The sequence below is a fragment of the Candidatus Poriferisodalis sp. genome, assembly GCF_965204195.1.
Taxonomy (GTDB): Bacteria; Actinomycetota; Acidimicrobiia; order Acidimicrobiales; family Poriferisodalaceae; genus Poriferisodalis.
Genome location: NZ_OZ241975.1, coordinates 3,239,799 through 3,296,243, shown reverse-complemented (window position 1 = coordinate 3,296,243; position 56,445 = coordinate 3,239,799). Strand labels below are relative to the sequence as shown.

The following is a 56,445-nucleotide window of genomic DNA, read 5'->3' as shown; positions in this document are numbered from 1 at the left end:
CGATCTGCGGAGCCCGCCCGGCAGCGATGTGTCACTGCCCGAGATGTACGCGCAGGCGCTCGACCAGCTCGAGATGGCTGATGAACTGGGGTTCGACCTGGCGTGGTTCACCGAGCACCACTTCCTCGATGACGGCCATCTGCCGAACTTCGTGCCGGTGGCCGGGGCGGTGGCCGCTCGCACGTCGAGAATCCGCATGTCCACCGACATTTTGCTAGCGCCGTTCGCGCATCCGATCCGGCTGGCGGAAGATCTGGCGATTCTCGACAACATCTCGGGCGGGCGCATCGAGCTGGGCATCGGCATGGGCTACGCGGCGCATGAGTTCCGTGGCTTCGGGATCCCCCAGTCCCGCCGGGTATCGCTCACCGAGGAGTTGGTGCAGATCCTGCGGCTGGCATGGAAGGGCGAGCCGTTCAGCTTCCACGGCAAGCGCCATCGCTTCGACGACCTGCTGGTGACCCCGGCGCCGGTGCAGCCGGGCGGCCCTCCGCTGTGGATTGCAGGGATGAGCAGCAATGCGGCCGTGCGGGCTGCCCGTTTCGACACGCACCTGCTGCCCCAAGGCGCTCCCGAGGTGGTGATGGACCCGTGGAAAGACGAGTTGCGGGCGACCGGGCGCGACCCCGACGACTACCGGGTGGGCATCATCCGCTCGGTGTTCGTCACCGACGACGTCGAGCGCGAGTGGAATCCCATCAAGGCCGCGGAGCGCTACCGGCTCGGCGTGTACGCCAAGTTCTTCGCCGAGACGCCCGACGAGTTCACGGCGTTCGACCCGTCGAAGGGTGCGATTCCCCAGAACTGGATCGTCGGCGACGAGGACCACTGCGTCACTGAGTTGACCGGGTTCATTCAGCAGTACGGCTTCACCGACGTATGCACCTGGGGCGCCTCGCCCGGCATGGCCCCGTCGCTGTTCAACTCGTCGCTCGAACGGCTCGCTCGAAATGTCATCCCGCGGGTACGCGCCGCCGTCGAGGGTGATGCCTGAGCGCGAACCGGCAACGCTGAGTTCGTCGGTCAGATGTAGTCGTCGTCATCCCAGGAATCGGACTCCCAGGAAGCTGTGCGGCGTCTGCGTCGCGGCCGTCGGTTGAACTCGTTGTCCCAGTCAGCGTCGTCATCCCAATCTGCGTCGTCGTCATCGTCCCACCAAGCCGGGCGACGTGTTCGGCGACCGCGTGCTCGTGGGTGCGTGCGATCGTCCCAGTCGTCGTCCCGATGATCTTCGGTCTCGTTCCACTCGTCGTCCGCGTCCCAGTCGTCTGAGTCGAGATCGTCTGGGTTCCAGTCGCCGTCGAGGTCGCCGTGGTCGTGTTCGCGTCGAGGCCGCGAAGTGCCGCGGCGCGAGCGACGGGCCGATTCGGGCTCGGGACCCTCCTGCCGGCGCTTCTTGCGTCGCCTGTGGATCACCAAGGCGATGATGGCCAAGATGAGCGCGGTACCGCGTAGGTCTGCCCAACTGACGCCGATGACCGTCCGCATGATGAGGAGCACGACCAGCGCGATCACGAATTCTTGGCTCGTCAACACCCGCAACAGCAGCAAGCCGACGATCGATCGGGCGGATCGGCGAGAGTTCGAGTCGGCGGCGCCGTTCTCGCGGGGCGAGTGTCTCCGCCGCCATCGGGAGGACTCGGCCATGCCGCCAGTATTGCGCGCCGCCTGCGGGCGTCACTTCGGTGCAGCGCGACTTCGACGGCCTTTGGGCAGCCTGCCGACGGGGTCAGCGTCGGGTTATGGCACCGTCGCAGTGGTCAGCGGCTGGCGTTGTCGACGAGCCAGCGGAAGCAGGGGTCGGCGAGTGCCTCGGCCATCAGCTCGGGGTGCCACTGCACGGCCAGGATCGGCAGCTCCGTGTGCTCAATGCCCTCGATGATCCCGTCGGGGGAGTGGGCGGTGGCGATGTAGCCGTCGCCGAGCTGATCCACCGCCTGGTGATGCAGCGAGTTCACCGCCACCTCGGGGCCGTACATCTCGCGCAGCTGGCTGCCCTCGACGGTGAGGACGGTGTGGGGGGTGGCGTCGGGCGGCCCGTCCGTGGCTGCGTGCTCGGGAAGGTGCTGGTGCAGGGTGCCTCCGGCGGCGATGTTGATGAGCTGCGGGCCGCGGCAGATGCCCAGCACCGGCAGGCCGCTGTTGACGGCGGCGTCGAGCAGCGCGATCTCGAACGCATCGCGCAGCGGCACGCGGTCGGCGGCAGCGAGTGGGCTGCTGTGCTCGCCGTCGCTGCGAGCAAGCATCGGAACTGAGTCGACGGCGCTGACGGTGTCGTTGTCGAAGCCGGCGGCGCGCTCGGCAAACGGGTCGATGCCGTCGTATACCTGCTCGTGCAGGCGATCGGCGTACAGGCACGCGGCTACGTCCTCGCCGCCGGTGAGCAGCACCGCGTCGAGGCGCGGCACCACATCGGCCGGGTCGGCGTCGAGCGGCACATGCACCGCGATGGCCCCCGCAGCGTGCACCGCCTGGGCGTAGTGAGCGATGTACAGATCGACTTCGACATCCACGAACACCGGCGGGAAACCGCGGATGCGAGCGCCGGCGCGGCGCCGTCCCGACAGTCCGATCAGCGGCTTGGGCACCGGGCCACCCTAGAGAATCCGCTTCGCGCGTCCTCTGACCGACTGTGCGCGATCGGTTGCAAGTACGGTCGCGCGCATGGTGGTGTCGAGCTCAGGCCGCCGCGGTCCTGATCAGCCTCGAACGCGATGGTGGCTGGTTGCGGCCGTCGCCGGCGTACTGCTCGTTGCTGCTGCCGCAGTCAGTTCGCAGCTGGGTTCGAATGGGGCCGCCGACGACGCCGAACCCGCAGAAGCAGCCCCGGAAACGAGCGCAGATGCGGTTGCGCCCGACGAGGATGCCGCGCCGGTGACGACTGCTGCCGCTGCCGAGGCACCGGTGGAATCGGAGCCACCCCAACCTGAAGACGAACCAACTGACACAACCGACGCATCGGGCTCGGAGCTGTCGGAGGCCTTCGGCGAACCAGAGCACCCAGTGTCGGGCGTCGAACCGTACATCCCCAGCCGCATCCGGCTTGACGAGCCCGGCCCGCCCGCAGACGTTTGCAGGGGAGTGCTGCCCGCTCAACGTGTTCAGGTCCCGTTGAGCTTCGCGAGCACCAAGCCCGAAGGCGTCGATCATCTCTCGTGGTCACCCGACTGCCGGCGCATGGTGTTCCGGGTCGGCAGCACCCTGTGGGTTGCGAATGGCGACGGAACCAGCGACCTTCCCTTCCTCACGGCTCAGTACGGCCTGAATGCGCCGGTGTGGTCGCCCGACAGCCAGTGGATCGCGTTCTCGCAGGGCGCAATCGTGGAAGGAGAGAGGGCCAGCCACATTTTCATGATCCTGCCCAACGGTCTGGGTCTTGCTCAGATCACGCACGGAAATGTGCTGGATCAAGACCCCACTTGGTTTCCCGACGAGGGCCGCATCGCGTTCGCCCGCCGAATGCGGGTGACCGAGAACGACGGAAGCACCCGCTTCGAGCACCGCATCGTCTTGGTGGACCTGTTGGACGGCGCTGAGCAGGTGATCTCTGCCAGTGCCGAGAGTCTGTCAGCGCCCTCGTGGTCTCCTGATGGCAGCGTCATCGCCTACCGAACCGGCGACGAGCTGAGAATGGTGCGACTCGACGACCTGTCCGAATCGCTGCTGCTGTCGGGTGTTGTCGGCGGCCGTGGTACGTGGTCGGATGACGGCTCCGCGATCGCAGCGATGCGCGAGTGGTCGGACGGCCAGGCCACCGCCGCGATCCGCTCGCTGCAAGATCCGATCGCCAGCGAGGACTACAGCGTCACCGTGCAGGCAACCGCCGAAATCGCATCAGGCAGCACGCCAACCCTGCGATGGAGCGAGACCGGCGAACACCTGCTGTTCCACGCGATCGACCCAAGAGGCGGCCACTGGATCTACCGCCTCCCCACACCGCGCCCAGACGGCTAGAACCGAAACGAGTTGGTGGCTCGGCGCTGCAGCGGCCCGTCAGAGCCGAACGACGCACCGGCAACCGTCGTGTCTGCCATATGTAGGCTGAGGTTGTGACAGAGGGTCGGACTGAAGCAGTTCGGGAGAATCGCTTCATTGAATACGCACGTCGCAAGCCCGGCCAACTCGCGGGATGGTGCATTGCTTGGTTCGTGCTGGCGAGCGTCCTCGACTACGCGCTGTCGACATCTGGACCGAGCACCGGCGATGGATGGCAGTTCTTTGTTGCGTCGGTTTACTTCTTGATTGCGCCCGCAATACTCGTATGCGCTTTCTTGGCGATTTGGGGCTCCAACGCCGTCATCAGGCGCCGTACCGGCGGGCTGCCTTCGGTAGACGAAGCGCGGGATGCTGCAGACCAGCGGGCAGCGCTCTCTGGTCGATCCTCGCGAGCCTGAGCGTCACGAGCCTCTGCCACGAGGCAGACGCTGCAGGTCTACTCGCAGCCTGACGTGGGAGGGTCGCCGCGGCGGGTCGGTGAAACCGAAGCCGAGTGGCCGGTCAAGCGGCGCGAGCGCGCCGAGGTCGGTGCCGTCGAGGCTCGCCGTGGCGGCGACGACGCGGCGGGCCGAGCGAGTTCGGTACCACTCGACGACTCCGGTCGGGCTGGTGCCGTAGGTGCGGACATCGAGCAGCTTGCGGGCACACCAGTTCTCAACCGTGGCCGTGAGCCAGCGGGGACGTGGCGGCAGGCTGAGTCTCGCGAGGCCGATCTTCATGTCTAGCTGGAGTCCGCCCGACCGGACGGTGTAGCTGCGGCCGCGGCGTTCGGTCGTGACCGGTTCGTCTCGGACCCTGTCGAACGGGTACACCGAGTTGACAAATGCGGCGGCGCCGCCCTCGCCGAGCAGAACGCGTCTCCCGTCAGGCCGTGCCCACATCACGTCGGCGAACGGACCGATCGGGCTCTGCCGCCAGTCACCGATCACGAATCGATGACCCGAGGCGAACCCCACCGATGTGATCGAGCCGCGCAGAGTCTCCATCACCGGCATTTCTGCGCCCTGTTGCCGCTCCATCATCGCATCATGCTTGCGCCGCAAGCCTGAATTGGGTTTCGTACCTGATGCTGGCGGTGCCGAATCCGATCGCTATTCGACTGCGTGGTCGCTGGAACGCGTTCGAGGCGATTATGAGGCCTGTCACAGCCCGCGGGTACGGTCGCCTTCCATGGTGACGAGGGTCGTGAGTTGGAACGTAGCGAAGCGCCACGCCCCGTGGCGCGAGCTGGTTGAGATGGATGTCGATGTGGCGCTCCTGCAGGAGGCCGGCAACTATCCGACTGATGTCGCCGACAGGGTCGACACCGGACCCCCCGAGAGCTGGGATTCACATCGTTGGAACTCGGACTGGTGGGAGGGGCGCTTCTCACGACTGTTCGACCGGTGGCCAAAGATCGTGAAGCTGTCTGATCGTGTCGACGTCGAATGGTTCCGGCAGGTCAGCCCGATCGGCTGGGTGGACGACGACGAGATCGCCGTCAGTGGTATCGGAACCGTCGCGGCGGCCCGAGTAGCGCCGGCCACCGCCGAGCCCTTCGTAGTGGTGTCAATGTACGCACGTTGGGCGGGGCCGCATCCGTCGACGAATAGCTCATGGAAGGTCGGTTATTCGGACGGCTCGGCGCACCGGATCATCTCGGATCTGTCGGCATTCATCGGTGACACGAGGCCGTCAACCCACAGGATCTTGGCCGCAGGCGACCTGAACATGATCTATGGCGAAACCAATGAACCGTGGCAGTCGTTGGGATCCCGGACACAGACGGTCATCGACCGGATGGACGCACTGGGTTTCGAGTTCCTTGGACCGCAAGCTCCCGATGGAGGGCGTCAAGCAGAGCCGATCCCAGCCGGATTGCCGTCGGATACTCGCAATGTGCCGACGTATCACTCAACGCGGCAAACGCCAGCAACCGCTACCAATCAGCTCGACTACGTATTCGCTTCACGCGGCTTCCACGAGCAGATCTCCGTATGGGCGTTGAATGGACCTGACGAGTGGGGTCCGAGCGATCACTGCCGCATCCTGATCGAGATCGAAGACGGATAACGCGGCTAGCTGGCGTTGATCAGGGGAGTACGTGTAGGAAGCCGGCTGCGGCGAAGTCGCCGTCGAAGGCCAGGGCTTCGCGGAGTCTTCGCTGGCGCATCACTTCGAAGCTTGTGGCATCCACGAACGAGTACGTGCGTTCGTCGTGTTCGCGGAGCCAGCGCACTGCCCGCTGCTCCTGATCTTCGGTGACGTGTGTCACGACCAGTCCATGGCCAGCACTGAGGGCCTCGATTCGGTCCAAGTAGGCGACCCCGTAGGCGTGACCTGCACGGCGGCGCAGGAACGTCCAGGTCTCGCCGACGACGTGATTCGTCGTCAGGATCTGCTCGGATCGGCCGAGCTTGCCGAGCATGGCGAGCGCGTCGTTGTGGCGGGCGTCAGATGGCAGCGCCCAGGCCACCCACCACCCCGTGTCGGCAAACTTCACGTGCCGTACACGACATCGTCGATCTCGCCGGGCTCGACGGTCACACCCTCGGGACCGAAGCCCGCGAGCGCTGTCCAAGGATCGTCGTCGGCAGTGGGTGCGTCGTCTTGGAGCATGTGAAGGAGACCCCGGCGAATCAATTCCGACTTCGAGATGCCGCGCCGCTTCGCTTCAAGCCTCGCGGCGTCATTCAGGTACTCGTCGATTGTGATCGAGATCGTCTTCACGCGTCAAATTATATATAGCCAACGTGAAGAAAGATATATGGTGACTGCAAGTGGCCGAGGTTGCCGACGGCCGTGGTGCACAGCATGGAAGAATCGCGCGTCGCCGGGAGCACGGCGCGAACTCGGAGGTGCTGCGATGAGCGAGTCGGCCGAGTCTGCTTCGGGGCCAGTGGCCTCGGGTCACTGCCTGTGTGGTGCCGTGAGCTACGAGGTGCACGGGCCGATCCGACATGTGTGGAACTGTCACTGCTGGCGCTGTCGGCGGTGGACGGGGCACTTCATGGCAGCGACGGGCTGCAAGACCGCCGACCTCCGGCTGATCTCGGATGCCTCCCTGGCGTGGCACCACCCGGCCGACGACCCCAACGTGGCCTACGGGTTCTGCCGAGAGTGCGGCGCGTCGCTCTTCTGGAAGGTGGCTGAGGGTAAGTCGCACCAAGTTGACACCATTGCAATCTGCGCCGGCACGCTCGATCTTCCCTCGGGCCTGCACACGGAGCGGGCCATCTTCGTGAACGACGCGGCCGACTACCACACGTTCGACCCGGCGGTCCCGACCGAGGGCCGCGAGTAGGCCGCCGGCACCCCAATCGCTAGACCGACTGCCTGGTGTCGGGCGTGCGGTGGGCGAGGTTCGCGACGGCAGTGGGCGTCGTGATGCCCTCGGTGAGGTCGGCGGCGGGGGTGGGCAGCTCGAAGCGGGTGGTGAGAGGCACCACTCCGGCCCACCAGTTGCCAGCCATGTCTTCGGCGTCGTCGACGGGGTCGCCGGCGCGGACCTTGGCTGACGCCTCGGCCAGTGGCAGCTCCAGCACCAGTGTCGCTCGCAGATCCTCGGCACTCGGCGGCCGGGAGGTGTCCCAGTTGGCGACGATGTGATCGGTCACCAGCTTCAGTGCCCGTTCCTTGGCCGCGGCGTCGGTGACCCGGTGAGCGAGGCCGCGCACCACGACGCAGCGGAAGTTCATGGAGTTGTGGAACGGCGTGCGCGCCATCACCAGACCGTCGAGGTGGGTGACGGTCACGCAGATCTCGGTGCCTTCGCCGGAGTTCAGCAGGTGATTCGCCAACGCTCCGTGCAGGTACAGGTTCTCGTCGTCGCGCCCGTAGGCCATCGGCAGCACCAGCGGCCCGTCGGGCGTGTCGACGCCGACGTGCGCGATGAGCCCAGCGTCGAGGATCTCCCGCACGTCGTCACTGCCGTAGCGACCCCGCTCCGCCATGCGCCGCAACCTGGTGCGCGCCGAGGGCGCCTGGGTGCTGTTCTGGTCTGAGGGGCCTGATTCGCCTGATTTGCTCACGCCCGCACGGTACGCGGCACATGCACCGCAGTCACAGTGATTTCCGGGCGTCGGTCCAACCGCTCCCCGTCAGTCGAGCAGGTCGTCCTCGCGCACCCGGCTCCGCTCGGCCTCCTCGTGCTCGGTAAGGACGCGGCCGAACAGCTGGCGGGTTCGCTCGACTCGCCCGATGACGCCGGGTTGGTGGGTGTAGGCGAAGATCGCCGCATGGCGGGGCTGCGAGCTCGCAGCCACCCGGGTCACCCGGTGCAACGAGTAGCGCCCACGGAAGATCTGCAGGTCACCAGGCTGCAGATCCAGCGTGTGAACGCCGTCGCGCCCACCGGCCAGCAGCCCGCCGATCGTCTCGAAGCCCTCGTCATCCGCGGATCGCACCGCAGGCGCGTACTCGAACAACCCGCCCTCGTCGGCAGGCTGCACCAGCACCGTCACGGCGAAGTCGTTGGTATCGAAGTGCCAAGGAAACTGCTGACCGGGATCCAAGATGTTCGCCGTGAGGCCCGCCAGCGGATCGGCGTAGCAGTGCAGATCGTCGATCTCGAGGCAGTCAGCCAGCAACCGGCACAACTGCGGCGCACGGAACACCGCGTCGATGGCGCACACCGGCGGCCATGCGTCGCCCGGAATGAAGCCGCTCGAACGCTCAGTGAACGTGTTGACCGGGTGGTCGTCGCCGAACTCGGCATTGACGTGGGTGTGGAAGTAGGGATTGATGACCTGCGTCGAAAAATGCGTCTGCGGCTTCGCAGCGACGATCTCCTCGTTGAGCTGCCGCACGCCGTCTGGCGTCACGAATCGCTTCAGCACCGCACAGCCGTCGGATCGCAGCCCGCTACGAGCGTGCTCGACCACGTTCCAGTAGGCCGCGTGCCTGGAGTCTGACGCCGGCAGGTCGCGCCCTTCCAGCGGGTAGCGCTCATGGTCGATCAGTCGGCTCAATTCGGCTGCCTCGCTGCCCTCGTCCAAGCCGGAGGGCGCAGCCGCTGTGGTGCTCATCTCGCTACGCCTCCCAGTGCGGAACCCAGTCGCCGTCGAGCCGCAGCGACAGGCCGGCGTCGTCCTCGATGCGCCGGGCCACGCTCAACTCCGCAGCGTCGGGGCCGTATCGCTCGGCCGCTAGGGCGAACGCTGCGCGAGCGGCTGTGGTCATCGGGAGGTCAGCCCCGACGATGGTCTCCAACTCGGCCAGCAACCCCAGGTCCTTCACGCACAATTCCAATGGGAACGACGGGTCGTAGTGCCCGGCGAAGATGCTGGGCGCGTCATGGCGCGCCACGAAGCTGTCGCCCACGCTGGCCTTGATGGCCTCCCAGAGGTCGCCGAGCTCGACGCCGTTGCGTACCCCCACGGCCAGTCCTTCGGCCAGTGCAGCAGCGCCGACGAACCACAGCTGATTGGTCACCAGCTTCGTCACGCACCCCGTGCCCAACACCCCGCACGCGATGACCCGCCCCAGCCGTTCCAGCACCGGTCGCACGCGCTCCACCGCCGCAGACTCGCCGCCGGCAAATAGCGTCAGGGTGCCGTTGCGAGCACCATCCACGGCACCGGTCACCGGCGAGTCCACCACGTCGACACCCTCAGGCGCCTCGCCAGCCAGACGCCGGATCAGCTCAGGACGGCTCGTCGTCAAATCCACCCACACCGACCCGGCAGACAGCGCCGCCAGCGCCCCGGCGTCGCACATCACGGCTTCGACATGCTGCGGGGCAGGCAGCGACGTCAACAGCACGTCCACGCTGGCGGCCGCCTCGGCGGCCGAACCCGCGGCCGCCGCACCGGCATCCACCGCATCATTGAGAGCGTCAGGGTTCAGGTCGAATGCCGTGACCGGGTGGCCGGCACGGCTCAGGCGGGCGCACATCGGCCCGCCCATCGTGCCCAACCCCACGAACCCAACGGCCGTCACCCCCATATCTTCGCACCGCCCTCATCTCCGTCCAAACACCGCTGTATGTCGCACCAACGGGCGGTCAGGCCCCGATGCACTCGGCGAGCACAAAACGGCCCGACACTTCGGCACTCGCGAAGACACTTGCTAGCGCGGTCGGAGGGGTGGGTGGCAGCGAACGGGGCCCCCGCAGCCCGCAGCTTGCGAGGACTGCGGGGTGTTCGCTGACAGGACCCGCCCCGGTCAGCACCGGGAGCGCCCACATAGGATGACCGGCGGTCCAGCGCACAGGGAGACACGCCATGAAGTTCGGGATCTTCTACGAGCTGCAGCTGCCGAGGCCGTGGAACGACGACTCCGAGTACGTCCTGTTCCAGCAGGCGCTCGACCAGATCGAGCTGGCCGACAAGCTCGGCTACGACTACGCGTGGGAGGTCGAGCACCACTTCCTCGAGGAGTACAGCCACAGCTCGGCGCCCGAGGTGTTCCTGGCGGCAGCCAGCCAGCGCACCAAGAACATCCGGCTCGGGCACGGCATCGTGCAGCTGCCCACCAACCACCCAGCCCGCGTGGCCGAACGGGTCTCCACGCTCGACATCGTGAGCGGCGGCCGGGTCGAGCTGGGCATCGGCGAGGGATCGTCGGTCACCGAGCTGCACCCCTTCGACCGCCGTTTCCGCGACAAGCGTGTCGTGTGGGAAGACGCAGTGCGCTGCCTCATGCCGATGTTCCAAGAGGTCAACCACAGCTACGACGGCGAGATCTTCAAGTTCCCCGCCCGCAACGTGGTGCCCAAGCCCTACCAGAAGCCGCACCCGCCCCTGTGGGTGGCGTGCAGCCAGCTCGACACGATCGTCATGGCGGCCCAGCGCGGCATGGGCGCGCTGGGCTTCTCATTCGTGTCGGCCGACGCCGCCCGGGCCTGGGTGAACGCCTACTACAACAACTACCTCAACCACCTCGATCTGCTCTGCGACTACCAGACCAACCCCGGCGTCGCAGTCGTGAGCCCGTTCATGTGCGCCGAGACCGACGAGGAGGCCCAGGCCAAAGCCGAGGGCTGGACGTTCTTCCAGTTCTCGCTGGTCTTCTACAACTCTCACGGACCGGTCGAGCCGGGCTCGGTCAACCTGTGGGACGAGTACCAGGAATGGAAGAAGTCGCCGAAGGGCCAGAAGGCCAGCAACAACGTCGGCCTCGTGGGCTCACCCGAGATCATCCGCCGCAAGCTGGAGATGTACGAGGACGCTCACGTCGATCAGCTCATCCTGCTGAACCAGGCCGGCAAGAACACCCACGAGGACATCTGCTCCAGCCTCGAGCTGTTCGCCGCCGAGGTCATGCCGGAGTTTCACCAGCGCGACGCCGAGCACCAGGACTGGAAGTCAGCAGTGCTGGCCGGCGACGTCGTCCTCGACGACATCGACACCGACCTGTACCAGGTGATCACCAACCAGACGCCCGTGGAGAAGCGCGAAGAGATCGAGCGCAAGCAGCGCGAGGCTCGAGCCCGCCAAGCAGTGGGGCTCGGCTAGCGGTTCTGGAGCCAGTCGGCGATGGCTTGGCCGATCTCGTCGGGGCTGTCTTCCTGGCAGAAGTGATTGCCCTCGACGGTCACCTCGGTCTGGTTCGGCCAGGTGCGGCAGTACTCGAGCTGGGGGCCGTTGAGGATCGCGCCCGGATCGGCGTTGACCAGCAGCTTCGGCACGTCTGAGCCCGACAGCCACTCGCCGTAGTCGGTCACGATCTGGGTGACATCGGCAGGTTCGCCCTCGATCGGGATCTGGCGCGGCCACGTGAGGGTAGGACGCCGGTGCTCGGGCTCGACGAACGGGCGCCGGTACTCGTTCATCTCCTCGTCGGACAGCTTGCGCTGGATCGAGCCAGGCAGCACCGCCTCGACGAACAGGTTCTTGGTGATGACCATCTCCTCGCCGGCGGGGGAGCGGAAGCCCTGGAAGATGCCGGCTGCCGCCTCGGGCCACTCCGCCCAGCTCATCGGCCGCACGATGGCCTCCATGTAGCAGAGACCCGCGACGCGGTCGCGGTGCCGGTTGGCCCAGTCGAAACCGAGCGCCGATCCCCAGTCGTGGATCACGAACGTGATGTTGTCGCCGAGGTCGAGCTGGTCGAGCAAGCCGTCGAGGTACTCGCGGTGCTCCACGAAGCGGTACGAGTCGGGCCCGGTGTCGTCCAGCTTGTCGGAGTCGCCCTGGCCGATCAGGTCAGGCACCACGACCCGAGCGTGCGGCCGCACGTGGGGCACGATGTTGCGCCACAGGTACGACGACGTCGGGTTGCCGTGCAGGAACACGACCGGATCGCCCGAGCCGGAGTCGTGATACGCCATCTGCTTGCCGTTGACGGTGGCGTAGGACTTGGACAGCGGTTCCGCAGAGAGGGTGGCCATGGGTGCTCCTCGGGGTAGTGGGGGTGCGCCGGATCGGCGCCACATCATGCCCGCCCCGTCGCACCAATGCTCAGGCTGCCATCGTCGCTAGCGGTACGAGACGGGGATGCCTTCGTTGGTGTAGGTGACTTGGGGATCCCACAGCAGCCAGTCGCTGATGCCGAGGTCGGCTGCGGCATCGATCTGGGCGCGCACCTCGTCGGGTCCGTAGTTCACCCGCATCGAGAAGTCCTGCAGCCACGGCACCACCGCCGTGTTGGTGCCCGCGAGCACGCGCTGGAATTGGGCCAGCGACGCCCTGGTGATGTCGTAGGGCTGTGCCTCTGGGTGCACCACGCCGTACTCGCCGCGCCCCCAGTGCGACGGGTACACCATGGGCGCCACATAGTCGACGTGGTCGGACATGGCGCCGATGTCCTGCGCCACCCACTCGCCGCGGTCTGCCGCGATGCCGAACACCGAGACACCGTGGAACACCTGCGCCTCGCGCAGCATGGAATTCGCCTCAGCCAGGAAGCTCACGATGACCGGCGACGGGTCGCCGCCGTCCCAGCCGGGAATCCGCATGCCGCTCAGATCGCCTTCGGGCCGGCGCATGTAATCCCACAAGATGTCGTCGATGCCGGCCGCGGCGGCCTCGGCGGCGATATCCAGGTTGTACTGCCGCACGATCGGGTGGTTGAAGTTGGTAAACCCGCCGTAGTTCGACAGTGGCCTGCCGTCGGGCGTCTGCAGCACCCAGTCGCGGTCGCCGCTGGCCGTGGCGTAGCGGGCCAGCGTCGGATCCCTGAAGGCCACAATGCGCCCGATGACCCGTACGCCGAGGTTGTGCAGCTCCTCGATGGCCTCCCGCAAGTCGTAGAGCTCCCTCGACGCACCTGACAGCTGCGCCAGCCGGACGTTGGTCCGGTGGCCGATGCGACCATCCTCGTCCTTCAGATCGAGCTGTACTGCGTTGATGCGGCCTTGCTCGATGAGCTCCACTACCGACTCGCGCAGCCCGTCGTGGTCCCATGCGGCTGCCGTCACGTGAACTCCCGTGGTGTGCGGGTAGCCGATGGGCACGATGACATCGAACTCGGTGGTGTTCCCGGCAGCGTCGGTGGCGATCACCGGCACCGGGCCGCCGGGCGGGCTCGGCAGGGTGAGGCTGAACGAGCCCGATGCCGTATCGACGCGCTGATCCCCGATCTGCAGCGATACGCCCGGCTCGACCGACCCGGCCAACACCACCGGCTCGTCCAATGCCACTGGCTCGAAGACCCTCGGCAGCTCCACCGCTGGGGGCGTCCCGTCCACCGTGAACGTGACCGCTGCCGTTGCCGTGCCGAAGAAGCGTCGATCGACATCGAGCGTCACGATGTGCGCGCCCTCGGTCAGTTCCGGCACCGGCCACACGATCCGGTTGTCGTAGCGCTGCACTCCGCTCACCGGGAAGCCGTCGAGCAGCATCTGTGCGGAGGTGACATCACCGCCGTCGATGCTGAACTCCAGGACGGTCCCGGCCAGCCCAGCCGGGCGCACCATCGCGCCGTCGTTGATGCCCGAGACGGTGATCTCGGTGACGCGCAGCGCGATCATCGCCACGAAGCCCACACCGATGGTGGCGGCGATCAGCAGGATCGCAACGATCGCACGGCCACGGCGACGGCGCTTGGGCGGAGATCCCGCGATGCCGATGACGGCGCGGTCGGCCGCTCGGCGCGCCCGCCGGCTCAGGCCGGTCGCATAGAGCGGCGCTTCGGGCTTCGGCGGCCGCCACGGAAAGCCCCAGCCCTCGGCCGGGTCGGTCGGACCAGTTGCCTCGTGGCCATCAGGGCCGCCGGCGAGGTCGCTGCCGACCAGCGACGGCCCCACTTCATGGCCGTGCCGGGTAAGCGACCAGCGTGCGCCCCGCAGCCCCGGCACGGAGCCGGTCTGCGCCACGATGCCCGATTCCTGCAGGGTGCCGAGCGAGGTCTGCACCGTCTGGTTGTCCAGCGCCACAGCCGCGCTGATCTCGCCGATCTCAGCCGTCCCCCCACGGCTGAGCAGCTCGCGCAGAATGCGCCTGTCGGCGGGCGCCAACAATGGCATCGGATCGAGTGTATTGAGGCCGCCAGACGGCCTCCGGTCAGGCGTGCCGCGGCTTCAGCCCAGCGATGCCTGAGCCGGATGGCGAGCCGTGACCGTCGTGGTGATGCCGCCCCGCACCAGCCAGCGCGTCTCGACCGTGGCCTGCTTGGGGGCGACGGCCGCCACCAGGTCGTCGAGGATGCGGTTGGTGATGGCTTCGTGATGGACCGGCTCGTCCCTGAAGCTCCACAGGTAGAGCTTGAGCGATTTCAGCTCGACGATGCGACGATCGGGGATGTACGCGATGTCGACCGTGGCGTAGTCGGGCTGCCCGGTCACCGGGCACACGCAGGTCAGCTCCGGCGTGGTGCAGCGCACCTCGTAGTCGCGGTCGGGGTAGGGGTCGTCGAGCGCGATCAGGTCTCTGGACGGTTCGCTTCCCATGTCGGAACTCCTCGACTGGCGGGCAGAGGTACCCGTCAGTACGACAGGGTGGCGTGCGGGGTGTTCTCCGCCAACCCGAGCGGCGTCACGGCGACGAACTCGGTGCGCTCGGTGAATTCGGCCAGGTTGCGGGCGTTGGTGTAGCTCATGGCGCTGCGCAGGCCGGCCATCAGCTCGCCGATCAGCTTGCCGGCCTCGCCCCGGTAGGGCACGGTGCCTTCGACGCCCTCAGGCGCCCGCTGTTCGAAGTACTCGTCGTCGATTTCCTCGCCGTGACGCTCGGCCCGGGCCTCGATGGCTTCGAAGCTGGCCATGCCGCGGATGCGCTTGCGCAGCCCGTGCGGGCCTTGCTCGACCTCGCCGGGACTCTCCTTCGTTCCGGCGAGCATGCTGCCGATCATCACGGTCTCGGCACCGACGGCCAGCGCCTTGGCGATGTCGCCCGATGTCCTGATGCCGCCGTCGGCGATGACCGGCACGTCGAACCCCGCGTCGGCCAGCCCGTTGACCACGCTGTCGGTCGCAGACAACTGCGGCACGCCGACCCCGGCCACCAGCCTCGTGGTGCAGACCCCGCCCGGTCCCACGCCCACCTTGATCGCGTCGGCACCGGCTTCGGCCATGTCGATCGCGCCGTCGATGGTGGCCACGTTGCCGGCGATCACGTCGGTGTCGGCGAAGTTGTCCTTCAGGCGGCGCACCCCGTCGATGGCGTGGTCGGCGTGACCGTGCGCGATGTCGAGCACCAGCACATCGGCTCCTGCTGCCACCAGTGCCTTGGCTCGGTCGCCCATGTCGTGATCGGTGCCTACCGCGCCGCCCGCAACCAGTGCGCCGTCGTCGGCGTTCTTGATCGCGGCGATCTGGGCTGCTTGCGCGACGATGGGCATGAACCGGTGGACGATGCCCGCACCGCCCAGACGGCCCATGGCAATCGCCATCTCGTGCTCGCAGACCGTGTCCATGTTGGCCGCAATCACTGGCAGATCCAGCGGGATGTTGCGGGACAGGCGGGTGCGCACCGACACGTCGCTGCGGCTGCGGATCGACGACCGCTGCGGCACGATCAGTACGTCGTCGAAGGTCAGTCCGGTTCTCAGGTCGCGCAGTTTCATGAGCGGCCCCAAGCTACCGTGAGCCGCCATGAGCCCCCGGCGCCGGACGGTTGTGACGGTGGTCGTGCTGCTCGTAGTCGTGGCTGCCGCAGCGGCTGTCGGCGTGTGGCGAGTGCTCGGCGATGCCCCCGAAGAGGTCAGCCTGGCCGAAGCGGTCGAAGTCGCCGAACAGGCGCAAGCAGACCCGGATCTCCCAGCGTCGCCGACCACTGCAGCAGCGAGCGGTGAGGCCGCTGGGGACGATGACGCTGTCTCCAATGCCGCAGACGGCGACGCCGCGGGCGTGGACGACGGCGACAGCGCTGGCGTATCGGGAGCAAGCGACGGCGACACCGACGAGGCCGCGGCACCCGCCGCTGCGGTGACCTCGACAGCGGAACTGGGCGGCACGTGGGCCGTGGATGCCGAGACCGGGGAGTTCACCCTGGAGGACGCGACCGGTTCCTTCGCTGGCTTCCGTGTGGATGAGGAGCTGGCGCGCATCGGCGCATTCACAGCCGTAGGCCGCACCGGCGATGTCAGCGGCACGTTGGTGATCGCCGAGGAGTCTGTGACCTCCGTGGAGATTGAGGTTGACCTGACCACGCTGCGCACCGACGACATCCGCCGCGACGGTGCGGTGCAGCGAGCGCTGGGCACGTCTCAGCACCCCACGGCCACGTTCTCGCTCACCGAGGAATTGCACATCGACGGCGCCGTGGAACTCGGCGAGCCCATCAGCCTCATGGCATCGGGCGACCTGACGGTCAACGGCATCACGCAGCCAGTAACCATCGACATCGAAGCCCAGCTCGTCGGCAGCGTCATCGCCGTTGTCGGCTCAGTCGAGATCACCTTCGCCGACTTCGATGTGACGGTGCCGCAGGTGCCCATCGTCCTGTCTGCCGAAGACCACGGAATCATGGAGTTCCAGCTGCTCTTCCGGCGCTCTTGAGCGTCGGAAGCGTCCGATACGGCGACGCTCTTGAGCGTCGGAACCATGAGATACAGCGACGCAGTTAGTCGAAGCGTTCGCGCAGCCGGTACTTCTGGATCTTGCCGCTCGGCGTCATCGGGAATTCGTCGACGATGACGAGTTCCTCGGGCCAGAACTGCCGTGTCACCTGTTGATCGTCGAGAAACTCTGTGAGCTCGGCTAGTGTCGGCGCCTCGCCGGTGGGTTGAACGAATGCGCAGCCGATCTCGCCGAGTCGCTCATGAGGCTTGGCGACGATGGCGGCGACACCCACGGCGGGGTGCCGCAGCAGCACATCCTCGACTTCCTTGACAGGGACGTTCTCGCCGCCGCGGATCACCAAGTCCTTCGTACGGCCCGCGATGCTGATGTATCCGTCGCTGTTCATGACCGCCCGGTCGCCGGTGTCGAACCAGCCGTCTGTCCAGAACTGCTCAGTGAATTCCCGCCCGGCCATGTAGCCGGCGAACAGCGCGCTGCCGCGACATTGCAGGTCGCCCTCGGCGTCGGTCACTGCCTGGCCGGATTCGTCGATCACCCGTACTTCGTTGTCGTTCACGGCCCGGCCGTCGGTGAGCCGGCGCTCGAGCGGGTCGCTGGGCCGGCCCACGGTCAGCAGGCCGGTTTCGGTCATGCCCCAGCCAGGCATCACCACGCAATCGGGCAGCAACTCGAGCGCACGTTCGAGCACCGGGCGCGGGATCGCTGCGCCCGCACACAGGAATCGCTGCCACGTGGACAGGTCGTAGCCGGCCAGATCATCGACGTTGAGCACGTCGGCGAGGAACGGCGTCGCACCCATCGACAGCTGGATCCGGTGTTTGCCGATGAGCTCCACGAACTCGGTGGGGTCCCACACGTCCTGCATGACGACGTGGCCGCCGGTGTAGAGCGGCAGCCGCATCCCGTACAGGTAGCCGGTCTGGTGGCCCAGGGTGGAGGCCATGTGGGTGACGTACGCCTGCGGCGCGCCAGCGCCAGGGTGCGGCTCGAGCCCCTCGCACACCGTGTCGAGGAAGGCGTCGACGGCCACCGACAGGATGTTGTGGGTGTGCATGACGCCCTTGGGCAGGCCGGTGGTGCCCGAGGTGAACATCATCTCGCACACGTCGTTGGGCCCCGGCCGGCACAGGTCGACGGCGGCGCGGTCGTACGACGAGAACCGGCCTTCCTCGACCAGGTCCTCCCAGGTGATCGCGCCCTCCGGCAGCCACGACTCGTCCCCGTCTGCATCCGACTGCAAGGTCTCGGGCGATGGCACCACCACCAGCTCGGTGACCCATTCGCACTGCTCGCGCAGCTCGGCGTGCATCTCGGCGAGCTTGAAGCCCCGGTAGCTGTCGGCGGTCACCACCACCATCGGCCGGCCGAGTTCGCTCATCACCGTGAGCTCGTTGTGCCGGAAGATCGGCGCCACCGGGTTCACCACCGCCCCGATGCGGTCGCACGCCACCGATGTCACCACGAAATGGCGCCAATTCGGGAGTTGCAGCTGGACGACCGTGCCGGGACGGACGCCGATCTCCAGCAGGCCCTTGCTGACGGCGTCCACGTCGGCGCCGAGCTCGCCCCAGGTCATGGTGCCGAAGCGATCAGTGATGACCGGTTCGCCGGCCCGCTCGGCAGTCCACCTGTCGATCCGCTCGTCGAGCAGCCGGTTCGGCCACGCTCCCGAAGCGCCCAGCTCGTCGATGCGCTCCGCTGCCAGCGTCGTCTCGAAGAATCGCTTTGCGGACATCCCGTCCCTTTCGGCGACTAGGCCTACCCCTCGCGGAAGCGCGGAAGCACCTCCGCTGCCCAGAATCGTTCGCTTTCCTCGATGTAGCTCATGGGCGAGGCGGCGCTCAACACGACGGTGCGCGCGCCGGCGTCGATGTACTCGCGCAGCCGCGCCTCGCAGCGGTCGGGATCGCCCGCGATGGCGAACTTGTGAACGAGTTGCGAGAAGTCTTGCGCGTACTGCTTGGACAGCCGCTCGGCGGCGTACTCGATAGCCGTGTCGTTGTCTTCGTGACAGCAGAAGAACACGAACAGGCCGGGCTCCACCGGTGTCGGGTTGCCTTCGTCTTCCCGGTAGCCGGCGATGGCCTCGATCGACTGCGCGAGCCGCTCGGGCGTGTACATGTACGGCAGCCAGCCGTCGCCGTAGCGTGCTGCCCGTCGCCACGCGGCGTCCTGCCTGCCGGAGACCCACACCGGCGGCGGCGATGCCGGCTTGGGTGCGAGCGTGACGCCGTTCAGGGTGTTGAAGCGGCCCTCGAAGGTGACGTCGTCTTCGGTGAACAACCGCCGCATGATGTCGAGCGCCTCATTTGTGCGAGCGCCGCGCTCGCGCACCGGCACTCCGCACGCCTCGAACTCCGAGGGCATCTCGCCGCCGACGCCCACGCCGAGGTGGAAGCGCCCGCCGGAGGCCACGTCGAGCGAGGCCGCGAGCTTTGCGCACAGCGCCGCCGGGTAGAGCGGGATGAGCGTGATCGATGTCATCAGCTTGAGCGTGGTGGTGGCGCCCGCTGCCACCGCCAGCGAGATGAAGCCGTTCGACGTCGGCACGTGGAAGAACACGTGCTCGCCGGTGGTGGCGTAGTCGTAGCCGAGCGCTTCGATCTCACGCGCAGCCCCCGCGATGTCGTCGCTGCGACGAATTGCCAGCCCGAACTCGATCTTGCCGTTGGCCGGTGTGCTGTCGCTCATTGCGTCCCCTGTCCTTGCCCGCTCTTGTGGAGCGAGACGGTAGCCGCGGGTGCTAGGCCAAGGCCGTGAGCACAACAACTGACGCTGCAACCACAGTCCAACCGTCCCGCATCGACGCGCTGCTCGACCGCTGCAAGCGCGAGGTGGAAGCGGGGCTCCTGCCGAGCTGCCAGGTGGCTGTCGGATTCGAAGGCGAGATCGTTGCGCAGGCCACCTACGGCGATGCCACCGACGAGACCCGCTATTGCATCTTCTCGGCCACCAAGCCGTTCGTTGCATCGACGATGTGGCAGCTCATCAGCGAGGGGGTGGTGGAACTCGAGGCCACCGCAGCCAGCTACGTGCCGGTCTTCGGCGAGAATGGCAAGGACCAGATCACGGTGGAGCAGGTGATGCTGCACACGTCGGGTTTTCCGCACGCTCCGCTGAAGCCGCCGCAGTGGGACACGTCGGAGTCGCGGCTGGTCGCCATGGCGAACTGGCGGCTCAACTGGGAGCCGGGCACCCGGTACGAGTACCACCCGACGTCGGCGCACTGGGTGCTGGCCGAGATCATCAACGCAGTCACCGGCAACGACTTCCGCGACGAAGTGCACAACCGGGTCACCGGCCCGCTCGGGCTGCCGCGCCTGCTGGGCCTGGCTGCCGACGACCAGGACGGCATCGCGGAGCTGATCCTGGTGGGCGAGCCGGCCACGCCCGACGAGCTCGAAGCGACGTTCGGCGTGCGTGAACTGCCCATGACCGAGGTCACCAATGAGGCAATCCTGCGCTTCAACGAGCCGTCGGTGCGCGAGGTGGGCGTGCCGGGCGGCGGGGGGTTCGGCACTGCGGTCGACCTGGCGCGCTTCTACCAGGGCCTGCTCCACAACCCCGACGATCTGTGGGACCCCGAAATGCTCGCCACCGGCACGGGCGAGGTGCGCAACACGATGCCCGACCCGATGGGCATGCCCGCAAACCGCTCGATCGGGCTGTTCCTGGCGGGCGATGACGGCCTGTCGAACATGCGCGGGCTGGGCCGCACCGTGTCGCCGATGGCGTTCGGCCACAACGGTGCCGGCGGGCAGCTCGCCTGGGGCGACCCGGCCACCGGCCTGTCGCTCGGCTACACCACCAACGGCTACGACGAGCACGAGGTTCGCCAGCCCCGCCGTGACACTGCGATCGGCAGTCTCGCCGGACTCTGCACCACTCCCGGCTGACGGCCCCGAACTGGGGCGATCGCCAACGTGGTAGCAACGGAGGTGATGCGGCTCCTCGTACTGCAGCACATCGACTGCGAGCATCCCGGCCGGCTGCGCGACTTCCTCCGTGCCGACGGCGTCGAGTGGACGGCGGTGGAACTTGACGAGGGCGAGCCCATCCCGCCGCTGGAGGACTACGACGCCATGTGGGTGATGGGCGGCCCGATGGACGTGTGGGACGTGGAGGACTGCCCCTGGCTGGTGCCGGAGAAGCGCGCCATCCGCCGCTGGGTGCGTGACCTGCAGCGACCGTTTCTGGGGCTGTGCCTGGGGCACCAGCTGCTGGCCGATGCGCTCGGGGGCACCTGCGGCCCCCAGCGCCCGCCAGAGATCGGCGTGCTGGCCGTGGATCTCACGCCGGAGGGCCGCGGCGACCCGATCTTCCGCCAGATGAGCGACCGCCAGCACGCACTGCAGTGGCACTCGGTGCAGGTGGCGCAGCCGCCCGACGATGCGGTGGTGCTGGCCAGCTCCCCGGAGTGCCGGGTGCAGGCCATGCGGGTCGGTCCACGGGCGTGGTCGATGCAGTACCACGTGGAGGTGGAAGACGACACGGTGCGCAACTGGGGAGCCATCGACGCCTACCGCGACGCCCTGGAGTCGACGCTCGGCCCCGGCTCGCTGGACGCGCTCGCTGCCGACGCCGACCGCGCCATGGTCGGCTTCGCTGCCGACGCCGAGCAGCTCTACCGCAATTTCATGGCGGCAGCGTTCGACTAACGGTCGGCCCAATCGTGGGCAGACGTCGTCATTGATGCCGTTGGTTCAGTCGGAGGTCAGATCACCGGATCAGAGTGACTTCAACGCGAGCGTGTGTATCCAATAGTGGAATCAACTTCGCGTGAGTTTGGCTGGCCCCAAGCCGCGCGGCCTCCGCACAACGTTCGCGACTGGCAAGTCGGTCTGTCAATGATGCCGTCTTGCCGGTGTGCAGCGGATACAGCATCCGCTGGAGGTCGAGCCCGACGAACATCTGTACGCCCGACACGTTGTTCCAGGTGATGGCTGGGTAGCTCATCTCGAATTCGTGCTCTGCCTAAGTAACGGCTTGGATGGCCCGTGATTTCCCCTGTCTGTGGATGCCTCGTCCGCTCGGCGAAGCTCCGCATGCAGTCGATCAGCGGCCTGGTGGCCACCCTTCCCAGATCTCGAGCGCGGTGATCCAGACGCCGGCGACGACAAGAGCGACGAACCAGATCTGGAACATCAGTGGTTGTCCCACCATGCAGCGAGAGCTTCGTTGAAGAACTCATCGACGCTGCTTTGGGCGTAGGCCCAGGCGTCGGCTGCATGTGCCCAGGCCAGAGCGGTGTCGGCCCAGGCACTTTCGGCCTCGTCGCCACGGTGCTCTTCCCAGTGAACTCTGGTCATGGCCCAGACCTCGTCCACCGTCCTTCGGGCTGTGCGGACATCTGCCTGTGCGGTGAACGCGCGGTCTTGGTTTCCGGTGTGGTCATTCGGACGCATGCCATTCCGCACAACTGCCCAGGTTGCGCTGGCATCCGCAGCAAACGCGACGGTCTGTGCGTTTTCCCAGATGTCCCGCTCGTCTCGGCTGCGTGTGACCCCGCGTTCGGCTCGACGAAGAGTGATCTCCTCGGGCAGCGTCATGAACGCTGCCATCGTGGCTTGTCGGGCGTGTATCACTGCGGCGGAGACTCGCCCCTTGTTCGCCGCTTCGGCGGCAAGTAGGCGCTGGGATTCGGCCAAAGCCCATGGGTCATCGGCTAGGGCTTCCTCGAACGGAGAAGGTAGATCGGGTTCGACTTCGACCTCCCCCCGGCTGCACCATGCGGATAATGCGGCAAGAAGGGCAAAGATCCCGATGCAGATGAGGAGGTTGCGAAACCTGCGGTGGCGTCTAGCACGGCGCTGTTCGGAGGTGGGGTGCCGGGGGTCGACCAAGCTGTCGGCCATTATCGGAACGGCATCAGACGGATCCAGAGTTCAGATCGGCAATGGTGCGAAACGTGATCGAGACGCGTCGCTCGCGCTTGAACTGCTGGCCGTTCCAGAGATCAGACTTCCGCTTGGCAATGCTGTGCCGCCAGTCGGTGCGTGCCTCTCCGCGCAGCACGAGCAGGCTGCGGCGTGCCAGCCGCTCGCCGTGCTCTTCGCCAGTGGCATCGCAGCGGAAGTCCATGTTGATCGCCGCTCCCAAGCTCACGGTCGCGACAACGGGGCCGAAGCAGTCTCGGTCCACATGAGGCGCGATCCCTTGTCCTGGCAGATACTCGTTGATGATCGCCTGTTCGAAGGGCTGCTTCGGGTCTAGTAACCGCTGCACGTCTTCGGAAACGCTGCCATAGGCCTTGCATGCGAGTTCAGCCAGCCAGCCGGGCAGCGACCCGATGCGAGCTGTCTCGTCAAGCCAGCGATCCGAGTAGTCGTACTTGAACCCGAAGTGCTGTACGCGTCGCGAGATATCGGAGAGCCACCCTGAGGCATCGGCGCACCCGAGCAGATCTAGCTCCTCGGATGCCGTCAGGAATTCCTCGTGGTACTCCAGACCGGGGGGCGCGGCCACTGTGTCGTCAGCGAATAGCGGTAGCCGCATGCTCATGGCCGCAGGACCCAGCGTTCTGCCTCCACCTGCCACAGGCGGGGACTTGGCTTCCACTGTACGCGCCCGTCGCTGCTGTCCGGCTCCGGAAATCTCCGTGGGACTCTGACACGGATGGCCTCTATCTGTCGCTTGAATCCTGCTTGATCAAGCCTCTGGCCAAGCATCGGGATCTTGGGCTCGATGCTGTGGATGTTGCTCGCCGTCGTGTAGAGCAGTTCGACAGCGTGATCAGACCGACCGACTGCTTGCCCGATCAAGTTGGCCCACTGGTCGATGTCCGCTGGCGACACTGCCTTTTGGTGCGACACGTAGCTGAACGTGAAGAGCAGCCGGTCCGAGTTCGTGAAGTTGATTGCGTCGAGCGACTCGATGTACACAGCAGACCTGAAGCCGGCATCGAGGCGGCTGAGAACCCGCTCGCCAAGTTCTTGCATCATCTGGTTCGGGTCGAACGCCAGGTAGTCGATGCGCCGCAGCGCCTTTCGGCCGAGAGCTTCGTTGATCGCGACGGCAACTGTGGCTGCCCCGGCCCCGATGTCAACCACCAGCAGCCGCTGACCCTTCGCAGGCGGAACATGGAGAGCAGACTTGTAGACCTCGCGAAAGACGTCAGCGTGCCCGCGCTGGTAGTTGAGAGTGTCGTGTAAGGCGTAAGCATCGGGTTCATCGGCAGCAAGCTGACCTTGGCGGTCCGAGAGCACGGCAGCATCCTGTTGCTCCTGCGGAAGTTCGGTCCATGGCCGTTGAACAACTGATTCAAATGCAGCGTCGTAGTCAATTCCCACGGGGCTTCCTCTTACGCAATTGACGCTCCTAGAAACCGAGCCAGCTGAACGGCAGCGGGTCAAGTGGAGAGTGTGTCATGAGCTGCGCTCATTCACGTGCGTGATTTGGCACATCTGAGGCCGGGCTGCAGGCTCAGGCTGCGCTCTCGCGTATTGACCGGCGGAGGACTGCAAGTGCGGCTTGGTTCTGTGAGTCGCGTCGGGGCTAGCTTCGGGCCGTCATGATCCAGCCAGTCAACCCTCATGGTCGCGACTCGTCGATCGTCCATGGAGCGCTGTCGGGACTGCGTGTCGTGGATCTGACCGGGGACGCCGGCCGGTTCGCGACGAAGCTGCTGGCCGAGCTGGGTGCCGACGTGGTGAGGGTCGGAACCGGAGCACCGGGCCTGCCGCTGGCTGATCCGGCTGCGGCAGCGCTGGGCGGCGTCGCCGACTGGTGGTACGACGGCGGCAAGCGCCGCTGCCCGGTGGACCTGAGCACCGCCGAAGGCCAAGATGCCTACCGCCAGTTGGCTGTGGCGGCCGACGTGGTCGTGGAGACCGAGCGCCCCGGGCGGCTGGCCGACGCAGGCATCGACTACCCCGACATCAGCGCAGTCAACCCAGCGCTCGTGCAGGTGTCGATCACGCCGTTCGGTCGCACCGGCCCGCGGGCGCAGTGGCTCGGCTCCGACTTGGTGGCTGCCGCGATGGGCGGGATGATGGCGTTGACGGGCCTGGCCGACCGCCCGCTCAACGTGTGGGGCCGTCAGGCGTACAACTACGCGGGCTTCGTGGCAGCGACCTCAGGCATTGCGGCGGCATTGTCGGCACGCTCGACGGGCCGCGGCGCACACCTCGACCTGTCCATCCACGAGACGGTGACCGGATCGATCGAGAACCTGTTCATGCAGTACTTCTTCGACGACCTGCTGCCGCTGCCCAAGGTGGCCCCGCGCCAGGGCGCCCTGCACTGGCTGCGTGCCTACGACTTGGCGGAGTGTGTGGGCGGCGACGGCGGCTACGTCATGATCACGCCGACGCCGACACCCGACCTGCTGCTGGAGTGGATGATCGATACGGGATCCGACGAAGTCGACAAGTGGATCGGAATCGACCCCGGCGAGCTGCTGCTCAGCGTGGACGAGGTGATGGATGCCGTCCGGCGCTGGATCGCGCCGCAGGATGCGCGCGAGGTTTGGTGGGAAGCGCAGGAACGGCACGTGGCATTCGGCGGCGTGCTCGACATCGCTGAGGTCTGCGCGAACCCGCAGTTCGCGCACCGGAAGTTCTTCGCCGACGTCCTGCCGCCCGGCCGGACCGCTGCGAACGGCTCACTGGTATCGGCCCGATCGATGGACACAGGCGCGGGCAGCGCCGCCGGTTCGGTGACATTGCCGGCGCGCTTGGTGCGATGGAGCGATACGAGTCGATCCGGATCCGTGCCGCCGGGCACCCCGGCCGCTGCGGACACATCGCTCGAGGAGATATTGGCGTTGTGGGCGGCGCCCGCGGGCGAAGCTCGCAATGGCGACATCGGCAGCGTGGCCGGAGCAGCGTCGTCGGGGAACGACGGCGACCGGCGCCCGCTGGACGGGATCCGTGTGGCCGACTTCACCTGGGTGCTGGCCGGACCGTCTGCCACCAAGCTGCTCGGCGACCTCGGCGCCGACGTGATCCGCATCCAGAGCGAGGAGCGATCCACCCTCGTCAACTCGCCGGACTTCCCCTACTACTTCGTGTGGAACCGCTCCAAGCGCAGCGCCACGCTCGACATGAAGCATCCCGACGCCCTGGCGGCAGCGCGGCGGCTGATCGAGACGTGCGATGTGCTCATCGAGAACTTCAGCGCCGGCGTGCTCGACTCGTGGGGCCTCGACTGGGAAACCGTGCACGAGTGGAACCCACGGCTCGTCTACGTGACCATGTCGGGCTGCGGCCACGACGGACCGTGGCGGCATGTCATCTCGTACGCGCCGACGGTGCATGCCGTGTGCGGCATCACCCACCTGACCAACTTCGCCGACCGTGGCGACGTGGGCCCGGGCTTCTCGCTCAATGACCACCTGGCCGGATTCGCTGCGGCGGTCTCGACTGTCGGCGCGCTGTACGCGCGCGAGCGCACTGGCGAGGGGCAGCGCATCGACATGGCGCAACTCGAAGTGGGCACCTACGCGATCGGCGCCGCGATTGTCCGCCAATCGGCCGGGGTGTTGCCGCCCCGTCCCGAGGGCAACCGCGACGGCATAGCCGACCATGTGCCCAACGATGTGTACGCGACGGGCGACGGTTTCGTGGCCGTGACGGTGACTGAGCCGGCGCAGTGGCTCGGGCTCGTCGGCCTGCTCGCCGATCCCCGGCTCGACGATCCCTCGCTGGTCACCGAAGCGGCCCGCCGAGACCGCAGGTCGATGATCGATGCGGTGCTGGGGGAGTGGGCCGCCGGCCGTACCGCAGCCGAAGCAGCCGACGCCCTGCAAGGTGCCGGCGTGCCGGCGGGCCCGGTGCAGAGCTCACACCAGCTGTTCGCCGACGATCCCCAGCATGCCGAGCGGGGATTCTGGCAACCGGTCGACCACGCGGTGTTCGGCGAGCGGACCGTCGACGCGTTCGCGGGGCTGTGGAACGGCCTGCGCTGGACGCCCCGCTACCTCAGCCCCGCCTACTTGGGCGAGCACAACTTCGATGTCTGGGCCGATGCCGGCTACTCGCCAGAGGAGATCGCCGAGGGCATCGGCGACGGCCTGTTCCGCTAAGCCGCCGCGCCTGCAGGCGGGTCACCAGGCAGCCGTCGAAGCTGAACCAGCCGGTCTTCAGCCAGCGGCGATCTCCGCGATAAGCGAGAGAATCGCGTCGGAGGTCTCACGGTCCTGTTCGATGCGGTCGTCAGTGTCGTAGGTGATCTTGCGGGCGATGCGCGTGCCCGAGTCGCTGACGGCGGCGATGTGCGCGCGGTCTTCGCCTCGCCGGGGCGGATCGGTTACCAGCGCGGCTGTGCAGGAGATGCCCGCCAGCGGCCACGGCTCAGTGCCCGGCTTGGGCGTCGAGACCAGGTACTGCGCCCGCGCCAGGCAGCCGTCGGCCATCGCCAGCGCGGCCTCATCGGACACGTGCGGCTCCAGCTCCGAGCCCATCAGCTCGTAGAGCGACTTCACCGAATACGGCACGCCGGCCTCGAGGATCGTGCGCGAGCCGCCCGGCACCGTCAGCAGGTCGCTGAGCGCCAGCATCCCGCCCCCTGTCACCGACAGCACGATGCGCAGCGGCGAGTCATGAATCGCCCGGATCGTCGCCATTCGCTCGTCAGCGTTCATGTGCTTGTTCCTTTCGCAATGCAGCTCAGCGTTCAGCCGATGGCGCCGGCCACGGCGAGTTCGACAACACGGTCGTCGTCGTAACCGAGGATGTCCCGCAGGATGCGGTCGTTGTGCTCACCCAGGCTCGGGCCTGACCTGGTGACGGCGTGGGGGGTGCCGGCGAGCTGCAGGCGGGGCGCTTCGACGATCATGCGGTCGTACACCGGGTGCTCGACGTCCATCCAGTGGCCGCGGTGAATGAGCTGCGGATCGGCGAAGCAGCCGAGACTGTTCTGGCTGGCGTGTGCGGGCACGCCCGCAGCCTGCAGCACGGCTTCGGCTTCAGCCGGTGTGCGCCCGGCGGCCCATGCCGCGATGGCGGCGTCAATGTCTGCGTTGCGCGCGACGCGTCCCGCTGCGTCGAGGCCGGCGAGTTCGGCCGGCACGGGCTGGCCGTCGCGGCTGAGCACCTCACACAGAGACTCCCACTGGTGCTCGGTTTCGCACACCACCGCGATCCACGCCTCCGGCGGCTCGATGGGATTGTCGGGACTGGCATCGCCCTGGTCGCACGGGTACATCGCATGGGGGCTGCTGAACGCATCGGCATTGCCCGATCGGGTGGCAGCAACGCCATTGACCGTGTGCTCGAGCACCTCGGTCGCCAAGAAGTGCACCGCGGCCTCGGCCTGAGCGAAGTCGAGATGCTGGCCCCGGCCCTGCGGATCGGCGTCGCGGGCGTCGAGCGCGGCCAGCAGCAGCGGCACCATGTACTGCGGGGTGACGTAGTCGGTGTAGGCGAGGAACGGTCCCGCCGGCGCCCGGTCCGGCCAGCCGGTCATCTCGTAGTAGCCGGTGATGGCACCGGCCAGATTGCCGAAGCCGGCGAATGTGGCGAGCGGTCCGGTCTGGCCCATCAGGCTGGTGCTCAGCAGAATCAGGCCCGGGTTGCGGGCCGAGAGCGTCTCGTAACCGATGCCCCAGTCGTCGAGCGTGCCAGGCGTGTACGACTCGACGTAGATGTCGGCCCATTCCGCCAGGTCGCACAGCACGTCGCGGCCCTCGGCGGTGTTGAGATCGATGGTCACGCCGAGCTTGCCCGCGTTGAGCGTGCCGTACTGGATCGAGGCGTCAGGTCCCATGTCGCCCCGCAGGCCGCCGCCGCTGCCGCGTGCAGCGTCGAATCGCGCTGGCCCTTCCACCTTGATGACCGTGGCGCCGAAGTCGGCGAGCACCCGCGTCGTGAACGGCCCGGCGTACACCCACGTGGTGTCGAGCACCTTGATCCCCTCGAGGGGCCGCGGGCTCGACGGATCGCCGCCGCCGTCGCGCAGTTTCTCGGCGGCGTCCAGCAGCGCCGAGCGCGGCTTCGCCTTGGTGGCCGCGGTGTGGGCACCGAGGTCGGGCGGTGTGCCGAGGGAGCGCAGTGGCGTACGGCTGGCCTTGCACCAGTCGCCGGGCGTGATCACGCTGCCCCACGCAGGATCGGTGACCGCATCCCAGTAGCCGCGCTCGTTGAAGTGCTCGACACCCGTCAGTTCCGCAGGCGCGTACACCGGTGCGAGCAGCAGTTCGCGCCGCTGTGCCTCCGCGAACAACTCGGCTCGGGTCCGCGTGCTGGTCAGCCGGGTGATCGCGGCCTTGGTTTCCTCGAGTTGACCGGGCGCGCTGTCGGGATCGGTGAAGAGCCGCATCCCGAAGTCGATCCAGTCCAGCGCCGCGAGTTCGTCGCCGCAGCAGCCCGCCTCGTGCACCCACTCCATCAGCCGGGCGGTGAAGCGCCCGATGGTGTCGCCGAAGAGCAGTGTGATCGAGACGTAGCCGTCGGCTGCCGGGTACACGAACTGCAGGTGGAAGTTGAGCAGCAGGATGCCGCCCGAGGTGCGCCGGGCCGACGGGTACTGGTTGGGCGCATGGATGATGCCCGGGAACGCCGTCTGCATCATCGCCTGCTGTGCGGAGATGTCGACGTGCTGGCCGTACCCGCTGCGGTCGCGCTGCCGCAGCGCGAGCGATGTGCCGACGGCGGCATGCGATCCCGCGTGCAGCCAGCTCTGGGGTGCCGTGATGCGCAGCGGCGCCCGGTCGGCGTCGCCGGTGATGGCAGCGCTGCATGCCGAGGCGGCAATGGTGAGATCTGATGCTGCCCATCCGGCCTTCGGTCCCGTGCTGCCGAATGGGGTCACGGTGGTGTGCACGAGTCCGGGGTTGACGGCACGCAGCTCGTCGTAGCTGAGACCGAGTCCGGGGTCGGGCGATTCGATCAGTGCGTCGGCGCCGGCGACCAGCTCTATCAGCTCGTTGCGATCGTTGATGACGCAGCTCTGCGCACCGCGCCGCAGGTTCCACCAGCTCAGCGAGGTGCCATCGGGACCCGTCTCCCGATGGTCCCTGCCACGCCCATCGGGGCCTTCGATGAGGATCACCTCGGCGCCCAATGAGCCGAGGATCGAGGTGCACATGGCGCCCCGGTGATCGGTGAGGTCCAGTACTCGGTATGGCTTCAGCATCGCCGCGAAGCTAACGCTCGCTCCCGACGCCGACCGACGACTCGGCACCAGCGCAGATCGGGCACCGCGTCGTGGGCGGCGGCTAGCGTGCCGCCGGTGACGATTCGAGGCAAGGCGCTCATCGCCGGGGTGTACGAGCATCCCGGCCGCGAGCTGCCCGACCGCACGCTGCCGCAGATCCACGCCGAGGTGGCTGCGGGCGCGCTGGCCGACGCCGGGCTGACCCTGGCCGACGTCGACGCCTACTACTCGGCCGGCGACGCACCCGGCTTCGGCGCCCTGTCGATGGCGGAGTACCTCGGCCTCGACCTCACCTACATCGACGACACCGAGACCGGCGGCTCGGCGTACTTGGTCCATGTTCAGCATGCCGCTGCGGCCATTGCTGCAGGCCACGTGAATGTGGCGCTGATCACGCTGGCCGGCAAGCCGCGCACCGGTGGCGCCGGGCCGGGCGGCAGCGCTCGGTTCAGTTCCGCGCCGGAGGCATCGTTCGAGAACCAGTTCGGCATGTCGGTGCCCGGCGGGTACGCGCTGGCCGCTGCTAGGCACATGCACGAGTTCGGCACTACCTCTGAACAGCTGGCCGAGGTGAAGGTGGCGGCATCCACGCATGCCCAGCACAATCCGCACGCCTTCCTCCAAGACGTGGTCACCGTGGATGAAGTGGTGTCCTCGCCCGTGATCTCCGACCCGCTGCATCGCCTGGACTGCTGTGTGATCACCGACGGCGGCGGTGCCCTCGTGCTGGTCAGCGAAGCGGTGGCGGCGTCGCTTGACCGTCACTGCGTGCCGGTGCTGGGAACGGGAACCGCCATCAAGCACACCTCGGGCGGGCGCATCGATCTGATCCACACGGGGGCGACGCGCTCGGGGCCGCTGGCGTTTGCCGAAGCCGGGGTGACGCCCGCCGACATCGACTACGTGTCGATCTACGACAGCTTCACGATCACGGTGCTGATGACGCTGGAGGACCTCGGCTTCTGCGAAAAGGGTCATGGCGGACGCTTCGTGTCCGACGGCGCTCTGCAGTCGCCCGGCGGTGCGCTGCCGTTCAACACCGACGGCGGCGGCCTGTGCAACAACCATCCGGCCAACCGCGGCGGCATGACCAAGGTGGTCGAAGCCGTGCGCCAGCTGCGCGGCGAGGCCCAAGCGGCCGTGCAGGTGCCCGACTGCGAGCTGGCCCTGGCGCACGGCACCGGAGGCAGCCTCGCCACCCGCATGGGAAGCGCCACGCTCGTGATGGGCAGGTCGACATGAGCGAACTCGGGCAGTTCGGCCTGCCGGTGCCGCCGCCGACGGTGAATCTCGAGACGCAGCGGTTCTGGGATGCCACCGCCGAAGGCCGACTGGTGCTGCCCCGCTGCGACGACAGCGGTGACGTCGTGTGGTACCCGCGGGAACGCTGCGATCAGCCCGGCAGCACCTCGGTGACCTGGTTCGAGGCTTCGGGGCGAGGCACCGTCTACAGCTGCACGGTCACCCGCCGCATCCCGGGTTCGTGGCGCAAGGCGGCCCCGTTCGTGCTGGCCTACGTCGAGCTCGAAGAGGGCCCCCGAGTGCTCACCAACATCGTCGGTTGCGACCCCGAGACGGTCCACATCGGCCAAGCCGTGCAGGCCGTCTTCGACCCCACACCCGACGGCCCCGCACTGCTGCGTTTCACCCCCGTCTGACAGCTGTTCAGCGGGAGTGCCGGAGTCAGACTTCGAGCATCAGCGTGACCGGGCCGTCGTTGATCAGCTCGACTGCCATCTCGGCCCCGAACGAGCCAGTGGCCACGTTGGCGCCGAGGCGGCGCAGCTCTGCAACCAGTTCGTCGATCAGCCCGGTGGCCTGATCGGGCGCGGCGGCTGCAACGAACGACGGGCGGCGGCCCTTGCGGGTGTCGCCGTAGAGCGTGAACTGGCTCACCACCAGCACCTCGCCACCGGTCTCGGCCACCGACCGGTTCATCTGGCCGTTCTCGTCGGCGAAAATCCGCAGGTTCCAGATCTTGCTGGCCAGCTTGCGCGCCAACTCAGTGCTGTCGTCGTGCGTTGCGCCCACCAGGCAGCACAGCCCGGGACCGATCTCGCCGACGACCTCGCCGTCGACTCGCACCCGAGCCTCGGCGGCCCGCTGCACCAGTGCTCGCATGTGCTCAGGGAATGATCGCGTCGACTTCGATCTCGATGACGAGGTCGGGATGGATCAGCCCCGACACCTCGACGAGCGTTGACGCCGGCCGGATGTCGCCGAACACCTCGCCGTGGGCGCGGATGAAGTCGTCAAGCATGCCGATATCGGTGACGAACGAGCGAGTCCGCACGACATCGCTCATCTGCGCTCCCGCCTCCGCCAGTGCCTGCTCGATGACCCCCAGCGTGTAGATGGCCTGCCCGTAGCAGTCGCCCGGGTGCGCCACGCCGTCGGGCCCTAGTGACGTGCTCCCCGATACCGCGACCCAATCGCCGAGCCGCACTGCCCGCGAGTAGCCGGCCACGGGCTCCAGCGGCCCGCCGCTCGAGATGTTCTGCCTGTCGACGCCTGAAGCGCCCCCGTCATTGCTCATCCCGACATTGTGGAGCGCAGCGAAGACCGGTGCAGCCGCTCAGGTGATGGCGCCGGCGATGACGAGTTCGGCGATCTTGTCGGCGTCGTAGCCGAGGATGCCTTCGAGCACCTTCATGTTGTGCTCGGCGGCAGCGTCGTTCCGCGGAAGAAGGCTTCGATCAGCCGTGCATTGACGTTGCAATTGGCCGTTAAGGAAAATTTCAATCAGCCGATGGATGAACTTTCAATCAGCCGCTAGATATAGTTTCAATCAGCCGTGAACCGTCGAGATGTAGCTGAGCCGTGGGGCGGCGGGCAAGGGAGGCTGGGTGATGACCGATGTGCCACTGATCCCTCGTTTCGCTGCGCGGCATTTGGCGGAGGCTCTTGCGGACTCGCCGGCTGTTCTGATTCATGGCCCGCGCCAGTGCGGCAAGACCACACTGGCGCAGGCATTGTGCGCGCCGAGCCACCTGCCGGGTGCCCGTGCTTCGAACATCAATGATGCCGATGAGCTGCGCTACGCGTATCTGACGCTCGACGACCGCGCAGCGCTGGCCGCCGCGAATGCCGACCCGGTCGGCTTCGTCGCCGATCTGCCGCCGCGGGTTGTGTTAGACGAGGTGCAGCGCGCGCCGGAGCTGATGTCGGCCCTCAAGGTCGCTATCGACCGGAACCGCCGGCCGGGTCGCTTCGTGCTGACCGGCTCGACCAACGTGCTGTCGCTTCCCCGCTTGGCCGACTCGCTCGCCGGTCGCATGGATGTTGTCCGGCTGCACCCGTTGTCTCAAGCTGAGCTGAGTGCTCAGACCGAGGCCGAGTACCGCGACACGACGCCGAGCAGCTGGATCGCCCAACGCCGGGGGTTCCTGGACAAGCTGTTCGACGACGGTTTCGGCACCTCAGCGCATCAGCGACTCGGGCACGAGCTCGCCGAACGCATCTGTGCGGGAGGCTTCCCGGCTGCGCTGGCACGCCCCCAAGGGCGCCGTCGTGCGCGGTGGTATGGCAATTTCGTGGAGACGGTCATCCAACGCGACGTGCTGGAGCTAGCCCGGATCAGGCAGCTCGACGTCATGCCACGCCTGCTGGCCGCGGCAGCCGCGCAGACCGCTGGGCTGTTCAACGTCAGCCGGCTGGCGGCCCCGTTTCAGCTGAGCACGCCCGCGATTCGCTCGTATCTGGCGCTGCTCGAGCGCTTGTTCATCATCGAACTGCTGCCGCCGTGGCACAGCAACCGCGCCAAGCGCCTCGTCAAGATGCCGAAGCTGCATCTCGGCGACAGCGGCATCGCGTGCGCGCTGTTGGGGGCCTCGCCAGACGCGTTATGGGCGGACCGCGGACTGCTCGGAACCGTGCTCGAGACCTTCGTGTTCGGCGAATTGCGGCGCCAAGCCAGCTGGCACGACGCCGATCTGCAGTTCTTTCACTTTCGTGACCGCGACGGCACCGAAGTGGACATCGTGATCGAACGCGGTGCTGAACAGCTTGCAGGCATCGAAGTAAAGGCCGCAGCCACCGTCACCGAGTCGGACTTCAGCGGCCTGCGCAAGCTCCGCCGAGCCGCTGGAGGTCGCTTCGTGTGCGGTGCGGTGCTCTACGACGGCGAGATCAGTGCCAGCTTCGGCGACCGGTTGCACGCGATCCCCATCCGCCGACTGTGGGAATGACAGCTCGATCTGGCCCTATTCGCGCAGAAATTGTCAGGCATCTGTCGCAGTTTTTCTCAACGGACATAGTGCGTGACTTCGCGGGGCGACGGAATGCGCTGAGTGTCAGGCGAGGGCGCCGGCTATGACGAGTTCGGCGATCTTGTCGGCGTCGTAACCGAGGATGCCTTCGAGCACCTCCATGTTGTGCTCGCCGAACATCGGACCGCCCCACAGCGGCCGACCGGGCGTGCGTGACAGCTCGAAGTTGCTGTTCTCGACCCAGGTGTGGCCGTGCTTGGCGTGCGGTACCGACAGGAAGTGATCGCGAGCCACGATCTGCGGGTCAGCCATCAGATCTGCTGCGTCGTTCACACGGTGGGCCGGCACGCCGCATGCTTGGAGCGCTGCCTCGATGTCGGCTGCTGCCTGAGGCTCCGTCCACGCCGTGACTGCAGCGTCGATGGCCTCGGCGTGCGCTCGACGGCCGTCTGCGTCGAGGTTTGCAAGGCCCCCGTTTGCACCGGCGCTCAGCGAGTCGAGCGCCTGTTCCAGTTCGGCGTTGCCGGCCGCAGCCTCAGCCATCAGCGCCGCCAGGGCGTCCCACTGCGCCTCGGTCTCGCAGGCGATCGCTACCCAGCGGTCGTCGCCTGCCGCGGGGTACACGCCGTGGGGGCACATGTGGCGGTCGGCGTTGCCGGCCCGGCCCGCCGTGCGGCCATTGATCTCCTCGTCGGCGAACTCGGTTGCCAGGAAATGCAGCGCGCCCTCCATCTGGGCGAAGTCGATGTGCTGACCCCGCCCGGTGCGGTCGCGCTCGGCCAGTGCCGACAGGATCAGCATCACGCCCAGCTTCGGCGAGATGTAGTCGGTGTAGGCGGTGAACGGCCCCGCCGGGATGCGGTCGGGCCATCCCGTCACCGGGTAGAAGCCGGCGATGGCCGCTGCCATCGTGCCGAAGCCGGCGTACATGCGCATCGGCCCGGTCTGGCCCATCAGGCAGCTCGAGAACATGACCAGCTCGGGGTTCACCTCGCGCAGCACTTCGTAGGTGAGGCCCCAGTTCTCCATGGCCTTCGGCGAGAACGACTCGGTGAGCACGTCGCACCACGCCACGAGGTCAAGGATCACCGCACGCGCCTCGGGCAGCGACAGGTCGAGCGTCAGGTCCATCTTCCCGGCATTGATCGAGTGGAACTGCAGGGCGTTCTCCTGCCCGCCTTCCTCGCCGATGAACGGGTGGACGCCGCGCAGCACGTCGGGCTTCAGCTCGCTCTCGACCTTGACCACGGTGGCGCCGTAGTCGGCCAGCGTGCGCGTGGCGCCGGGGCCTGCCAGCGCCCACATGAAGTCGAGGATCTTGATGTCGTCGAGCGGGCGCTCCATCTGCTGCCCCGCGGGTGCGGCCTCTGCCCGTGGGCGCGCGGTGATCACCGGCCCGGCGGAGCTGCCGCTGCCGAGGTAGTGGGCCGTGTGCTCACCCAGCCGGGGGGCTACCGGCAGGTCGGCCAGCGGCTCGCCGGTGGTCTTGGCGAGCGCCCCGCAGAGCCGCACCGGCGCGGGACCGTCGGCGCGCGGCATCTCGACCTGCTGCCAGTAGTCGCGCACATCGAGATGCTCGAGGGCGAGCACGTCGGCAGTGGTGGTGATCGGCGCGATGAGCAGGTTGTCGGCCAGCGCCCGTTCCAGCAGCTCAGCCTTGGTCTTGGTGGCTACGAACGAGGTCAGGGCCTTGATGGCCTGATCGAACGTGTCCATCGACTCTCGGCCCTCCACGATGGCCATGCCGAAGTCCACCCAGTCCTTGTCGCGCAGCTCGGGCTCGCAGAACCCCTCCTCGCAGGCCCAGCTCAGGATCCTGCTCGTAAACGGGGCGATCATCGGACCGAACAGGAACGTGACGGTCACGTAGCCGTCGGCGCATTCGTACACCCAGGGGATCAGGAAGCCGCCCAGGTTCACCGCTCCCGGAAGCCGCACGGGCACTTCGCCGCCGGTGAGCACCGCCATCATCTGGAATTGCGTGCAGTCCACGAACGACTGCTGGGCCGACGTGTCGACGTGCTGTCCCAGCCCGGAGGTCTGCCGTTCGTGCAGCGCCATGAGGATCGCGCCGGCGGTGTCCACCGCAGCGTTGTGCCAGGTCTGCGGCGGCCCGATGCGCACCGGTGCCCGGTCGCGGTCGCCGGTGAGCGACATCGTGCCGCTGGAAGCGGCGATGGTGAGGTCAGTAGCGGCCCAGGCGGTCTTGGGGCCTGTTTCGCCGAACGGCGTGATGGCCGCGGTCACCAGCTGCGGGCTCGCAGCGCGCAGCGCATCAAGGTCGACGTCGAATGCGCCGCACGAGACCACCGCATCACAGCCAGCGGCGAGCTCGGTAATCTGCGCCGGGTTCTCGATGACCACCGAGTGCTTGCCCCGGTTGTAGACGAGAAATTCGATAGCGCGCTCCGGGTCGGTCACGTCATCGACGTACGGACCACGGTGACGGGTGCGGTGCCCACTGGGCGGCTCGCAGAGCACCACCTCTGCGCCGAGCTGAGCCAGCAGCATTCCGGCGAGATGGCCCCGGTCGTCGGTCAGATCCAGAATCCGGTAGCCGTCCAGCACCTCGGTATGCCCCCAGTGGTTGCCAATGAGCCGGAGTGCCCGGCTGAATCCCGCAAACTCTGCCAGAACCGCTCACCGCATGCGTGCCATGTCGTCAATGCACACGCAGTCGGCTTGGCAGGACACCGACTCGGAACAACGCGGAACAACATCGCGGCCGAGTGCCAGAGCGTTACGTTTCTCCCATGACATTGCTTCATGCGCAGGGGCGAGCGCGGGGCTCATCCCGCTCGTTGAACTCTTCAGGGACGCGGTTCTCCCGCGGCTGGCGACTGGTGACAGCAACGCTGGCTGTGCTGCTGATGGCGGCGTGCGGCAGTGACACGTCCACCGAGGGATCGGCACCCGAGACAACGGCCAGCGCCGCCGACGCCGCCGGCGCTCCCGACGAAGGCGACAGTTCCAGCGGCGGCACACTCGTGCTGGCCGTCGAGCAGTGGCCCGAGTGCCTGAACCCGGTCACGTCGTGTGCCAACGCTTCGTGGACCCTGTGGTCGACGCTCGTGCATGTCCTGCCTCGGCTGACCGAGCTCGATCCGTCGAACAACTATGTGGCGTCGTCGTTGCTCACCGAGATGCCCAGCATCGACAACGGCGGCCTCGTCATTGACGACGACGGCACCTTCACGCTCACGTACCGGCTCAACCCCGATGCGGTCTGGAGCGATGGCACGCCCATCACGAGCACCGACGTGTGGTTCACCTGGCGGGCGGCGCTCGACACCACCGGCACACTGAGCACGCTCGGTGCCGACCAGATCAGCGACATTGACCACTCCGACCCCCACACGGCCGTCGTCACCTTCGACGAGCCCTACGCACCGTGGCAGACGCTGTTCGGTGGACTGCTGCCGGCGCACGAACTCGGCCCCGACACCGACATCGCCGACCAGTGGAACGATGAGATCACCGTCTCCGGTGGGCCGTGGATCCAGGAGTCATGGTCGCAGGAACAGCAGATCCTGGTGCCGAACCGCAACTACTGGGATGTCGAGCGGATTCCGCTCATCGACAGGGTCGTGATGGTGCCCCGCGAGGACACCGACTCCGAGATACTCGCGCTGCAGACCGGCGAAGCGATGGCGGCGTTCCCGCAGCCGTTCCCGGGCGCCCGCGAACGCATCACCGGCGATCTGACCTATGAAGTCGGCGCGGGCACGTTCATCGAAGGTCTCTGGATCAACCAGATCGCCCCCGACCGGAGATTTGAGATCACACGCAACGTGCGGCAGGCGCTCGCCTACTCCCTCGACCGCGAGCAGATCGCCGATGTCGCGCTCGGGTCGATCATCCCCGACCCGCAGGTGCTGCAATGCGCCGGCTGGAACCCGGGGTTCGGCGACTGGTGCCAGCCCGACTTCAACCGGTACGGCCAGAGTGCCGAAAAGGTTGCCGAGCTGCTCGAGGCCGAAGGCTGGACACGGCCCGTTCCCGACGGCCTCTGGGTCAATCCGGAGGGCGAGGAACTGGTGCTGACGTGGAACACGACGGCCGGCAACAAGCGCCGTGAGGACGTTCAGGCACTCGTGGCCGAGATGACCGCGCCGTTCGGCATCGGATGGGACATCGTCAACTACGACGCGGGCGAGCTATTCCAGAACCGGCTGCCGGTGATGAACTTCGGCCCCGTCGCACTGTTCGCAAACAGCACCAATCCCGACCCGTCGGTGACGAGCCACTACGACATCGACGGCGTTCCGACTGAAGAGAACGGCTACACAGGCCAGAACTTCACGGCCTACCGGAACCAAGAAGCCAGCGACCGGGCGTTTGCCATCGACGCCGAGGTGGACCCGGCGAAGCGATTGGACATGGTGCATCAGCTCAGCAAGATCCTGGCCGACGACGTGCCGTGGATTCCGCTGTACGTGCTGCCGAATCTGCTGGCGTGGGATACCACAGCGGTATCTGGACCGGGCGCCTATGCGTCCAGCCCGTACGGGGGATTCTTCGATATGTACGACTGGACGGTCATCAGCGAGTAGCCCGAAGAGGCGAACAGCCGGACAGGCTTGTCGTGGACACTTTCCGAGGTTGATTCGCTGTCGTGACTCGCTACGCGCTCGGCCGGCTCGCGACAGCGCTGCCGATCTTGGCGCTGATCTCGCTGTTTACGTTCTGGGCCGCGGACAGCATCACCAACCCGACGGCGCTTATCGCCGTGAACCCGCGCATTACCGCCGCAGACCGGGCCGCGTACGTGGAAGCGCTGGGGCTCGACCTGCCGTTCTGGCAGCGTTACTTCGCCTGGCTCGGCAACTTCGTCACCGGTGACCTGGGCACGTCGCTGGTGCAGAACGGCGCCGAGGTGTGGCCGATGCTGCGCACTGCGCTGGCGAACACGTTGGTGCTGCTGGTGGTGGCGGTCACCGCGTCGCTGTTAATCGGTATCGCGGTGGGAACGCTGGGGGCAGTGCGGCGGGGCAGCCTGCTGGACTACGCCGCTACCACAACGTCATTCTTCGGGCTGTCGATTCCCGTGTTCTGGCTGGGCCTGATGCTGCAGCTGTTCTTCGGCCTGTACTTCGCGAACTGGCTGGGCGTGACGCCGCCGCTGCTGCCCACAGCGGGCCTGTACTCGCCCGGCCAAGTGGGCTTCGATCTGGTGGACCGTGCGCGGCACCTGGCGCTGCCCGCGATGGCGCTGTCGCTGCAGCTCGTCGCCGCGTACAGCCGCTACATGCGTTCGAGCCTGCTCGACGCGCTCGGCGCGGAGTACGTGCGGACGGCTTACGCCAAGGGGCTGTCGGAGCGCGCCGTGGTGCTGCGCCATGGCGTGCGCAACGCGCTGATTCCGGTGACCACGCTGGCCGCGCTCGACATCGGGCTGCTGGTGGGCGGTCTCATCGTGACCGAGCGGGTGTTCCAGTACCCGGGCATGGGCACGCTGTTCTTCGACGCGATTCATGCCGGCGACTATGCGGTCCTGCTTCCGGTCGTGATGCTCGTGTCGGGCGGCGTGTTCGTGATGAGTTTCGCCGCCGACCTGCTCTACGGTGTGCTCGACCCGAGGATCCGGCGTGGCACGGGCTGAGCGCACCCGGGCGCAGGGGCCGCTGGCGCTGGCGTGGCAGCGTTTCCTGCTCCGGCGCGTGTCGGTGGTCGCGCTGGGGGCGCTGGTGCTCATCGCGCTGCTGGCGATGGCGGCCGACGTGGTTGCCCCCTACCCGCCCGGCGAGCAACACCTCGACGACATCCTCGTGGGGCCGAGCGCCGACTACTGGCTCGGCACCGACACGCTGGGCCGCGACACGCTGAGCCGTGTCCTGCACGGCGGCCGCGTGTCGCTGTTGGTGGGCGTGTCGGTGGCCGTGCTGGCGTCGGTGATCGGCACGCTCGTCGGTCTCGTGGCCGGCTATCGCGGCGGCCACGTCGATGCCGTGCTGATGCGCATCACCGACACGCTGCTCGCACTACCGCTGCTGATGGTGGTGATCCTGCTGGCGCGGATCCTTGGCGGCAGCGTCTTCGACGTGGTGCTGGTGCTGTCGCTGTTCGGCTGGATGCCTCTGGCCCGCATCATCCGCGCTCGGGCGCTCGCGCTGCGCGAGCACGAGTTCGTCAGGGCGGCCCGGGCGATGGGTGCCGGGATGTCGCGCATCATGTTCCGTCATCTGCTGCCGAATCTGGTCGGCGAGATCACAGTCGCCGTCTCGCTGGCGGTGGCCGGGGCGATCCTGGCCGAAGCAGTGCTGAGCTTCCTCGGGCTGGGCATCAGCCAGGTCCATGCCGCCACCTGGGGCAACATGCTCGGCGGCAACGAGGGCTTCATGACCACCGCGCCGTGGCTGGTGTGGGCGCCCGGGCTGGCCATCGTGGTCACGGTGCTGTCGGTGAACTATGTGGGCGACGGGCTGCGCGACGTCTTTGACGTCAAAACCGATGTGGGCGACGGTGCGAAGAGCACGCACCGAGGTCCCACCGCACCGGAGGCGCAAGATGCGAGTGCCTGACCACCAGCAGCATCAATGCTCGTCGCGGGGTGCAAGAGCCGGGTCGCGCCGATAGACAGCGGGCCGCAATTCCACCACTTCAGGGCTTTTGTGTGCTGAGGTGATACCCCGAATCGTTTCAGAGAGGAACTGGACTGTGGCGAACAAAGCAGAGACCATCAAGGCAGTAGCCGCCGAAGCCGGTGTGACTGCGAGCGACGCAGAGAAGACGCTGTCAGCGTTCTTCGATCTCGTTGCGGCCGAAGCGAAAGCCGGCGGCAAAGTGACCTGGCCGGGATTCGGCTCCTTCTCCATGTCTGAGCGTGGTGCCCGCATGGGTCGCAACCCGCAGACCGGCGAGTCCATCGAGATCGGTCCGAGCCGGTCCCTCAAGCTGGCAACCGCTGCTGCCATGAAAAAGCAGCTGATGAGCTGAGCTGACGCTCAGTTCAGCGGCGTCGTCTGCGGCGCCACACCATCCCTTCGGCGCATCGTCGCCATGCAGATGCATGCGGTGAGGGCAAGAGCAGCGATGACCGAATAGGTCGTGCTGAAGCTGCTCGTCCGGTCGGCGAGCCACCCGCTCGCGGCCGGGCCGATCACCGACGCAGGGCCGTAGAACATCGTCATCGAGCCGAGCACCGCGGCGAACGTGCGGTCGGAGACGTGATCGCTCACGAACGTCGCGGTGAGCGACGGGAACGAGAACGACGCTGCGCCGAAAACCACCACGGCGACGAGGATCATGGCGCTGGGCGCACGCGTCGCCATGACCACGGCGGCACCGGCGCTCAAGGCCATGACAGTGGCCATGGTTGCGGGCCGCCCGATGCGATCGCTGAGCCGTCCGAAGGCCAGCGCCCCAACGATCGAACCCGCGCCCATCCACGAGAACACGAGCGTCGCGGCGGTGCGGCTGAATTCGTGATCGCCCTCCAGCGCTCGCCCCAAGAAGTTCGCGAACGAAGACGCCATGTACGCGAAGGCCATGTACGCCGCGACAGCGCGCTTCCACCCGTGAATCCGGAACAGTGCCCCGAATCCGCCGGCACCGGCCACCCGTTCAGTGCGCCGAGCCCGGACAAACACCGACAGCGCCGCAAACAGCACCACCGACAGCGCAGCCTGAGCCACCCAGACGGGCCGCCAGATCGCATCGTCGGCCGCAATGCTGCGCAGGGCAGTGGTCGCGAGCGGCACGCCGATGAGCGCGGCGCCCATGGTGGCGGTGAGCGTGCCGAGAGCGGCGCCGCGGCGGCTCGCCGGCACGCCTTCGCTGGCGATCACTGGCGCTGTGAGCCAGATGCCGCCGCCGCCGAGACCGGCCAATGCAGTGCCGATCACCACGGCTGCCGGGCTCGACGCGGTGCCGATCACCGCAAGGCCCACGGTGGAAGTGACGATGCCGGCGCGCAGCAAGGTGAACGGCTCGATTCGACCGGCAGTGAACGTGACGATGATCACGCCGGTGAAGTACGCGCCCATGTTGGCCGAGCCGAGCGCGCCGATGAGCGTGTCGCTGAGGTCGAGATCGTCGGCCATGGCGGGCACCAGCACGCCGACCGTGGCCCGGCCGAAGACGTGCGACACCACCCCCGAAAGAGCCACCAGCACCACCCGTCCCCAGCGGACGCGCTCGCGCGGGGTGCTCCCGACCTCGCTGGGTACCGCTGGGCTAGATGCGGCCTGGCCCGACGTGACCTCGAAGACGTCGGGCAGGCGGCCCATCAGCGTGGCTGCGGGGGTTCAGTGCCCCGGCGTGAACCTGATCGGCAGTGTCGACGGCCCCCAGATGCCGTTGGACACCGGCTTCCATTCCACGTCGCCGTCGAGGCGCAGGTCCGGCATTCGCTTCGCGACGGCTTTGAGGGCCTCCTGCAGCTCGGCTCGTGCCAGGAACGCGCCGAGACAGTAGTGGATGCCGCTGCCGAAGGTCATGTGCGGCGCGCTCGACCGGCGTGTGATGTCGAAACGCATCGGCTGATCGAACTGCGTCTCGTCATGGTTGGCGGCGGTGAAGCTGGGAAAGATCAGCGTGCTGGCCGGGAACTCGATGTCGCGGTAGGTGACGTTCTCGCTGGCGTAGCGGGCGGTGCCCCGGATGGCGCCGAAGTGCCGCATGACCTCTTCGGCAGCCTGGGGTGCGAGTGACGGCTCGTCGCGCAGCAGCCGGAGCTGGTCCCCGCAGCGAGCGAACAGCTCCACAGCGCAGGCGAGCTGGTTACGCGTGGTGTCGGTGCCGGCGAGCAGCACGGCGTTGGCAAGCGACTGCATCTCCTCGGTGCTCAGCCGGTCGCCTTCCTCTTCCGCAGCGATCAGGTCCGAGAGCAGGTCGTCGCGAGGCTCGGCCCGCCGCTCGGCGATGAGCTTGGACATGTAGGCGCCCATCTCGTCCTGCGCGGACATGATCGTGTGCAGGTCGCGTGCCAGATTGCCGTTGAACACCCGGAAGATGTCGGTGGCGAGACGGCTGAACAGCTCCCAGTCGTCGCGGGGTGCGCCCAGCAGCTCGCAGATGATCGGAATGGGGTACGGCTCGCAGACCTCGGTGACGAAATCGCCGTGCCCGCGAGCACACAGCGGGTCGAGCAGATCATTGATGACCTCGGCCATGAACGGGCGCAGCCGTTCGGCGGCCTTGGGAGTGAACGCCGGCCCGACCAGCCGGCGCAGCCGCTGGTGCTCGTCGCCCTCCATGCCCAGGATGTTCTGCCCGCTGCGACGGTTCCATTCGGCGTCGTCGACGCCCTGCATCTGCGCGATGAGGCCGATGGCGCTGAACCAGCGCTTGTCGCGCAGCATGGCGGTCACGTCCGCATGACGGGTGATGACGTACCCCAGCGGGGTGCGGGCGATCCAGTTGCGCTCAGCGAGCCCGATCAGCGCCTCTCGCCGCTCGTCCTCGCCTTCATCGCCTCCGAGGCCGACCTCAGGCATGTCGACATCAGCAACAAGAGTGGCCATGGCCGAACCCTAACCAGAGCGGCTGCTGCGCCGAACAGAAGCCCCATGACATCGAGTTCAGGCCGATGACGGCTGTTGACGCCGAGGTTGCGTGGGCGGGCACGAGGCCGAACAGCGAACGGACGACGCGTTGGCGAGCAGGAGAGCTTCGCAGGGCTAGGCGGCGCGGGCCGCTTCCAGCCACTCACCGATAAACCCCTCCCCGGGCCGCGTTCCCGTAGGGGACCTCGCAGCCAGCAAACGGAACGCGTGACGGCCCGCGTAGCGGCTCTGGCGGCCGGTGCTGCCGTAGCAGCCCAACGACCTCGGCCTCGAATCGGGGCTCAGCGTGATCCACAGCTCCCGGCGCGGGGCCTCTGTCGTCTCGCCGCTCGACAGATGCTCCGCCGAAGATCAGTCCCTGCCCGGATAGAACGAGCTGATCAGCGGCGGCCCTTCTGCCACCTCCGGATGCGCTTCGAGGAAAGCCTCTCTCTTCGCTGCGTCCTCAGGGTGGGGATAGCGGCACTTTCCCTCGCCGTCGATCGCCCAGCTGTCGGGACAGTTCAACAGCCTCGGCCCGCCGTAAAAGAAGTTGCCCACATACGACCGGCTCTCCTTCGTATCGGGATGATTGATCCTGAACTCCAGATTCTCGAACTTGTCACAGAAACGGCCATCGCGATCGATGATGACATCGCCCGGAATCGGCGAGAACCCGCAGGGCTGCCCCACCAGCGGGTACGGCGTTGTCTCGTCGACTGGTTCTCGTTCGGGGACAGGCGCTGCTTTCTGTTCCTCGGTCAGCTCCACCCGGTACTGGTCAGCGCACGACTCCCGATCAGCGGCCAGCCATTCAAGACAGTACCGGATGTACGACTCCTCCAACGGGTGGATAACGCTCTCATCATGCTCGATCGGGATCTCTACAATGTCATAGTTGCCGAGATAATCATGCGCCGCTTCGAGATAGTGCTTTCTGACACGGTAGAGCAGTTCGTCCCGCACCTCGGAGTCGAGAGTGGGATAACTCGCAGCCCGCTGAGCACACTCAAGCCGCAAGTCGTAGAAGCTCTCAGACGACAGTCCGAACTCGGATTCATAGTAGGCCCGTTCTTCCTCCGACGCTCCCATGGGATTGATATTGGGATAACCCCGGTCTGCCGCGCATTCCCTCATCGCATCTACGAATGCCGCCTCAAGCAAGCCTCCCGCTCCCAGGTCCGAAGGCAGAGAACTGTATGCACTATGGACAGCGTCCTCGATTTCGCGCTCAAAGGCGAGCCGCTCACGCTCATGACCCGACGCAACCGATGAAATATACTCGTCGCGACTAGCGTCCGCCTTGCCGGCATCCTCGGCAGTACGGAATCTGACATAAAACGGCGTGTCGAAGATCACGCGATCAACCAAACCAAACAGCCCGAGTTCTTCGTCGCTGTAGCGCCGATCAGGATCCACGGGCACCTCAGATGCGATCTGTGTCCACACAGCCTCCGCGTCCGGCAGCGCTGCGACGCGATCGCCGCCGTCACGCATCCACATCCAAGCCGCCAGCACAACCGCGAGCATCGCAACAACGGCCACGGCGATCACAACCCACCGGACACGCCCGTCCGCGGCGCGGCCGGCGGTGCGATCACGCAGCCCGCCGCCGTCCGAGTCGCCTGCCGAGGTCACGATCTGTCCGCCCTCTCACATGCCGTCATCTCACGCAACGCCCTTCTTCCCCGAAGACCGATTGATGCACTCGCCGTTCCCAGAACCATGCCTCCGCCGAGCTTGGCGGGCGGTGCATCCAGCCGAGGCTCGCGAGGACAGAACGGCATCTCAGCCGCACGCCGCGTCCGTCGCGAAGTTCTCCCACAGCACCCCCAGCGCGGTCTGAGCGAAACTCAGCACGGTGCTCAGCCGCACCGCGCCCCGCAGCACCGTCCCGGCAGGGAACCTGTTCTGGGCCCAGCCGCCCACTCGCTTCGCGGCCGCGTCGACGCCTCGATCGACGCCGAACTCGACGACCTCACCGCAAATGAGCTTCACGATCGCGTCATCGAGACCCTTGTCCCCGGTCGGGCGCGTGTAGTCCCCGGTGCCGACGAGAATCGTCTCCTCGTTCTCGATCGCGTGCTGGATCGCCTTGAGATCCTTGCGCAACTCAGTCGAGATGCTGCGACGCGTGTCCGCCGTGTACTCGGCAATCCACATGTCCAAGTTGAACCCGCTCGTCAACGTCACCACCGCAAGATTGTGGCGATCCATGCACATCTTGAGCCGATCCCCAGGGTCAGGAAACTCAATCGGCGAGACATCCGTACAGAACACGGGCCGGCCGCCGAGATCAACGTCGTACGGGGTCCAGGGGAGTTCCTCGACGTTGACGATGCCTCTGTTGTTCTTGTAATTGCAGCCGCTCAGGTTGCGCGACAGGTGCTCGTGGCCGGGGATCCAAGGGTTGGAATACGCGTTCTTGCACGCGGGCGGGGTGTGGGCTTGGCAGTTGGTGTGGCCGCGGCCGGGGTCGTGGTGATGCACCCGACGCGCCCGGTGCCCGTCGCTGTGGGCGCAGCTGCGGTCCACGACCACCGCGGTGACAGTGGTGGGCTGGGTGCGGGTGCGGGGCCCGTTGGCGTATTTGACGGTGACGGTGTAGTCGCCGGCGCGGGTCGCGACCGCGACCAGCGACGCGTCGCCGCTGTCGCCGTACGCCCTCGCGGTGATTCCGCCGGGGACCGCCGACGCGACCGACAGCCTCGCAGCGGCCGGGCTGTAGGACCACGAGCCCGTGATCGGCTTGCCGACCTCGCCGATCAGCTTCTCGGGCTGGCCGGTGATCGTGATGCGGTAGTCGACGGCAATGGTCAGCCGGTAGGCGCCTCGGCCGTCGGGACCCGAGGTGGTGGCCTCGATCGTGTAGGGGCCGGGCTGGAGGAACCTGCGAGCGATGCGGCTGTCGGTGCCTGTGCCGGAGTTGTCGTCGCTGGCGAGCGCGGTGCCTGAGCCGTCGCTGCTGTGACCGTTGAGCAGCAGCACGTAGGGGTCGAGGCTGCTCGTGGTGGTCTTGGCGAGGTCGACGGTGACCCACCCGGGCGCGCCGAGTGTGAAGGTGTGGCGGCGTGCGTAGTGGGTGCCGGGGCTGCGCTTCGCGGAGATGCAGGCAGCGTCGGCGGTGATGGTGCCGCTGCGGACCGTCCGCGCGGCGGCGAGGGTGCCGAGGTGGTCGTTGCAGGGCAGCTGGGTGGAGAACAGTGCGCTGGCGGTGCCGGGGCTGTGTCCGGGGGCGGTGCAGGTGACGGTGACGACCGCGGCGGCGCCGGGCCGCAGGAGCACGACCACGGTGCGTGTCGCGGACAGGCTGCTGACCCACGGTGTGCCCGCCCCGCGGCCCGCCGCGGTGCCGACGCAGCGCGCGGAGGCGGGACTGACGGTGAACCTGTCCAGCGCGTAGCTGGCGCCGTCGGCGGGAGCGGCGTCGTCCAGGCCGGTGACCGACACCGCCCGCAGGCGCCCCGCCAGGGTCGCCCGGGCGGCAGCGCGCGAGCGGCCCGGCGCGTCGCAGGCGACGGTGACGGTGTGGCTGAACGGCACTGCCAGAGCCAGTGACACGACGCGCTTGTCCGCAGCCGGGCCCGCGGTCACCTTCGGCTTCGCCCCCGCAGCCGCAGCGGTGGCGGTGCAGGCCGCGGCGGCGGGCTCGACGGTGAACTCGTCAGACGCGCTCACCGTCGTTCCTGCTGCGCCGTGGCCGGTGCCGTCGGCGAGATCGGTGATGACGACCGGGGGCTCGTCGAAGGTCGTGGTGAGGGTGAGGGTGAATGTGCCGGTGGCGCGCTCGGTGCCGGTGGTGACCTCGATCGTGTAGGCGCCCGCTGTGAGCGACAGGCCGCGGATGCGGCTGTCGCGGCCGTCAGGGCCCGAGTCGTCATCGGAGCCGGCCACCGTGCCGTCGCTGCTGGTGACGTACACGTGGGGGTCCCCCGCCGAGGCCGCGTCGATGTCGAGCGTCGCCGCGGCGGTCACCGAGAGCGTGTAGCTGTACGCCCAGTACGGCACCTGGTCGGTGTGCTTTTGGGACGACTCGCAGCCCGCAGCCCACACCCCGCTGCGCGTCACCGTCCCCGAGCCCAGCACGCCCAGCGCCTCCGAGCAGTCGTCGCCGTCGCCACCGTCGGTGTCATCGTCGGTGTCATCGTCGGTGTCATCGTCGGTGCCGGTGCCGGTGCCGGTGCCGGTGCCGTCGGTGTCGGTGTCGTCGGTGTCGTCGTCTGGGTCGGGGTGGCAGTGCGGCGGCGTGGTGGCCCGGTCGATCGACTGGCCAGCGGCGCATGTCCATCGCGGGTCACCGGTGAGGGTGCGCTCGCAGGTGCTGGGGTCGCCCGAGACTGCCGTCCAGCCCGCAGCGCAGCTGTAGGCGACCGCGCCGAGGCGGGCGCCGGCGGGCCGCTCGCACCTCGACGACGAGTTCATCGCATAGCCCGCGACGGTGCATGCCGCGGACGGCACCGCAGACTGCGTGTCACGCACGGTGCGCGTGGTGGTGACGGTGCGGGTCACCGGCCGGCAGCACACCTGACGGGTGCGGGTCTCGTCGTGGTACTCGGTGCGGGTCACCGGCTTGCAGCACACCATCTCGGTGCGATAGTTGTACGCAGGCCGGTTCTCGTAGTGGTACGCCGGCTCGACGTGCAGCGTCTCGCGCACTCCGGTGCGCTGCTCGTTGCGGTAGCTGTGCTTGGTGCACACCGACTGGCCCAGCACCACGCCCCATTTCGCGCAGTAGCGCACCCGCGCGGTGTAGGTGTAGGTCTCCATGCCCATGTAGGTCCTGGTGAGCGGCGGCACCCGCACCCGCACTGTCAACGGCGGCACCCGCTTGCGCACCGCATAGCGCACATGCTCAGTCACCACGGTCGCGACACGCACGGTGTAGGTCTGGCTGTAGTGGACCATGTCGGTGACCGTACGGCGCGTGGACACCTTGCGGGTCACGACGCGCTGACAATAGGGCGGGTCGCCCGCCAGCGCCCATCCCTGCGCCGTGTCGCACCCATAGACCGGCAGCATCGAGTGCGCAGAGCTGGTCACGCACCCGCTGCCCGACACCTCCACCGCATGGCCGCCGATCCTCGCCGGGCACGCAGCGGCCGCAGGCCCCGTCTCGCGCTTGTGGCAGTCGCCGCTGCCCGAGTCGTACACATAACCCCGCGCGCACTGCGCAGTCGCCGACGTCGCCCCCTCGGCGGTTCCGCCCCCATCCGCTGCGGAGGGCACCGGCATCAGCACCCCCACCGCAACCAGCACCGCGGCCGCTGCCAGCCCCAACCGGCCCCTCACCGCGGACCCAAGAACGCGCACGACGGCAACGCCGCCCACCTCGGCGGATCCGACGCATTCCCCGGGCGGCCCGCGAAAATGCCCGGCTTCCAGCGCGTCGTGCCGCCGGCATCTGCGAACACCAGCGGCACCCGCCCGCAACGCGACCCCAGTCGCCTGTTCAGCCGATCGGCCTCATCGGCATCGCCCGGCGCCGACGCCTGCGCCTCGCGATGAATCTCCGACGCCCACAGATTCGCCGCCGCCAAACGCGCGCTGTGGCCCGCCACCGACTCGCCCGCAGCGCCCACCACCGACCGCACCGTCACCACGCCCGCAGCAGCAACCGACGCCACAGCAGCCGCCACCAGCAACCAGCCCAGGCTCACCACACCCGACTCGTCCCAACAGCCCCCACACCGGGCGCATCCCCGCCCCGACACCGCGCCGCGCCGCCGGCGCAGCAGCACGGCTGCTACGCGACTACCCCCCCCCCCCCCCGGACAGGTTAGATGCGCATTCGGCCGTCACGAGCGGCGCAACGTAGCCAACCGCGCCGAATGTGTCAACCGGCGAGCGCGACGCTCGAGACGGTCACCGTCATCCGGCTAGCGTCGCGGCGATGCCGTTAGGCGCACGCTCCGTGTCGAGTGTCGCAGGCGCTCGCCAAGGGCAGGGGCTGCGGTGAGCACATGGCTGCTGCGCCGAACAGAAGCCCCGTGACATCGGGTCGAGGCCGACGCTGGTCGTCGATGCCGAGACTGCGGGGTGGGCACGAGGCCGTGCACGGTGCCATTTGGCAGCCGTACCATTCGCGCGATGAGCGCTACAGCAGACAACGGGAACGGCACGGTTTCGGCAGAGCGGCACGGCGATGTGCTGCTTGTCCGGGTGGATGACGGCAAGGCCAATGCCTTCTCGGTGCCGATGCTTGCGGCGCTCGATGCCCAGATCGGCATTGCGGAGGCAGACGATGAGATCGGGGCGGTGGTCATCGCTGGCAATGATCGGGCGTTCTTCGCGGGCTTCGATCTCAACGTGATCCGCGGCGGCGACCGTGCTGCGATCGGCGAGCTCGTTTCGGCGGGCGGCGCGATGGTGCGGAGGGCCTATGGCGCATCGGTGCCGGTGGTGGCGGCCTGCACCGGCCACGCGGTCGCCGCCGGCGCCCTGCTGCTGCTCGGCTGCGACCACCGCGTCGGACCCGACGCGCCGGTCAAGATCGGCTTGAACGAAGTGGCGATCGCGCTGACGCTGCCCGACTGGGCCATGACCATCTCCAAGGAACGGCTGTCGCGGCGTCACCTGCAGCGCTGCGTGGCCAACGCACGCCTGCTGGACGGATCAGGCGCGACTGAGGCGGGGTTCTTGGACGAAGCCGTCAGCCCCGAGTCGGTGGTGGACAGGGCGCTCGTGGTAGCAGCAGAGCTAGCCGAGACTCTGGATTCCCGTGCCTATGCCGGCACAGTGACGGCGCTACGCGGCGATGTGCTGGCTGAAATGGACGCCTCAATCGAACGAGACCGCGCCGCAGCGACCTGAAACAGGAATGACAGCCAGCAACATGGGGACTCAGTGATGAAGGCAATCGTCTTCGACGAGCACGGCGATATCGACGTGCTGGCGTACCGCGACATCGACACGCCCGAGCTGCAGCCCGGCGAGGTCCGGATAGCGGTGCGGGCCTGCTCGCTCAACTACCACGACGTGTTCACCCGCCGGGGCATGCCAGGCATCAAGGTGCCGCTGCCCGGCATTCCTGGTTGCGACGCCGCCGGGCAGGTGGCCGAGTTCGGGTCCGACGTCGAGGGATGGTCGGTGGGCGACCGGGTGCTCGTGGACCCCGTGCGGTGGGACCGCGGCACCGGCAAGTTCTCCATGATCGGCGACACGCTGTGGGGCGCGTACGCCGAGTACGTCGTGGTCGCAGCGAGCCAGCTGATCCCGCTGCACGAAGACGTTTCCTATGAAGATGCTTCGTGCCTGCCGGTGGCCTACGGCACCGCACACCGGATGATGATCACCCGCGGCGAGGTCGGCCCCGACGACTCGGTGCTGATCCTGGGCGCCAGCGGGGGAGTGGGCACCAGCGCGCTGCTGATCTCGAAGATGCGCGGCGCCAAGGTGATCGCCGCCGCAGGAAGCGACGAGAAGTGCCAGCGCCTCGCCGATCTCGGTGCCGATGAGACCATCAATTACTCCGAAGTCGACATCGCCCGGTACTGCCGCGAGCAGACCGGCGGCCTTTTCGGCGGGGGCGGCTACGACGTGGTCGTCAACTTCACCGGCGGCGACACCTGGGCCCGTTCGCTGCGCTGTGTGCGCCAGGGAGGGCGCGTGCTCACCTGCGGCGCTACCGCCGGCTACGACCCGCCGACCGACCTGCGGTTCATCTGGACCGCCGAGATGGACATCCGAGGCTCCAACGGGTGGCAGCGCAGCGATCTCGACGAGCTGCTGCGGATGGTGCAGACACGCGAGCTGGTGCCGGTCATCGATTCGCTGGTGCCGCTGCCCGAGGGCGTGCAAGCGCACCGGGCCATGGAGGAGCGTCGCTTCTTCGGCAAGATCGTCATCACCGCCGACGCGCCGGTCTGAGCATCGCTGCCGTGCCCGACGACGGGAGTCCTCCGGCCGACGGTGGTGACAGGGACGACATCGCCGTCATCGACTTCCGGTTCCGGCCGATCGGGGCGCGCAGCTGGACGCCCGAGACCACCTATCACTACCTCGAGCGGATGGGTCTCGAGCCGTGCCCCAGCTTCGAGGCCCAGTCGCGCGACCTGATGTTCGCCGAGATGGACGAGGCCGGCATTGCACTGGGCGTCATCGGCGTGCCCGGGCCGACGGGCATCCGCGGGCTGGATCCCACCGGCTCCGCCGAGATCCGCCAGATCGTCTCGGAGCATCCGGATCGATTCGTGGGGTTCGGCTCGGTCGAGCCCAGCGATGTCGAGGCCGCAGTGTCCGCCGTCGGCGAGCTGGCCCGCCAGGGCATGCGCGGCGTCACGGTCGATCCGTCCACCGCCCAGATCAGCCGCCGGTTCGACGATCGCGATCTCTACCCGATCTACGAGGAGGCGCAGCGCCTCGGGCTGATCGTGTCCACCACCATGAGCTGCCTGCTCGGGCCGTACCAAGACGACTGCCGCCCGGAATACGCCGACCACGTCGCCACCGACTTCGGGGGCCTCACCATCTCGATCCAGCACGGCGGTTGGCCGTACGTCCGCGAGACGCTGGGCGTGGCCTACAAGCAGCCCAACGTGGTGATCGTGCCCGGCCAGTACGTCCACTACGGGTTCCCCGGCTCGGAGGACTACGTGACCGCGCTGGCCCGCCAGCTTCCCGACCAGATCCTGTTCGGCAGCGTCTATCCCAACTGCGGCCCGCTCACCGACCTGCGCCGCATCGTGGCCGGCTGGGAACTGCCGCCGCACATCGAGCGCAAGTACCTGCGCGACAACGCCGCCCGAGTCTTGGGCCTCTGAGCATTCGGTGAGTCCGCCGTGAGCACCGCCGCCGCGGCTCGGCAGCTACATGGAGTAGGCGAAGTCGCGCAGGGCTGCGGTGGCTGCGATGTCGGGAACTCCGTGTGACTGTGCGGTTATGGCTCGACCTTGATGTGTTGCGGGCAGAGTTCGTCAACCCGGATGCCGGCCTCCTGAAGAGCTGTTTGGTGTTCGGCGTAGTCGTTGTCGAGCGCGTTGGCAAGGACTGTCGGACCGGACTGCGAAGCGACAGCGGCCGCTGCGACGAACATGCGATCGTCTGGATCGAAGCCTCGGAGGCCTTCGCTCGCAGGAAATTCAGTGAAGGTCCGCGTCGCGTGGGGTGTCAACTGCACATCGAGTCTCGGAGCCGTTCGCGATGCCCACACGAAGAACCGCTTGGCTGGCGAGTTGGGACTTCCAGCACCAACCAGTCGCTGGTACTCGCGCATGATGTTCTGCTGTGCATCCAAGACGAGGGCAGCGTTGTCCTGAGTCGCCTGCAACCGTTGTGCGCAAGTCAGCTGGCACGAGCTGTCTGCATGCGTGTCGATAGTGCCGTTTGCGGCAACGAGCACGTTGGTGTCGATGACTTGAAGATCCATGCTCAATGGTGGTGCGGGCGATTAGTCGATCATTCTGCGCGATACGTCCGCGCTTCGACCATCGCCACAGCTTCACCTGAAGCGTCTCCAAAGAACTCTGGCGGCCAATTGCCGATTTCGCCGAAGTCATTCACTTCCAACGGAATAGCAGTCGATTCTCGGCCATCATGACTACAGAAATAGAGCGCCATGTCGTCCTTGCTGGCACTGCCTTCGGCGATACGTCGTTGCAGCCGGGTCAACAGGTGCTCACTGTGACTCTCGACGAGAATCTGAAGCTTCCGCACCTTGGCCGCTTCTAGTAGAATGTCAGCGAGCCGAGACTGTGACGCAGGGTGTAGATGCATTTCCGGTTGCTCAAGGAGCACTACTGCGCCTTCGGGTGCGTAAGCCAAGAGAACGAGTACAGGCAGTACCTGTGAAACACCGAATCCGACATCAGTCAGCGATATCGGGCGTGCGGCGCGGGTCGCTCGGATCAGTGCTTCATAGCGATCATTGTCGCCTAACTTGCGAATCTCGAAGACTTCTGCCAACCCTAATTCACGTAGCCACTGTGCAACGTGTTCGTCGACAGCAATCGGTTCAGCCGGGCTTGTATCGTCTGGTACCTGCCGCGCGTTGATACGTCCGCGATCGCGTGCTGCCAGCAGAGCCTGTATTGCAAGCGAGCCATCACTGCCCACATCGAATGGCGCAGATTGCTGCCACAAGTATGTGCGTGCTGCTCTCTGTCTGAGGGGCCCCAAATAGAACAATCGTTGAAGGAACTGAAGCTCGAATGAGTGCTCCAGTGACCTGAGTATTGAGGACGCGTTGGTAGCCGTGCGTGCCTCGCTTGAGAACCCGTAGCACTTTATGGGCGGCGGTAACTCCGAATAGCTGTGCTCCATATACTCGTCGGGCGGACTCGACTCATCGGCGATCATGCGCAATTGGTACCTGTGGCTCTCTGGCAACGTAGGTCCGCTAGTTTCTGCGTACTCGATGACGCCGGGCCCTGATTGATATCGCAAACTTTTGGCGTGACCACCCAAGGCTGGCATAAGGAACTGAAACTGCACGTCGTCCTGAAGCAGGATGCTGCTATACGCTTCGTTGAAGTCGCTGGTGGTTGGAGGACTGTGAGAGGTGAGTAGTGCTAGCGCGGCGTCAAGTGGTGGAACATCCCAAGTGAACATCATTCCCAGATTACTGAGAAGGTTGCCATGACATACTTGTGACAGGTTACCAAAGTCGATTATTGAGTGATGACCGCTGAGGTTAAGCGCGCTACTGATGTCGTTTGACTGTGCAGTTTGTTTCATCAAGACGAACGAATGTAGCAGGCTGGACTTGCCTGAGCTATTGGCGCCGAAGAAACCGGTGATGGGTGCGAGGCGAAGTTCACCGGTATTTGCCCAAGACTTGAAGTTCTGCAGTTTCATCGCTGTGAACATGGATGCCGCCTCAACCGATGCGCTTGGAATCTGTTGTTTGTTTATGCAAGCTGCCCAAATGTACCTGCCAAGCCTGCCGGCGATGAGCCCGGCATCATGCGCTTCAGACGCCAGGCGCTGGGGCTTGCTGGTGCATCCCTCGCCGGTTGCGGCAGCTTTCCGTGCCGAGGTGCTCAGTTGCGAGGGCGAGCGAGCTGCGCCCCGAACGCTGTGGGCGGCCCGCACCGAAAAAGGCGCTGGCGCGCGAGCATTGCCGTGGCAGGATGCGGGGCGTGAGCAGTTCGGCGGTGCTTGGTGGATCGCGGAGTCAGGTTGGGAGTCCGGTAGTCAAAGGGCCGTTCGATGACGGCCGCGAGCACATCGGGTTGATCTCGTGTGGCGCTCTCCAGCGACGACGGCCGCGAAAGGGTCCGCTGTGCCGACATCGAAGACGCGCTCGGCACGAAGGTGGTGTTCTGCGGCTCTCACTGTCTCTGCTGGCGGCGTCCGTCCGACGAGCGCACCAACGGGTGCTGCGCCGCTGGCTGCCCAAGTGCATGCGTTTCGACCTCAAACCCCCGGCAGTCCATCGATCAGCCGGGACGACCTCAACGGGAGGCTCCGCCGAGTCCGTCATGGGCAAGCGGCCGCCGACTTCTACGCTCAACTCACTCGCCAACAGCAGCAGAGCTAGCTTGGACTCGGAAGATCCCAGTTTTGGAGATACATCACATCAGCCGACACAACAGAAAGCACCACGATGAATGGGCAAGCCACGTCCGCCGAGGTTCCCGCCAGTAGGCCGCAAGCAGCCATCACTGCAACTGTCCACGCCCGGGTGATGGCTCTGGTGGCAGCGATTCGCGCTTGCGTCAAGAATATGGCTGCGACTGAACGCGACAAAGGAGACTACTCAGCTGCGTTACGTTCGTTACGAGAATACTTAGGGGACACCGACATGCTCGGAGATCTGCTCAAGGCGAGACGGAAAGCAGCAGCCGAAGAAGACGAATTATGAGCGTCGTGCTCGATGCATCAGCTGTCCTCGCGTACCTGCAAGACGAATCGGGCGCCGATCTTGTAGAACGCGCCATATTGGAAAACACTGCACTCTGCGGAGCGGCAAACTGGTCCGAAGTTTGTCAGCAGGTGCTTGACAAGGGACGCAGTCTCGAAGTCGTGGTAGAGTTTTTGTTAGATCGTCAATTGGTAACCGTGGTGCCCGTGAGTCGAGACGATGCAGAATGGGCAGCTCATCGCTATGTTCGCGGCGAGGGATTGTCACTGGCGGATCGGTTGTGCTTGGCTCTGGCGAGCCGACTTGATTCTGTCGTACTGACGGCGGATAGAGCGTGGGGAGAAGATGGTTACATTCGGCAAATCCGATGACGTGCCTATCGATCGGCATATTGCTGGGATGCAGAGCCAATGTCAACTACTGAATTCGTTCAATTTACGCAGAGGGCGCCACAATGAAGCATGAGAGAAATGAGCCAAGCGAGGCCATTTGGTTTAATGCGCAGGCCATCGCCGATGACAGGTCGATGAGTACCGAGCAGGCATCGGAATTCTGGAATAATCATCATGACGAGTATCTTGCATTCGGTCAGCGACGAGTACTATGTTCTCAGATCTCTTCCTATTGGCAAGAGTTATCTGATGCTTGGAGAGCTCTTGCTGATGCCGACCACGAGTGCTTGGCACCGGAAGTCTATTTGGCAGCGGATGAAGATGTAAGTCAAACGATTACTCTCGGTAACCCGACTCAGGGGCTCGGCTTGCGATCCGCGTTGCAAGTGATAGCCGCTGTTCACCGCGAAGATGCAGTTGAGCGCTCGATGGAAAAGTCGATCACCGCAATTGACTTAGTGCTGGGATTGGCTGACACCTGAGAGTATGTACCGCCTTCGGAATCACAGAAGGTTCGATCTACCCGCTGAGGGGTGCGGGGCCGTCGAATCCCAAGATTGCGCGGTGTGCAATCCCAAGAATGCAC

The 56,445-nt window shown here is 66.8% G+C and carries 52 protein-coding genes (1 of these 52 cut by a window edge); 22 read left to right on the top strand and 30 right to left on the bottom strand.

Features of this window, described 5'->3' with window-relative positions:
* Nucleotides 1-994 carry the 3' portion of an LLM class flavin-dependent oxidoreductase gene (locus ACOGI8_RS14770; RefSeq protein WP_419854556.1) on the top strand. 32 nt of this gene lie to the left of the window's left edge, so only the last 994 of its 1,026 coding nucleotides appear in the window; its start codon lies beyond the left edge, outside the window; the stop codon is at nucleotides 992-994.
* Nucleotides 995-1,023: 29 nt separating this feature from the next.
* Here the strand turns inward: ACOGI8_RS14770 and ACOGI8_RS14765 are convergent, their stop codons facing one another.
* A complete protein-coding gene (locus ACOGI8_RS14765) occupies nucleotides 1,024-1,647 on the bottom strand; it encodes a hypothetical protein (protein WP_419854555.1) in 624 nt (207 codons plus the stop codon).
* A gap of 113 nt (nucleotides 1,648-1,760) precedes the next feature.
* Entirely contained in the window at nucleotides 1,761-2,588 is an 828-nt protein-coding gene (locus ACOGI8_RS14760; protein WP_419854554.1) for a gamma-glutamyl-gamma-aminobutyrate hydrolase family protein, read from the bottom strand.
* Nucleotides 2,589-2,664: 76 nt separating this feature from the next.
* Between ACOGI8_RS14760 and ACOGI8_RS14755 the strand changes: the two genes are divergently transcribed.
* Nucleotides 2,665-3,954: a TolB family protein gene (locus ACOGI8_RS14755; protein WP_419854553.1), complete on the top strand. Its 1,290-nt coding sequence runs from the start codon at nucleotides 2,665-2,667 to the stop codon at nucleotides 3,952-3,954.
* 443 nt (nucleotides 3,955-4,397) lie between these two features.
* Here ACOGI8_RS14755 and ACOGI8_RS14750 read toward each other — a convergent pair whose 3' ends face one another.
* Entirely contained in the window at nucleotides 4,398-5,018 is a 621-nt protein-coding gene (locus ACOGI8_RS14750; protein WP_419854552.1) for a hypothetical protein, read from the bottom strand.
* Between the two features lie 148 nt (nucleotides 5,019-5,166).
* Here ACOGI8_RS14750 and ACOGI8_RS14745 point away from each other — a divergent pair, with 148 nt between their 5' ends.
* Nucleotides 5,167-6,048 carry an endonuclease/exonuclease/phosphatase family protein gene (locus tag ACOGI8_RS14745; RefSeq protein WP_419854551.1) on the top strand — a complete coding sequence of 294 codons (882 nt, stop codon included), beginning with the start codon at nucleotides 5,167-5,169 and terminating at the stop codon, nucleotides 6,046-6,048.
* A 19-nt stretch (nucleotides 6,049-6,067) separates the two neighbouring features.
* Here ACOGI8_RS14745 and ACOGI8_RS14740 read toward each other — a convergent pair whose 3' ends face one another.
* Entirely contained in the window at nucleotides 6,068-6,478 is a 411-nt protein-coding gene (locus tag ACOGI8_RS14740) for a type II toxin-antitoxin system VapC family toxin (protein WP_419854550.1), read from the bottom strand.
* Entirely contained in the window at nucleotides 6,475-6,705 is a 231-nt protein-coding gene (locus ACOGI8_RS14735; RefSeq protein WP_419854549.1) for a CopG family transcriptional regulator, read from the bottom strand. Before ACOGI8_RS14735 ends, ACOGI8_RS14740 begins: the two co-directional genes overlap by 4 nt.
* Before the next feature lie 136 nt (nucleotides 6,706-6,841).
* Here ACOGI8_RS14735 and ACOGI8_RS14730 point away from each other — a divergent pair, with 136 nt between their 5' ends.
* Nucleotides 6,842-7,279, top strand: coding sequence for a GFA family protein (locus ACOGI8_RS14730; RefSeq protein WP_419854548.1), 438 nt, complete (start codon nucleotides 6,842-6,844; stop codon nucleotides 7,277-7,279).
* Between the two features lie 19 nt (nucleotides 7,280-7,298).
* Here the strand turns inward: ACOGI8_RS14730 and ACOGI8_RS14725 are convergent, their stop codons facing one another.
* The 3 genes from ACOGI8_RS14725 to ACOGI8_RS14715 form a co-directional block, all read right to left on the bottom strand.
* Nucleotides 7,299-8,006 carry a pyridoxamine 5'-phosphate oxidase family protein gene (locus ACOGI8_RS14725; protein WP_419854547.1) on the bottom strand — a complete coding sequence of 236 codons (708 nt, stop codon included), beginning with the start codon at nucleotides 8,004-8,006 and terminating at the stop codon, nucleotides 7,299-7,301.
* Nucleotides 8,007-8,075: 69 nt separating this feature from the next.
* The gene (locus tag ACOGI8_RS14720) at nucleotides 8,076-9,002 is read right to left on the bottom strand and encodes a HalD/BesD family halogenase (RefSeq protein WP_419854546.1); all 927 of its coding nucleotides are present in this window, start codon (nucleotides 9,000-9,002) and stop codon (nucleotides 8,076-8,078) included.
* Nucleotides 9,003-9,006: 4 nt separating this feature from the next.
* Complete coding sequence (locus tag ACOGI8_RS14715; RefSeq protein WP_419854545.1) at nucleotides 9,007-9,915, bottom strand: NAD(P)-dependent oxidoreductase; 909 nt, start codon at nucleotides 9,913-9,915, stop codon at nucleotides 9,007-9,009.
* Nucleotides 9,916-10,199: 284 nt separating this feature from the next.
* Between ACOGI8_RS14715 and ACOGI8_RS14710 the strand changes: the two genes are divergently transcribed.
* Nucleotides 10,200-11,432 carry an LLM class flavin-dependent oxidoreductase gene (locus ACOGI8_RS14710; RefSeq protein WP_419854544.1) on the top strand — a complete coding sequence of 411 codons (1,233 nt, stop codon included), beginning with the start codon at nucleotides 10,200-10,202 and terminating at the stop codon, nucleotides 11,430-11,432.
* Here ACOGI8_RS14710 and ACOGI8_RS14705 read toward each other — a convergent pair.
* From ACOGI8_RS14705 to guaB, 4 genes are all read right to left on the bottom strand, one after another.
* Nucleotides 11,429-12,307: a haloalkane dehalogenase gene (locus ACOGI8_RS14705; RefSeq protein ID WP_419854543.1), complete on the bottom strand. Its 879-nt coding sequence runs from the start codon at nucleotides 12,305-12,307 to the stop codon at nucleotides 11,429-11,431. The genes ACOGI8_RS14710 and ACOGI8_RS14705 overlap by 4 nt on opposite strands.
* An 87-nt stretch (nucleotides 12,308-12,394) precedes the next feature.
* Nucleotides 12,395-14,383, bottom strand: coding sequence for a putative glycoside hydrolase (locus tag ACOGI8_RS14700; RefSeq protein WP_419854542.1), 1,989 nt, complete (start codon nucleotides 14,381-14,383; stop codon nucleotides 12,395-12,397).
* Nucleotides 14,384-14,437: 54 nt separating this feature from the next.
* Nucleotides 14,438-14,806 carry a preQ(1) synthase gene (gene queF, locus ACOGI8_RS14695; protein WP_419854541.1) on the bottom strand — a complete coding sequence of 123 codons (369 nt, stop codon included), beginning with the start codon at nucleotides 14,804-14,806 and terminating at the stop codon, nucleotides 14,438-14,440.
* Between the two features lie 35 nt (nucleotides 14,807-14,841).
* Complete coding sequence (gene guaB / locus ACOGI8_RS14690) at nucleotides 14,842-15,921, bottom strand: IMP dehydrogenase (RefSeq protein WP_419854540.1); 1,080 nt, start codon at nucleotides 15,919-15,921, stop codon at nucleotides 14,842-14,844.
* 28 nt (nucleotides 15,922-15,949) lie between these two features.
* On the opposite strand from guaB, the gene ACOGI8_RS14685 reads away from it, so the two are divergent.
* The gene (locus tag ACOGI8_RS14685; RefSeq protein WP_419854539.1) at nucleotides 15,950-16,855 is read left to right on the top strand and encodes a YceI family protein; all 906 of its coding nucleotides are present in this window, start codon (nucleotides 15,950-15,952) and stop codon (nucleotides 16,853-16,855) included.
* 64 nt (nucleotides 16,856-16,919) lie between these two features.
* On the opposite strand, the gene ACOGI8_RS14680 is transcribed toward ACOGI8_RS14685, so the two are convergent.
* Nucleotides 16,920-18,614, bottom strand: coding sequence for an AMP-binding protein (locus ACOGI8_RS14680; RefSeq protein WP_419854538.1), 1,695 nt, complete (start codon nucleotides 18,612-18,614; stop codon nucleotides 16,920-16,922).
* 23 nt (nucleotides 18,615-18,637) lie between these two features.
* Complete coding sequence (locus ACOGI8_RS14675) at nucleotides 18,638-19,570, bottom strand: LLM class flavin-dependent oxidoreductase (RefSeq protein ID WP_419854537.1); 933 nt, start codon at nucleotides 19,568-19,570, stop codon at nucleotides 18,638-18,640.
* Nucleotides 19,571-19,635: 65 nt separating this feature from the next.
* Between ACOGI8_RS14675 and ACOGI8_RS14670 the strand changes: the two genes are divergently transcribed.
* Together ACOGI8_RS14670 and ACOGI8_RS14665 are read left to right on the top strand one after the other, a co-directional pair.
* The gene (locus tag ACOGI8_RS14670; RefSeq protein WP_419854536.1) at nucleotides 19,636-20,775 is read left to right on the top strand and encodes a serine hydrolase domain-containing protein; all 1,140 of its coding nucleotides are present in this window, start codon (nucleotides 19,636-19,638) and stop codon (nucleotides 20,773-20,775) included.
* A 45-nt stretch (nucleotides 20,776-20,820) separates the two neighbouring features.
* On the top strand, nucleotides 20,821-21,537 hold the full coding sequence (locus ACOGI8_RS14665; RefSeq protein WP_419854535.1) for a type 1 glutamine amidotransferase: 717 nt from the start codon (nucleotides 20,821-20,823) through the stop codon (nucleotides 21,535-21,537).
* A gap of 61 nt (nucleotides 21,538-21,598) precedes the next feature.
* Here ACOGI8_RS14665 and ACOGI8_RS14660 read toward each other — a convergent pair whose 3' ends face one another.
* The 4 genes from ACOGI8_RS14660 to ACOGI8_RS14645 all read right to left on the bottom strand — a co-directional run bounded on the left by ACOGI8_RS14660 (nucleotide 21,599) and on the right by ACOGI8_RS14645 (nucleotide 24,168).
* Nucleotides 21,599-21,835 (bottom strand): hypothetical protein, encoded by a 237-nt coding sequence (locus ACOGI8_RS14660; protein ID WP_419854534.1) that lies wholly within the window; start codon nucleotides 21,833-21,835, stop codon nucleotides 21,599-21,601.
* A gap of 188 nt (nucleotides 21,836-22,023) precedes the next feature.
* Entirely contained in the window at nucleotides 22,024-22,734 is a 711-nt protein-coding gene (locus ACOGI8_RS14655; protein WP_419856435.1) for a hypothetical protein, read from the bottom strand.
* Nucleotides 22,735-22,747: 13 nt separating this feature from the next.
* The gene (locus tag ACOGI8_RS14650) at nucleotides 22,748-23,380 is read right to left on the bottom strand and encodes an alpha-ketoglutarate-dependent dioxygenase AlkB (RefSeq protein ID WP_419854533.1); all 633 of its coding nucleotides are present in this window, start codon (nucleotides 23,378-23,380) and stop codon (nucleotides 22,748-22,750) included.
* Nucleotides 23,377-24,168 (bottom strand): hypothetical protein, encoded by a 792-nt coding sequence (locus ACOGI8_RS14645; RefSeq protein ID WP_419854532.1) that lies wholly within the window; start codon nucleotides 24,166-24,168, stop codon nucleotides 23,377-23,379. The genes ACOGI8_RS14650 and ACOGI8_RS14645 overlap by 4 nt, the downstream gene beginning before the upstream one ends.
* Before the next feature lie 221 nt (nucleotides 24,169-24,389).
* Between ACOGI8_RS14645 and ACOGI8_RS14640 the strand changes: the two genes are divergently transcribed.
* A complete protein-coding gene (locus ACOGI8_RS14640) occupies nucleotides 24,390-26,903 on the top strand; it encodes a CoA transferase (RefSeq protein ID WP_419854531.1) in 2,514 nt (837 codons plus the stop codon).
* Nucleotides 26,904-26,960: 57 nt separating this feature from the next.
* Here ACOGI8_RS14640 and ACOGI8_RS14635 read toward each other — a convergent pair whose 3' ends face one another.
* Both ACOGI8_RS14635 and ACOGI8_RS14630 read right to left on the bottom strand, forming a co-directional pair.
* Nucleotides 26,961-27,461, bottom strand: a complete 501-nt coding sequence (locus ACOGI8_RS14635) for a hypothetical protein (protein WP_419854530.1) — start codon at nucleotides 27,459-27,461, stop codon at nucleotides 26,961-26,963.
* A 32-nt stretch (nucleotides 27,462-27,493) separates the two neighbouring features.
* On the bottom strand, nucleotides 27,494-29,953 hold the full coding sequence (locus ACOGI8_RS14630) for a CoA transferase (RefSeq protein ID WP_419854529.1): 2,460 nt from the start codon (nucleotides 29,951-29,953) through the stop codon (nucleotides 27,494-27,496).
* A gap of 96 nt (nucleotides 29,954-30,049) precedes the next feature.
* Here ACOGI8_RS14630 and ACOGI8_RS14625 point away from each other — a divergent pair, with 96 nt between their 5' ends.
* Nucleotides 30,050-31,216 (top strand): thiolase domain-containing protein, encoded by a 1,167-nt coding sequence (locus tag ACOGI8_RS14625; RefSeq protein ID WP_419854528.1) that lies wholly within the window; start codon nucleotides 30,050-30,052, stop codon nucleotides 31,214-31,216.
* Entirely contained in the window at nucleotides 31,213-31,632 is a 420-nt protein-coding gene (locus ACOGI8_RS14620; protein WP_419854527.1) for a Zn-ribbon domain-containing OB-fold protein, read from the top strand. Before ACOGI8_RS14625 ends, ACOGI8_RS14620 begins: the two co-directional genes overlap by 4 nt.
* Nucleotides 31,633-31,657: 25 nt before the next feature.
* Here the strand turns inward: ACOGI8_RS14620 and dtd are convergent, their stop codons facing one another.
* Together dtd and ACOGI8_RS14610 are read right to left on the bottom strand one after the other, a co-directional pair.
* Nucleotides 31,658-32,095, bottom strand: coding sequence for a D-aminoacyl-tRNA deacylase (gene dtd / locus ACOGI8_RS14615; RefSeq protein WP_419854526.1), 438 nt, complete (start codon nucleotides 32,093-32,095; stop codon nucleotides 31,658-31,660).
* Nucleotides 32,096-32,099: 4 nt separating this feature from the next.
* Entirely contained in the window at nucleotides 32,100-32,510 is a 411-nt protein-coding gene (locus ACOGI8_RS14610) for a RidA family protein (RefSeq protein WP_419854525.1), read from the bottom strand.
* Nucleotides 32,511-32,519: 9 nt separating this feature from the next.
* Between ACOGI8_RS14610 and ACOGI8_RS14605 the strand changes: the two genes are divergently transcribed.
* Together ACOGI8_RS14605 and ACOGI8_RS14600 are read left to right on the top strand one after the other, a co-directional pair.
* Nucleotides 32,520-32,750 (top strand): hypothetical protein, encoded by a 231-nt coding sequence (locus ACOGI8_RS14605; RefSeq protein ID WP_419854524.1) that lies wholly within the window; start codon nucleotides 32,520-32,522, stop codon nucleotides 32,748-32,750.
* Nucleotides 32,751-32,823: 73 nt separating this feature from the next.
* Nucleotides 32,824-34,161, top strand: a complete 1,338-nt coding sequence (locus tag ACOGI8_RS14600) for an ATP-binding protein (RefSeq protein WP_419854523.1) — start codon at nucleotides 32,824-32,826, stop codon at nucleotides 34,159-34,161.
* Between the two features lie 105 nt (nucleotides 34,162-34,266).
* Here ACOGI8_RS14600 and ACOGI8_RS14595 read toward each other — a convergent pair whose 3' ends face one another.
* The gene (locus ACOGI8_RS14595) at nucleotides 34,267-36,750 is read right to left on the bottom strand and encodes a CoA transferase (RefSeq protein WP_419854522.1); all 2,484 of its coding nucleotides are present in this window, start codon (nucleotides 36,748-36,750) and stop codon (nucleotides 34,267-34,269) included.
* A gap of 275 nt (nucleotides 36,751-37,025) precedes the next feature.
* On the opposite strand from ACOGI8_RS14595, the gene ACOGI8_RS14590 reads away from it, so the two are divergent.
* From ACOGI8_RS14590 to ACOGI8_RS14575, 4 genes are all read left to right on the top strand, one after another.
* Complete coding sequence (locus ACOGI8_RS14590) at nucleotides 37,026-38,735, top strand: ABC transporter substrate-binding protein (RefSeq protein ID WP_419854521.1); 1,710 nt, start codon at nucleotides 37,026-37,028, stop codon at nucleotides 38,733-38,735.
* A gap of 62 nt (nucleotides 38,736-38,797) precedes the next feature.
* On the top strand, nucleotides 38,798-39,784 hold the full coding sequence (locus ACOGI8_RS14585; RefSeq protein ID WP_419854520.1) for an ABC transporter permease: 987 nt from the start codon (nucleotides 38,798-38,800) through the stop codon (nucleotides 39,782-39,784).
* On the top strand, nucleotides 39,771-40,703 hold the full coding sequence (locus ACOGI8_RS14580) for an ABC transporter permease (protein ID WP_419854519.1): 933 nt from the start codon (nucleotides 39,771-39,773) through the stop codon (nucleotides 40,701-40,703). The genes ACOGI8_RS14585 and ACOGI8_RS14580 overlap by 14 nt, the downstream gene beginning before the upstream one ends.
* Before the next feature lie 136 nt (nucleotides 40,704-40,839).
* Entirely contained in the window at nucleotides 40,840-41,118 is a 279-nt protein-coding gene (locus ACOGI8_RS14575; RefSeq protein ID WP_419854518.1) for an HU family DNA-binding protein, read from the top strand.
* 8 nt (nucleotides 41,119-41,126) lie between these two features.
* Here ACOGI8_RS14575 and ACOGI8_RS14570 read toward each other — a convergent pair whose 3' ends face one another.
* The 5 genes from ACOGI8_RS14570 to ACOGI8_RS14550 all read right to left on the bottom strand — a co-directional run bounded on the left by ACOGI8_RS14570 (nucleotide 41,127) and on the right by ACOGI8_RS14550 (nucleotide 49,324).
* A complete protein-coding gene (locus ACOGI8_RS14570) occupies nucleotides 41,127-42,410 on the bottom strand; it encodes an MFS transporter (RefSeq protein ID WP_419854517.1) in 1,284 nt (427 codons plus the stop codon).
* Nucleotides 42,411-42,428: 18 nt separating this feature from the next.
* Nucleotides 42,429-43,646 carry a cytochrome P450 gene (locus tag ACOGI8_RS14565; RefSeq protein ID WP_419854516.1) on the bottom strand — a complete coding sequence of 406 codons (1,218 nt, stop codon included), beginning with the start codon at nucleotides 43,644-43,646 and terminating at the stop codon, nucleotides 42,429-42,431.
* A gap of 393 nt (nucleotides 43,647-44,039) precedes the next feature.
* Nucleotides 44,040-45,305 carry a hypothetical protein gene (locus ACOGI8_RS14560; protein ID WP_419854515.1) on the bottom strand — a complete coding sequence of 422 codons (1,266 nt, stop codon included), beginning with the start codon at nucleotides 45,303-45,305 and terminating at the stop codon, nucleotides 44,040-44,042.
* Between the two features lie 150 nt (nucleotides 45,306-45,455).
* Nucleotides 45,456-48,956, bottom strand: a complete 3,501-nt coding sequence (locus ACOGI8_RS14555; protein ID WP_419854514.1) for a PPC domain-containing protein — start codon at nucleotides 48,954-48,956, stop codon at nucleotides 45,456-45,458.
* On the bottom strand, nucleotides 48,953-49,324 hold the full coding sequence (locus ACOGI8_RS14550; protein ID WP_419854513.1) for a hypothetical protein: 372 nt from the start codon (nucleotides 49,322-49,324) through the stop codon (nucleotides 48,953-48,955). Before ACOGI8_RS14550 ends, ACOGI8_RS14555 begins: the two co-directional genes overlap by 4 nt.
* A gap of 430 nt (nucleotides 49,325-49,754) precedes the next feature.
* Between ACOGI8_RS14550 and ACOGI8_RS14545 the strand changes: the two genes are divergently transcribed.
* From ACOGI8_RS14545 to ACOGI8_RS14535, 3 genes are read left to right on the top strand one after another with little or no spacing between them, the layout of a single operon-like run.
* Nucleotides 49,755-50,477, top strand: a complete 723-nt coding sequence (locus ACOGI8_RS14545; RefSeq protein WP_419854512.1) for a crotonase/enoyl-CoA hydratase family protein — start codon at nucleotides 49,755-49,757, stop codon at nucleotides 50,475-50,477.
* 36 nt (nucleotides 50,478-50,513) lie between these two features.
* Nucleotides 50,514-51,533, top strand: coding sequence for a zinc-binding dehydrogenase (locus ACOGI8_RS14540; RefSeq protein WP_419854511.1), 1,020 nt, complete (start codon nucleotides 50,514-50,516; stop codon nucleotides 51,531-51,533).
* A gap of 11 nt (nucleotides 51,534-51,544) precedes the next feature.
* Nucleotides 51,545-52,426: an amidohydrolase family protein gene (locus ACOGI8_RS14535; protein ID WP_419854510.1), complete on the top strand. Its 882-nt coding sequence runs from the start codon at nucleotides 51,545-51,547 to the stop codon at nucleotides 52,424-52,426.
* Nucleotides 52,427-52,542: 116 nt separating this feature from the next.
* Here ACOGI8_RS14535 and ACOGI8_RS14530 read toward each other — a convergent pair whose 3' ends face one another.
* Together ACOGI8_RS14530 and ACOGI8_RS14525 are read right to left on the bottom strand one after the other, a co-directional pair.
* The gene (locus ACOGI8_RS14530) at nucleotides 52,543-53,031 is read right to left on the bottom strand and encodes a hypothetical protein (protein WP_419854509.1); all 489 of its coding nucleotides are present in this window, start codon (nucleotides 53,029-53,031) and stop codon (nucleotides 52,543-52,545) included.
* A 29-nt stretch (nucleotides 53,032-53,060) separates the two neighbouring features.
* On the bottom strand, nucleotides 53,061-54,470 hold the full coding sequence (locus ACOGI8_RS14525; RefSeq protein ID WP_419854508.1) for a DUF3696 domain-containing protein: 1,410 nt from the start codon (nucleotides 54,468-54,470) through the stop codon (nucleotides 53,061-53,063).
* Nucleotides 54,471-55,463: 993 nt separating this feature from the next.
* On the opposite strand from ACOGI8_RS14525, the gene ACOGI8_RS14520 reads away from it, so the two are divergent.
* Together ACOGI8_RS14520 and ACOGI8_RS14515 are read left to right on the top strand one after the other, a co-directional pair.
* Nucleotides 55,464-55,838, top strand: a complete 375-nt coding sequence (locus ACOGI8_RS14520) for a type II toxin-antitoxin system VapC family toxin (RefSeq protein ID WP_419854507.1) — start codon at nucleotides 55,464-55,466, stop codon at nucleotides 55,836-55,838.
* A gap of 83 nt (nucleotides 55,839-55,921) precedes the next feature.
* A complete protein-coding gene (locus tag ACOGI8_RS14515) occupies nucleotides 55,922-56,341 on the top strand; it encodes a hypothetical protein (RefSeq protein ID WP_419854506.1) in 420 nt (139 codons plus the stop codon).
* The last annotated feature ends 104 nt before the right edge of the window (nucleotides 56,342-56,445 follow it).

Bases quoted from the DNA above. Each gene is read 5' to 3' on its own strand.
- dtd (WP_419854526.1), bottom strand. From the start codon at position 32,095: ATGCGAGCACTGGTGCAGCGGGCCGCCGAGGCTCGGGTGCGAGTCGAC.
- ACOGI8_RS14720 (WP_419854546.1), bottom strand. From the start codon at position 9,002: ATGAGCACCACAGCGGCTGCGCCCTCCGGCTTGGACGAGGGCAGCGAG.
- guaB (WP_419854540.1), bottom strand. From the start codon at position 15,921: ATGAAACTGCGCGACCTGAGAACCGGACTGACCTTCGACGACGTACTG.
- ACOGI8_RS14705 (WP_419854543.1), bottom strand. From the start codon at position 12,307: ATGGCCACCCTCTCTGCGGAACCGCTGTCCAAGTCCTACGCCACCGTC.
- ACOGI8_RS14750 (WP_419854552.1), bottom strand. From the start codon at position 5,018: ATGATGGAGCGGCAACAGGGCGCAGAAATGCCGGTGATGGAGACTCTG.
- ACOGI8_RS14600 (WP_419854523.1), top strand. From the start codon at position 32,824: ATGACCGATGTGCCACTGATCCCTCGTTTCGCTGCGCGGCATTTGGCG.
- ACOGI8_RS14660 (WP_419854534.1), bottom strand. From the start codon at position 21,835: ATGAGCTACCCAGCCATCACCTGGAACAACGTGTCGGGCGTACAGATG.
- ACOGI8_RS14685 (WP_419854539.1), top strand. From the start codon at position 15,950: ATGAGCCCCCGGCGCCGGACGGTTGTGACGGTGGTCGTGCTGCTCGTA.
- ACOGI8_RS14700 (WP_419854542.1), bottom strand. From the start codon at position 14,383: ATGCCATTGTTGGCGCCCGCCGACAGGCGCATTCTGCGCGAGCTGCTC.
- ACOGI8_RS14545 (WP_419854512.1), top strand. From the start codon at position 49,755: ATGAGCGCTACAGCAGACAACGGGAACGGCACGGTTTCGGCAGAGCGG.
- ACOGI8_RS14710 (WP_419854544.1), top strand. From the start codon at position 10,200: ATGAAGTTCGGGATCTTCTACGAGCTGCAGCTGCCGAGGCCGTGGAAC.
- ACOGI8_RS14755 (WP_419854553.1), top strand. From the start codon at position 2,665: ATGGTGGTGTCGAGCTCAGGCCGCCGCGGTCCTGATCAGCCTCGAACG.
- ACOGI8_RS14745 (WP_419854551.1), top strand. From the start codon at position 5,167: ATGGTGACGAGGGTCGTGAGTTGGAACGTAGCGAAGCGCCACGCCCCG.
- ACOGI8_RS14675 (WP_419854537.1), bottom strand. From the start codon at position 19,570: ATGAGCGACAGCACACCGGCCAACGGCAAGATCGAGTTCGGGCTGGCA.
- ACOGI8_RS14665 (WP_419854535.1), top strand. From the start codon at position 20,821: ATGCGGCTCCTCGTACTGCAGCACATCGACTGCGAGCATCCCGGCCGG.
- ACOGI8_RS14515 (WP_419854506.1), top strand. From the start codon at position 55,922: ATGAAGCATGAGAGAAATGAGCCAAGCGAGGCCATTTGGTTTAATGCG.
- ACOGI8_RS14570 (WP_419854517.1), bottom strand. From the start codon at position 42,410: ATGGGCCGCCTGCCCGACGTCTTCGAGGTCACGTCGGGCCAGGCCGCA.
- ACOGI8_RS14530 (WP_419854509.1), bottom strand. From the start codon at position 53,031: ATGGATCTTCAAGTCATCGACACCAACGTGCTCGTTGCCGCAAACGGC.
- ACOGI8_RS14765 (WP_419854555.1), bottom strand. From the start codon at position 1,647: ATGGCCGAGTCCTCCCGATGGCGGCGGAGACACTCGCCCCGCGAGAAC.
- ACOGI8_RS14540 (WP_419854511.1), top strand. From the start codon at position 50,514: ATGAAGGCAATCGTCTTCGACGAGCACGGCGATATCGACGTGCTGGCG.
- ACOGI8_RS14565 (WP_419854516.1), bottom strand. From the start codon at position 43,646: ATGGCCACTCTTGTTGCTGATGTCGACATGCCTGAGGTCGGCCTCGGA.
- ACOGI8_RS14620 (WP_419854527.1), top strand. From the start codon at position 31,213: ATGAGCGAACTCGGGCAGTTCGGCCTGCCGGTGCCGCCGCCGACGGTG.
- ACOGI8_RS14525 (WP_419854508.1), bottom strand. From the start codon at position 54,470: ATGTTCACAGCGATGAAACTGCAGAACTTCAAGTCTTGGGCAAATACC.
- ACOGI8_RS14640 (WP_419854531.1), top strand. From the start codon at position 24,390: ATGATCCAGCCAGTCAACCCTCATGGTCGCGACTCGTCGATCGTCCAT.
- ACOGI8_RS14650 (WP_419854533.1), bottom strand. From the start codon at position 23,380: ATGAGCATGCGGCTACCGCTATTCGCTGACGACACAGTGGCCGCGCCC.
- ACOGI8_RS14680 (WP_419854538.1), bottom strand. From the start codon at position 18,614: ATGTCCGCAAAGCGATTCTTCGAGACGACGCTGGCAGCGGAGCGCATC.
- ACOGI8_RS14730 (WP_419854548.1), top strand. From the start codon at position 6,842: ATGAGCGAGTCGGCCGAGTCTGCTTCGGGGCCAGTGGCCTCGGGTCAC.
- ACOGI8_RS14610 (WP_419854525.1), bottom strand. From the start codon at position 32,510: ATGAGCAATGACGGGGGCGCTTCAGGCGTCGACAGGCAGAACATCTCG.
- ACOGI8_RS14520 (WP_419854507.1), top strand. From the start codon at position 55,464: ATGAGCGTCGTGCTCGATGCATCAGCTGTCCTCGCGTACCTGCAAGAC.
- queF (WP_419854541.1), bottom strand. From the start codon at position 14,806: ATGGGAAGCGAACCGTCCAGAGACCTGATCGCGCTCGACGACCCCTAC.
- ACOGI8_RS14655 (WP_419856435.1), bottom strand. From the start codon at position 22,734: ATGGCCGACAGCTTGGTCGACCCCCGGCACCCCACCTCCGAACAGCGC.
- ACOGI8_RS14630 (WP_419854529.1), bottom strand. From the start codon at position 29,953: ATGCTGAAGCCATACCGAGTACTGGACCTCACCGATCACCGGGGCGCC.
- ACOGI8_RS14635 (WP_419854530.1), bottom strand. From the start codon at position 27,461: ATGAACGCTGACGAGCGAATGGCGACGATCCGGGCGATTCATGACTCG.